At 70.7% G+C, this 56,364-nt stretch carries 55 protein-coding genes; 39 read left to right on the top strand and 16 right to left on the bottom strand.

Annotated features, from left to right (window positions below; genetic code table 11):
- The first annotated feature begins 73 nt into the window (after positions 1-73).
- Positions 74-850: an IclR family transcriptional regulator gene (locus E1295_RS11600; protein ID WP_166427186.1), complete on the top strand. Its 777-nt coding sequence runs from the start codon at positions 74-76 to the stop codon at positions 848-850.
- Between the two features lie 29 nt (positions 851-879).
- On the opposite strand, the gene E1295_RS11595 is transcribed toward E1295_RS11600, so the two are convergent.
- Positions 880-2,004 carry an epoxide hydrolase family protein gene (locus E1295_RS11595; RefSeq protein ID WP_132630254.1) on the bottom strand — a complete coding sequence of 375 codons (1,125 nt, stop codon included), beginning with the start codon at positions 2,002-2,004 and terminating at the stop codon, positions 880-882.
- A 112-nt stretch (positions 2,005-2,116) separates the two neighbouring features.
- On the opposite strand from E1295_RS11595, the gene E1295_RS11590 reads away from it, so the two are divergent.
- The 9 genes from E1295_RS11590 (at position 2,117) to E1295_RS11550 (ending at position 10,900) form a co-directional block, all read left to right on the top strand.
- A complete protein-coding gene (locus E1295_RS11590) occupies positions 2,117-2,590 on the top strand; it encodes a MarR family winged helix-turn-helix transcriptional regulator (RefSeq protein WP_132630253.1) in 474 nt (157 codons plus the stop codon).
- Between the two features lie 156 nt (positions 2,591-2,746).
- A complete protein-coding gene (locus E1295_RS11585) occupies positions 2,747-3,298 on the top strand; it encodes a methylenetetrahydrofolate reductase C-terminal domain-containing protein (RefSeq protein WP_246079981.1) in 552 nt (183 codons plus the stop codon).
- Positions 3,295-4,260, top strand: a complete 966-nt coding sequence (locus E1295_RS11580; RefSeq protein WP_132630251.1) for a methylenetetrahydrofolate reductase — start codon at positions 3,295-3,297, stop codon at positions 4,258-4,260. The genes E1295_RS11585 and E1295_RS11580 overlap by 4 nt, the downstream gene beginning before the upstream one ends.
- The gene (locus E1295_RS11575; RefSeq protein WP_132630250.1) at positions 4,250-5,740 is read left to right on the top strand and encodes an SAM-dependent methyltransferase; all 1,491 of its coding nucleotides are present in this window, start codon (positions 4,250-4,252) and stop codon (positions 5,738-5,740) included. Before E1295_RS11580 ends, E1295_RS11575 begins: the two co-directional genes overlap by 11 nt.
- Entirely contained in the window at positions 5,740-6,774 is a 1,035-nt protein-coding gene (locus E1295_RS11570; protein WP_132630249.1) for a uroporphyrinogen decarboxylase/cobalamine-independent methonine synthase family protein, read from the top strand. The genes E1295_RS11575 and E1295_RS11570 overlap by 1 nt, the downstream gene beginning before the upstream one ends.
- 34 nt (positions 6,775-6,808) lie before the next feature.
- A complete protein-coding gene (metK, locus tag E1295_RS11565; RefSeq protein ID WP_132630248.1) occupies positions 6,809-8,038 on the top strand; it encodes a methionine adenosyltransferase in 1,230 nt (409 codons plus the stop codon).
- Positions 8,035-8,901, top strand: coding sequence for a formyltetrahydrofolate deformylase (gene purU / locus E1295_RS11560; protein WP_132630247.1), 867 nt, complete (start codon positions 8,035-8,037; stop codon positions 8,899-8,901). The genes metK and purU overlap by 4 nt, the downstream gene beginning before the upstream one ends.
- Before the next feature lie 73 nt (positions 8,902-8,974).
- Entirely contained in the window at positions 8,975-9,916 is a 942-nt protein-coding gene (locus tag E1295_RS11555; RefSeq protein WP_132630279.1) for a PfkB family carbohydrate kinase, read from the top strand.
- An 81-nt stretch (positions 9,917-9,997) separates the two neighbouring features.
- Positions 9,998-10,900 carry a VOC family protein gene (locus tag E1295_RS11550; protein ID WP_132630246.1) on the top strand — a complete coding sequence of 301 codons (903 nt, stop codon included), beginning with the start codon at positions 9,998-10,000 and terminating at the stop codon, positions 10,898-10,900.
- Here E1295_RS11550 and E1295_RS11545 read toward each other — a convergent pair.
- Positions 10,890-12,224, bottom strand: a complete 1,335-nt coding sequence (locus E1295_RS11545; protein WP_132630245.1) for a PucR family transcriptional regulator — start codon at positions 12,222-12,224, stop codon at positions 10,890-10,892. The two genes, E1295_RS11550 and E1295_RS11545, sit on opposite strands and share 11 nt — an antisense overlap.
- 405 nt (positions 12,225-12,629) lie before the next feature.
- Here E1295_RS11545 and E1295_RS11540 point away from each other — a divergent pair, with 405 nt between their 5' ends.
- The 10 genes from E1295_RS11540 (at position 12,630) to E1295_RS11495 (ending at position 25,086) form a co-directional block, all read left to right on the top strand.
- A complete protein-coding gene (locus tag E1295_RS11540) occupies positions 12,630-13,565 on the top strand; it encodes an ABC transporter permease (protein WP_132630278.1) in 936 nt (311 codons plus the stop codon).
- Positions 13,562-14,446: an ABC transporter permease gene (locus tag E1295_RS11535; protein WP_132630244.1), complete on the top strand. Its 885-nt coding sequence runs from the start codon at positions 13,562-13,564 to the stop codon at positions 14,444-14,446. The genes E1295_RS11540 and E1295_RS11535 overlap by 4 nt, the downstream gene beginning before the upstream one ends.
- Positions 14,443-15,474 carry an ABC transporter ATP-binding protein gene (locus E1295_RS11530; protein WP_132630243.1) on the top strand — a complete coding sequence of 344 codons (1,032 nt, stop codon included), beginning with the start codon at positions 14,443-14,445 and terminating at the stop codon, positions 15,472-15,474. The genes E1295_RS11535 and E1295_RS11530 overlap by 4 nt, the downstream gene beginning before the upstream one ends.
- A complete protein-coding gene (locus E1295_RS11525) occupies positions 15,467-16,489 on the top strand; it encodes an ABC transporter ATP-binding protein (protein ID WP_220448661.1) in 1,023 nt (340 codons plus the stop codon). The genes E1295_RS11530 and E1295_RS11525 overlap by 8 nt, the downstream gene beginning before the upstream one ends.
- A complete protein-coding gene (locus E1295_RS11520) occupies positions 16,486-18,975 on the top strand; it encodes a CoA transferase (RefSeq protein ID WP_132630242.1) in 2,490 nt (829 codons plus the stop codon). Before E1295_RS11525 ends, E1295_RS11520 begins: the two co-directional genes overlap by 4 nt.
- Before the next feature lie 90 nt (positions 18,976-19,065).
- Entirely contained in the window at positions 19,066-20,316 is a 1,251-nt protein-coding gene (locus E1295_RS11515) for an amidohydrolase family protein (RefSeq protein WP_132630241.1), read from the top strand.
- Positions 20,274-21,365 carry a peptidyl-alpha-hydroxyglycine alpha-amidating lyase family protein gene (locus tag E1295_RS11510; RefSeq protein ID WP_132630240.1) on the top strand — a complete coding sequence of 364 codons (1,092 nt, stop codon included), beginning with the start codon at positions 20,274-20,276 and terminating at the stop codon, positions 21,363-21,365. The genes E1295_RS11515 and E1295_RS11510 overlap by 43 nt, the downstream gene beginning before the upstream one ends.
- Positions 21,362-22,558 (top strand): cobalamin-independent methionine synthase II family protein, encoded by a 1,197-nt coding sequence (locus E1295_RS11505; RefSeq protein ID WP_132630239.1) that lies wholly within the window; start codon positions 21,362-21,364, stop codon positions 22,556-22,558. Before E1295_RS11510 ends, E1295_RS11505 begins: the two co-directional genes overlap by 4 nt.
- Before the next feature lie 85 nt (positions 22,559-22,643).
- On the top strand, positions 22,644-24,182 hold the full coding sequence (locus E1295_RS11500; RefSeq protein ID WP_166427185.1) for an ABC transporter substrate-binding protein: 1,539 nt from the start codon (positions 22,644-22,646) through the stop codon (positions 24,180-24,182).
- 16 nt (positions 24,183-24,198) lie between these two features.
- Positions 24,199-25,086: an SDR family NAD(P)-dependent oxidoreductase gene (locus E1295_RS11495; RefSeq protein ID WP_132630237.1), complete on the top strand. Its 888-nt coding sequence runs from the start codon at positions 24,199-24,201 to the stop codon at positions 25,084-25,086.
- Between the two features lie 145 nt (positions 25,087-25,231).
- Here the strand turns inward: E1295_RS11495 and E1295_RS11485 are convergent, their stop codons facing one another.
- Genes E1295_RS11485 through E1295_RS11460 form a run of 6 tightly spaced genes read right to left on the bottom strand, consistent with a single transcriptional unit; the run spans position 25,232 to position 29,912 of the window.
- The gene (locus E1295_RS11485; protein WP_220448660.1) at positions 25,232-26,014 is read right to left on the bottom strand and encodes an amidohydrolase family protein; all 783 of its coding nucleotides are present in this window, start codon (positions 26,012-26,014) and stop codon (positions 25,232-25,234) included.
- 20 nt (positions 26,015-26,034) lie between these two features.
- Complete coding sequence (locus E1295_RS11480) at positions 26,035-26,901, bottom strand: amidohydrolase family protein (RefSeq protein WP_132630235.1); 867 nt, start codon at positions 26,899-26,901, stop codon at positions 26,035-26,037.
- Complete coding sequence (locus E1295_RS11475) at positions 26,898-27,308, bottom strand: lipocalin-like domain-containing protein (protein WP_132630234.1); 411 nt, start codon at positions 27,306-27,308, stop codon at positions 26,898-26,900. The genes E1295_RS11480 and E1295_RS11475 overlap by 4 nt, the downstream gene beginning before the upstream one ends.
- On the bottom strand, positions 27,305-28,072 hold the full coding sequence (locus E1295_RS11470; protein WP_132630233.1) for an HpcH/HpaI aldolase family protein: 768 nt from the start codon (positions 28,070-28,072) through the stop codon (positions 27,305-27,307). Before E1295_RS11470 ends, E1295_RS11475 begins: the two co-directional genes overlap by 4 nt.
- Positions 28,069-29,004: a cupin domain-containing protein gene (locus tag E1295_RS11465; protein WP_132630232.1), complete on the bottom strand. Its 936-nt coding sequence runs from the start codon at positions 29,002-29,004 to the stop codon at positions 28,069-28,071. Before E1295_RS11465 ends, E1295_RS11470 begins: the two co-directional genes overlap by 4 nt.
- A gap of 17 nt (positions 29,005-29,021) precedes the next feature.
- Positions 29,022-29,912, bottom strand: coding sequence for a DUF6282 family protein (locus E1295_RS11460; protein ID WP_132630231.1), 891 nt, complete (start codon positions 29,910-29,912; stop codon positions 29,022-29,024).
- A gap of 192 nt (positions 29,913-30,104) precedes the next feature.
- Between E1295_RS11460 and E1295_RS11455 the strand changes: the two genes are divergently transcribed.
- The 5 genes from E1295_RS11455 to E1295_RS11435 are packed head-to-tail and all read left to right on the top strand — an operon-like array spanning position 30,105 to position 35,012.
- On the top strand, positions 30,105-30,899 hold the full coding sequence (locus E1295_RS11455) for a CoA-transferase subunit beta (protein ID WP_132630230.1): 795 nt from the start codon (positions 30,105-30,107) through the stop codon (positions 30,897-30,899).
- Positions 30,900-30,905: 6 nt separating this feature from the next.
- Entirely contained in the window at positions 30,906-31,751 is an 846-nt protein-coding gene (locus tag E1295_RS11450; RefSeq protein ID WP_132630229.1) for an alpha/beta fold hydrolase, read from the top strand.
- Positions 31,751-32,533, top strand: coding sequence for an alpha/beta fold hydrolase (locus E1295_RS11445; RefSeq protein ID WP_132630228.1), 783 nt, complete (start codon positions 31,751-31,753; stop codon positions 32,531-32,533). The genes E1295_RS11450 and E1295_RS11445 overlap by 1 nt, the downstream gene beginning before the upstream one ends.
- Before the next feature lie 17 nt (positions 32,534-32,550).
- Complete coding sequence (locus tag E1295_RS11440) at positions 32,551-34,134, top strand: class I adenylate-forming enzyme family protein (RefSeq protein WP_132630227.1); 1,584 nt, start codon at positions 32,551-32,553, stop codon at positions 34,132-34,134.
- Positions 34,131-35,012: a CoA transferase subunit A gene (locus E1295_RS11435; protein WP_132630226.1), complete on the top strand. Its 882-nt coding sequence runs from the start codon at positions 34,131-34,133 to the stop codon at positions 35,010-35,012. Before E1295_RS11440 ends, E1295_RS11435 begins: the two co-directional genes overlap by 4 nt.
- Here the strand turns inward: E1295_RS11435 and E1295_RS11430 are convergent.
- On the bottom strand, positions 34,939-36,021 hold the full coding sequence (locus E1295_RS11430; RefSeq protein ID WP_246079980.1) for an aldo/keto reductase: 1,083 nt from the start codon (positions 36,019-36,021) through the stop codon (positions 34,939-34,941). The two genes, E1295_RS11435 and E1295_RS11430, sit on opposite strands and share 74 nt — an antisense overlap.
- A 146-nt stretch (positions 36,022-36,167) precedes the next feature.
- Between E1295_RS11430 and E1295_RS11425 the strand changes: the two genes are divergently transcribed.
- The 13 genes from E1295_RS11425 (at position 36,168) to E1295_RS11365 (ending at position 49,044) form a co-directional block, all read left to right on the top strand.
- The gene (locus tag E1295_RS11425; RefSeq protein WP_132630225.1) at positions 36,168-37,670 is read left to right on the top strand and encodes an aldehyde dehydrogenase family protein; all 1,503 of its coding nucleotides are present in this window, start codon (positions 36,168-36,170) and stop codon (positions 37,668-37,670) included.
- A 27-nt stretch (positions 37,671-37,697) separates the two neighbouring features.
- The gene (locus E1295_RS11420; protein WP_132630224.1) at positions 37,698-38,783 is read left to right on the top strand and encodes an alcohol dehydrogenase catalytic domain-containing protein; all 1,086 of its coding nucleotides are present in this window, start codon (positions 37,698-37,700) and stop codon (positions 38,781-38,783) included.
- A gap of 90 nt (positions 38,784-38,873) precedes the next feature.
- Positions 38,874-39,377, top strand: a complete 504-nt coding sequence (locus E1295_RS11415) for a VOC family protein (protein ID WP_132630223.1) — start codon at positions 38,874-38,876, stop codon at positions 39,375-39,377.
- Positions 39,378-39,461: 84 nt separating this feature from the next.
- On the top strand, positions 39,462-40,589 hold the full coding sequence (locus tag E1295_RS11410; RefSeq protein ID WP_166427183.1) for an alpha/beta hydrolase: 1,128 nt from the start codon (positions 39,462-39,464) through the stop codon (positions 40,587-40,589).
- Entirely contained in the window at positions 40,589-41,788 is a 1,200-nt protein-coding gene (locus E1295_RS11405) for an FAD-dependent oxidoreductase (protein ID WP_132630221.1), read from the top strand. Before E1295_RS11410 ends, E1295_RS11405 begins: the two co-directional genes overlap by 1 nt.
- A 22-nt stretch (positions 41,789-41,810) precedes the next feature.
- Positions 41,811-42,983 carry an acyl-CoA dehydrogenase family protein gene (locus E1295_RS11400; protein WP_132630220.1) on the top strand — a complete coding sequence of 391 codons (1,173 nt, stop codon included), beginning with the start codon at positions 41,811-41,813 and terminating at the stop codon, positions 42,981-42,983.
- Positions 42,984-42,999: 16 nt separating this feature from the next.
- Complete coding sequence (locus tag E1295_RS11395; RefSeq protein ID WP_166427182.1) at positions 43,000-44,634, top strand: AMP-binding protein; 1,635 nt, start codon at positions 43,000-43,002, stop codon at positions 44,632-44,634.
- The gene (locus E1295_RS11390; protein ID WP_132630218.1) at positions 44,631-45,068 is read left to right on the top strand and encodes an FAS1-like dehydratase domain-containing protein; all 438 of its coding nucleotides are present in this window, start codon (positions 44,631-44,633) and stop codon (positions 45,066-45,068) included. The genes E1295_RS11395 and E1295_RS11390 overlap by 4 nt, the downstream gene beginning before the upstream one ends.
- Entirely contained in the window at positions 45,065-45,487 is a 423-nt protein-coding gene (locus tag E1295_RS11385) for a MaoC/PaaZ C-terminal domain-containing protein (protein WP_132630217.1), read from the top strand. The genes E1295_RS11390 and E1295_RS11385 overlap by 4 nt, the downstream gene beginning before the upstream one ends.
- Positions 45,487-46,356, top strand: coding sequence for an amidohydrolase family protein (locus E1295_RS11380; RefSeq protein WP_132630275.1), 870 nt, complete (start codon positions 45,487-45,489; stop codon positions 46,354-46,356). Before E1295_RS11385 ends, E1295_RS11380 begins: the two co-directional genes overlap by 1 nt.
- Positions 46,357-46,366: 10 nt before the next feature.
- Positions 46,367-47,878 carry an FAD-dependent oxidoreductase gene (locus tag E1295_RS11375; protein WP_132630216.1) on the top strand — a complete coding sequence of 504 codons (1,512 nt, stop codon included), beginning with the start codon at positions 46,367-46,369 and terminating at the stop codon, positions 47,876-47,878.
- Positions 47,879-47,962: 84 nt separating this feature from the next.
- The gene (locus E1295_RS11370; RefSeq protein WP_132630215.1) at positions 47,963-48,667 is read left to right on the top strand and encodes an IclR family transcriptional regulator; all 705 of its coding nucleotides are present in this window, start codon (positions 47,963-47,965) and stop codon (positions 48,665-48,667) included.
- A 197-nt stretch (positions 48,668-48,864) separates the two neighbouring features.
- The gene (locus E1295_RS11365) at positions 48,865-49,044 is read left to right on the top strand and encodes a hypothetical protein (protein ID WP_132630214.1); all 180 of its coding nucleotides are present in this window, start codon (positions 48,865-48,867) and stop codon (positions 49,042-49,044) included.
- 311 nt (positions 49,045-49,355) lie between these two features.
- On the opposite strand, the gene E1295_RS11360 is transcribed toward E1295_RS11365, so the two are convergent.
- Together E1295_RS11360 and E1295_RS51800 are read right to left on the bottom strand one after the other, a co-directional pair.
- Complete coding sequence (locus E1295_RS11360; RefSeq protein ID WP_132630213.1) at positions 49,356-49,973, bottom strand: NAD(P)-dependent oxidoreductase; 618 nt, start codon at positions 49,971-49,973, stop codon at positions 49,356-49,358.
- On the bottom strand, positions 49,970-50,098 hold the full coding sequence (locus E1295_RS51800) for a hypothetical protein (protein WP_281284733.1): 129 nt from the start codon (positions 50,096-50,098) through the stop codon (positions 49,970-49,972). The genes E1295_RS11360 and E1295_RS51800 overlap by 4 nt, the downstream gene beginning before the upstream one ends.
- 61 nt (positions 50,099-50,159) lie before the next feature.
- Between E1295_RS51800 and E1295_RS11355 the strand changes: the two genes are divergently transcribed.
- Positions 50,160-50,621 carry a MarR family winged helix-turn-helix transcriptional regulator gene (locus E1295_RS11355; RefSeq protein ID WP_132630212.1) on the top strand — a complete coding sequence of 154 codons (462 nt, stop codon included), beginning with the start codon at positions 50,160-50,162 and terminating at the stop codon, positions 50,619-50,621.
- A gap of 52 nt (positions 50,622-50,673) precedes the next feature.
- On the opposite strand, the gene E1295_RS11350 is transcribed toward E1295_RS11355, so the two are convergent.
- From E1295_RS11350 to E1295_RS11330, 5 genes are all read right to left on the bottom strand, one after another.
- Positions 50,674-51,888, bottom strand: coding sequence for an FAD-dependent monooxygenase (locus E1295_RS11350; RefSeq protein ID WP_132630211.1), 1,215 nt, complete (start codon positions 51,886-51,888; stop codon positions 50,674-50,676).
- A complete protein-coding gene (locus E1295_RS11345) occupies positions 51,885-53,279 on the bottom strand; it encodes an MFS transporter (protein WP_132630210.1) in 1,395 nt (464 codons plus the stop codon). The genes E1295_RS11350 and E1295_RS11345 overlap by 4 nt, the downstream gene beginning before the upstream one ends.
- Positions 53,280-53,581: 302 nt before the next feature.
- A complete protein-coding gene (locus E1295_RS11340; RefSeq protein ID WP_166427181.1) occupies positions 53,582-53,749 on the bottom strand; it encodes a hypothetical protein in 168 nt (55 codons plus the stop codon).
- A 222-nt stretch (positions 53,750-53,971) separates the two neighbouring features.
- Positions 53,972-55,168: a DUF3500 domain-containing protein gene (locus E1295_RS11335; protein ID WP_220448659.1), complete on the bottom strand. Its 1,197-nt coding sequence runs from the start codon at positions 55,166-55,168 to the stop codon at positions 53,972-53,974.
- Between the two features lie 106 nt (positions 55,169-55,274).
- Positions 55,275-56,078: an alpha/beta fold hydrolase gene (locus E1295_RS11330; protein WP_220448658.1), complete on the bottom strand. Its 804-nt coding sequence runs from the start codon at positions 56,076-56,078 to the stop codon at positions 55,275-55,277.
- Positions 56,079-56,364: the final 286 nt, after the last annotated feature.

Genomic DNA, 56,364 nt, shown 5'->3' with positions numbered 1-56,364 from the left:
ACCGGTACGGCGCCGGTCGCCCCCCGCAAAGCCCAGGTGCCATAATCACAGCAGCCTGCTGCGAGGGAGCAACATGAACGAATCCGTCCGCAAAGCTGCGGATATCCTGTCCACCCTCGCCGATGTCGGCCGTGACGCCAGCGCCCGCGAAATCGGCGTTCTCCTCGACCTGCCGAAGAGCACCGTACAACGACTGCTGCAGGCGCTGGAGCAAAGCGGTCTCGTCCGCCAGGATGCCGCCTCTCGCAGATATGGCCTCGGCCCGAAGACCCTGACCCTGGGCATGTCGTACCTGGACCGCATCGACGTTCGCTCCCAGGCCCTGCCGCACATGATGCGACTGCGAGACGATCTTGACGAGACCATTGCGCTCGCGGTGCGCGTGGGACATTCCCGGGTCTACGTGGAGCAGGTCGAGTCGCGGTCCGGGCTCAAGGCGAAGGCGGAGGTCGGCCGACCGTACCCGTTGTGGGCCGGCGCGGCCGGGCGGGTCTTACTGGCGAGCCTGCCACGCGAAGAACTCATCCGCTTCACCCTCGACGTGGGAGACGCGGCATTCACCCACGTAACCCCGCCGACGTTGAACGGGCTTCTCGCTCAAATAGAGGAAACACGCCGACGCGGTTACGCCTGGGCGTTTGAAGAAGCCATGCGAGGCGTCCACACGGTCGCCGCACCCATCCCCATCTCCATGTCGGAGGTAGCGGCACTGAGCGTCTCCGGACCGTCGACCTGGTTCGACGAAAGCCGCATGAAGGACGCAACCGGCCCTCTGATGGACGCGGCCCGAGCAATTTCCTCGTCGATGGGATACACCAATCCCCTACCGAGTGCTGGCAAGAGGGAATAGCCATCGCGCGCGGCCATGATGCTCTCCCATCAGACAGAGGTGGCCACGCTTGAGCCGCCGGTGACCGGCGCGGCCCGCAGCGCGGTGAGAAAGAACGTCCGGACATCCTCGGCGAGCAGTTCCGGCACCTCCATCGCGGCGAAGTGGCCGCCGCGGTCGAACTCCGACCAGTGCCGGATGTCGTACAGGCGCTCGGCCAGGGCTCGTACCGACTGGGTGATGTCGTGCGGGAACACCGCCACGCCGACCGGTGCCGGGCACCGTTCGGTCCGGCGTGGAGCGTCATGGTGCAGCCGTGCCGAGGAAGCCGCGGTGGCGGTGAGCCAGTACAGCGAGATGTCGGTGAGCATGCGCTCGTCGCTGATCGGCGAGCGTGGATCGGTCCACTGGGCGAAGCGCTCGGCTATCCAGACCAGCTGGCCGACCGGCGAGTCGGTCAGCGCGTAGCCGATGGTCTGCGGGGTGAGGGCCTGCAGGGTCTGGTACGGGGGACGGTCGGCCATCAGCTGCCTGACCTTCTCCAGCCGGGCCTCGTCCGTTGCGGACAGTTCGATGTCGGCATCCGGGACCGGGCGGGTCGGAAGGTAGTTGACGTGCACCCCGACCACCTGCTCGGAGGCCACCGCGCCGAGCGCCAGGGAGATGCCCGCGCCGAAGTCGCCGCCCTGCGCGCCGTAGCGCTCGTACCCGAGCCGGCGCATCAGCTCGGCCCAGGCCCGCGCGACCCGGACGATGTCCCAGCCGCGCTCGTGGGTCGGGCCGGAGAAGCCGTAGCCGGGGATGGAGGGGATCACCAGGTGGAAGTCGTGTGACAGCGGCTCGATCACGTCGAGGAACTCCAGGAACGAACCGGGCCAGCCGTGGGTGAGGATCAGCGGGAGCGCGCCCGGCTTCGAGGATCTCACGTGCACGAAGTGGATGTTCTGGCCCTCGATCTCGGTGGTGAAGTGCGGGAGCTCGTTGAGCTGGGCCTCGTGCTCGCGCCAGTCGTAGCCGGTGCGCCAGTAGGCGGCCAGGTCCTTGAGCCGCGCCAGCGGGAAGCCGTAGTCCCACCCGGCCCCGGCGACCTCGTTGGGCCAGCGGGTGCGCGACAGCCGGTCGGTCAGGTCGTCGAGAGCGGCTTGGGGGATCTCGATGCGGAAGGGCTTGATCATGTTCCTCTGCTCCGGGGGTTCGTTCGCTGATTGAACGTTCGGACGACTAACGTTTGTCCGAGGAACGATAGCACAATCGTTAGTACTCCGAACGATTGGCTAGACTTGCCCCATGAGTACCGGGGAGACGGCCACCCCATGGGAAGGCTTGCCCAGCTGGCTGCTCGGCCAGGCAACCACCCATGCACAGCGGCTGGTCGGCGACGGATTCTCGTCCGTCGGCGCCCGCGGCTACCACTACCGCCTGCTGGCGACGCTGGAGGCGTACGGCCCCGCCAGCCAGGCCGCGCTGGGCCGTCGCAGCGGCATCCACCTCAGCGACATGGTCGCCGCGATCAACGAACTCGCCGAGGGCGGACTGGTCGAACGTACGCCCGACCCCTCCGACCGGCGACGCAACATCATCACCCTGACCTCGGCGGGCAGACGGCAGCTACGGCGGCTGGAGAAGCGGCTGGCCGAATGCCAGGACGAACTGCTGGCCCCACTGTCACCCGACGAGCGCCGGCAGCTGACCGACCTGCTGTCCAGGCTGCTGCATCACCACAACCGGCGAACCGGCCCGACCGAAGAACCCCGGCGCTGACCGGGAAGCCGCCCTGTGGGTCGTCACAAGGAACGGCCCCTCAGCGTTGGTGCGCGGGCCTAAGACACACGTTGAGCGCTCTGGCAGCCTCGATCTCAGCGGTTGAACGACATTCACCGGCGTCGACGGTGAGCCGTCAGCCAGAGGGAGTTGATCGTGGGCTTCGGCGAGCAGCGTGCGGGCGGTGGCGACTGGCCCCGCCCCGTGGTCCCCCGGATCGGGGCTCGGCTCAGTTACGGCCTGCACCGTGTCCTCGCCGCCAACCTCCTGTACCGGAGGCTCGCGGCCTGGCTCGAACGCGGGCGGCCGGCGTACCGGTGGTTCACCCGGGTGGAGCGGGTGGCGAAGGAGCAGCTGTACGGATGCCGCATGTGCGGCCAGTGCGCACTGCCCGACACCGGCTACACCTGCCCGATGACCTGCCCGAAGCAGCTGCGCAACGGTCCCTGCGGCGGCGTGGCGGCCGACGGCCGCTGTGAGGTGCATCCCGATCTGGTCTGCGTCTGGGTGACCGCGATCGAGCGGGCGCAGGGGGCGGGGCACGGCGCCGACCTCGATCTGCTGCAGCGCCCGGTCGATCACCGCGAATGGGGCCGTAGCTCGTGGGTGAACTACTGGCAGGGGCGTGACGACGGGCTGGGGGTGGCGTACGGCGAGGACGATCCGCGCCCGCTGCTGCGACGCGAGCTGGGGTTGAGTCCGCGATGAGCGGGCTGCGTGCCGCGTTCGAAGCCGGCAGGTTCGCCGTCACCGCCGAGATCGGCCCGCCCGGAGGAGCCGACGCGGAGGCGGTCACCCGTAAGGCGGAGCTGCTGCGGGGCTGGGTCGACGCCGCGAACGTCACCGACAACCAGGGGGCGAACGTCCGGATGTCGAGCCTGGCCGGCAGCCTGCTCGCCCAGCGCGCCGGCGTCGAGCCGGTGATGCAGCTGACCTGCCGCGACCGTAACCGCATCGCCCTGCAGTCGGACCTGCTCGCGGCGGGCGCCCTCAGCATCCCGAACGTGCTGCTGCTGACCGGCGACCACCCCCGGTTCGGTGACCACCCCGAGGCCAAGCCGGTCTTCGACCTCGACGGGGTGCAGCTCGTCTGGACCGCGCGCACCCTGCGGGACGACGGCGTGCTCCTCTCCGGCAAGGCCGTACCCGCCCGCCCGGCCTGGTTGATCGGCACGGTGGAGAACCCGTTCGCGCCGCCGCCGCGGTTCCGGGCCCGCCGGCTGGCCAAGAAGGTGAGCGCGGGCGCGGAGTTCGTCCAGACGCAGTACGTGTTCGACTTCGAGGTGTTCGAGCGCTGGATGGCGGACCTGCGGGATCTCGGCGTGACCGACCACTGCAAGGTCATCGCCGGCGTCGGCCCCATCCGCTCGCTGCGTGCCCTCGACTACATGCGCACCGCCGTGCCCGGCGTGCACGTTCCCGACGAGGTCGATCGGAGGTTGCGCGGGGTCCCCGCCGGCCGGGTCGCCGAGGAGGGAATCAGGATGTGCGCGGAGGCCGTGCAGCGGCTCGCCACGATCCCCGGCGTCGCGGGCGTGCACATCATGGCGCTCGGCTTCGAGCATGGCGTGCCCGACATCCTGCGGCGGGCCGGCATCCCCCGGCCGCCGGCCGCGCTTCCCGATCACCACCGCCACCACCCCATGGAGGGCATCGGACATGCTCGTTGACTTCCGGCCCCACGCCAAACTCAGCGGTACGAGTCCCCTGGACCTCATGACCTCGCTCGCGCCTGTCGTCGAGGCGTTGCGGGAGGTCGCCACGGACCTCGGCAAGGTCCGGCTCGTGTGCGACTGGGTCCAGTACAAGTCGAACTTCCGCGAGGTGGTCGACGTCAGGCCGATCCTGCTGCGCCCGCAGCTGAGCGCGGGACCCGGCCCCGCCATCGTGCCCCTGGGTGTCCGGGACGACGCCATCGAGGTCGCGGTCGACGTACGACGCAGTGCCGGCATGTCCCCTGAGGAGGTCACCGCAGCCCTGCGGCGGCAGAGGGGAAGCGTCCGGGTCCCGCTGGAGGACTGGGGGCCGGGCAGCGGCAGTTGTGTCTGGGAGTTCAACGCCCGCTACTGGAAGGATCTGGGCCTCTGGGAGGAGTCCACCGGCCGGGGATACGAGCAGGCGCTGCCGGGCGGGGAGAGCGACGCGCACAACCGGGACGCCGCGCGGGACGTGATCCGTGACCTCTTCGAGGTCTGGGACCAGCTGTCCGACGGCGACGCCCTGCCCGAGGAGCTCTACGTCGTCGAACTCGGGGTGGGCAACGGCAGTCAGGCGAAGGTCTTCCTGGACGAGTTTCGCGCCCTCGACGCCGAGCACGGGCGTGACTACTACCGGCGCCTGCACTACATGATGTGCGACTACTCCCAGCACGTGCTCGACCTGGCCCGCGAGGCGGTGGGCGAGCACCGGGCACGGATCAGCTCGTTCGTGCTGGACGCCACGGCGCCGTGCACCTCGCTCGGCTTCCTGAAGTACAAGGTCTTCCTCGTCTACGTCTCCAACGTCTATGACAACCTGCCGACCGACGAGGTCGTCCAGCTGGGCGGGCGGACCTACTGCGTGCAGGTCCGCGCCTACCTCGACGACGCCGGCGTGGCCGGGCTCGCCGAGTCGGCGGGGGTCACGGTGGACGAGCTGCCGGCCCTGGTGCACAAGCTGCTGCGGCTCGGGCCGGCGCTGCTGGCCGAGGCCGATCCGGCCCGGTTCGCCGACGCGGACGCCGCCGTCGCCTTCTGGCGGGCGGTGTGGGACCTGGTCAGGCTGGAGGAGAGGTACGTCCCGCTGGCCGGGCTCGACCTCTACGCCCTCACGCCGGAGTTGAGCGGGGAGGTGCTGCGGCCGCTGCTCGAATCCGGCGCCGACATCCGCATGCACGTCAACAACGGGGCGGTGGCGAGCTTCGCCGACAGCCTGAGACTGCTGCATCCGTTCGGCAGGCTCGTCTGCCATGACCTGTTCGTCACCGACGTGCAGGCGTACCGGACCAACTTCCGGGGCCCCGGCAAGTACGAGGGGTCGGTCGTCAACTGGGTGAACGGGCCGCTGCTGGCGCACGTGGGCCGGCGCAACGGCTTCGACGTGCACTACGCGCCCTTCGCGCACCGGGTGGGCGGCAACATCGTCACGATGACGGCGCAGGTGAGGGACTGATGTCCGACCTGATGAGCGGGCTGCCGCTGCTCCCCACCAGTGTCGTCGGCTCCTACCCCGTCCCTGAGTGGATGGAACGGTTGAAAACCGACTACTACCGGGGCCGGATGAGCTACGCGCAGCTCCAGGACCTGCACGACATGGCGATCAAGGCGGCGCTCCGGGACCAGGAGCTGGCCGGCATCGACATCGTGTCCGACGGCGAGCTGCGCCGCGACAACGACATCGACTACTTCCTCGCCAGGATGCCGGGCATCGACATCCCGCAGACGGCGAAGGACTTCTCCTTCGACTACTACGACGCCAGGGTCACCGAGCGGCTGCCGGTCACGGACACGGCGCCGCTGATGCTGGCCGACGACTTCTCCTTCACCGCCGGGCAGACCTCGGACCCGGTCAAGTTCTCCTTCACCGGGCCGTTCTCACTGTCGCGGCGGGTACGGAACGAGGCGTACGACGACCCAGGCGAGCTCGTGCCGGCGATCGCGCGCGTGCTCAACGCCGAGGCGCGCGCCCTGGCCGCGCGCGGTGCGCGGCTGCTGCAGATCGACGAACCCTTCCTGGCCGGCTACCCCGGCGAAGTGAAGACGGCGATCGAGGCCGTCAACATCGTCACCGAGGGCGTCGACGTCACCTGGGCGCTGCACGTCTGTTACGGCAACCGCTACGCGCGCCCCTCGTGGGAGGGGCACTACGACTTCCTGTTTCCCGCCGTGCTCGACGCCGAGGTGGACCAGCTCGTCCTGGAGTTCGCGCGCAAGGGCTACGCGGATCTGCCGGTGATCGACAAGTTCGGCTGGGACCGCACGATCGGGCTCGGCGTCATCGACGTCAAGTCCTCCGACGTGGAGACCCCGGAGGCGGTGGCGTCCAGGATCCACAGCGCGCTCGACCTCGTCCCGGCCGAACGGCTGGTCATCAACCCCGACTGCGGGCTGCGCAACATCTCCGCGCCTGTCGCCAGGGCCAAGCTCGCGGCCATGGTCGCGGGAGCCGCCGCCGTGCGGTCCGAGCTGACCGGCGCCCACCCCTGAGCCCGCTCAACCCATCGCACGAGGAGCCTGTGCCATGACCGACGACGACTACGTGTTCACCTCCGAGTCCGTGACCGAGGGCCATCCGGACAAGATCGCCGACGCGATCTCCGACGCCGTGCTGGACGCGGCCCTGACCCTCGATCCTCACTCCCGGGTCGCCTGCGAGACCCTGACCACCACCGGCATGGTCGTCCTGGCAGGGGAGATCACCACGCCGAAGCCGCTCGACTACACGCAGATCGTCCGGGACACCGTCAACAGGATCGGCTACGACGACGGCGCCTGCGGCTTCGACGGTCACTCGTGTGCCGTCCTCGTGGCGCTCGACAAGCAGTCACCCGACATCGCGCAGGGCGTCGACCTGGCGCACGAGCATCGCAGCGACCGCTCGGGCGACGAGTTCGACCGCGCCGGGGCCGGTGACCAGGGCATGATGTTCGGCTACGCCACCGACGAGACGCCCGAGCTCATGCCGATGCCGATCGCGCTGGCGCACCGCCTGTCCCGCAGGATGGCCGCCGTGCGTAAGGACGGGACGCTCGGCTACCTGCGCCCGGACGGCAAGACCCAGGTGTCGGTCCGCTACCGGGGTGACGTCCCGGTCGGCGTGGAGCAGGTGCTGATCTCGACCCAGCACGCCGAGGAGGCCACGCTGGAGCGGATCCGAGAGGACCTCTGGCGGCACGTCGTCGTCCCGGAGCTGCCGGCCGGCCTGTACGACGCCGACGCGCTCCACCGCGGCCTGCTGGTCAACCCCACCGGCAGGTTCGTGATCGGCGGCCCGGTGGGTGACGCCGGCCTCACCGGACGCAAGATCATCGTGGACACCTACGGGGGGTTCGCCCGGCACGGCGGCGGCGCCTTCTCCGGCAAGGACCCCTCCAAGGTCGACAGGTCCGCCGCCTACGCGGCGCGTCACGTCGCCAAGAACGTGGTCGCCGCCGGCCTCGCCCGCCGGGTGGAGGTGCAGGTCGCGTACGCCATCGGCGTGGCCAGGCCGGTCTCGGTGCTCGTCGAGACATTCGGCACCGAGCGGGTGAGCCGGTCGCTGATCAGGACCCTGGTGGCCGAGCACTTCGACCTGCGCCCCGCCGCGTTCCGCGAGTATCTCGGGCTGCACAGCCCCATCTACGGCCCGACCGCCGCCTACGGACACTTCGGGCGTACGGACCTCGACCTGCCGTGGGAGCGGACCGATCGGGTCGACGCGCTCCGCCGGGCGGCCGCGCTGTCCGCCGACGCCGTCCCCGCCACGCTGTGACCGGAACGGCCCCCGACGTCGGCCGGCTGGTCGTGTCCTGCACCGACCGGCCGGGCATCGTCGCCTGCGTCTCGTCGTTCCTGTACCGGCGTGGAGCCAACATCGTGCAGTCCGACCAGTACTCCACCGGGCCCGTGGGCGGCCGGTTCTTCCTGCGCGTCGTGTTCCGCCTGCCCGGACTGGACAAGGAGCTGCCCCGGCTGGAGCGCGAGTTCCGGGAGGAGGTCACGGTCCGGCTCGGCGCGGACTTCCGTTTCCGCGCCGCCTCCGCGCCGACCCGGGTGGCGCTCTTCGTGTCGCGGTACGACCACTGCCTGCTGGATCTGCTGTGGCGGGCCCGGCGGGGTGAGTTGCCCATCGAGGTGTGCCAGGTGGTCTCCAACCATCCGGACCTCGCCGGCGAGGTGGCCGCTTTCGGGGTGCCGTTCGAGCACGTCCCGGTGACCAGGGCGACCAAACCGGAGGCCGAGCGGCGCCAGCTCGACCTCCTGCGGGGCCGGGTCGATCTGCTCGTCCTGGCCCGCTACATGCAGGTCCTCTCGGGCGGCTTCCTGGACCGGATCGGCGTACCGGTGATCAACATCCACCATTCCTTCCTGCCCGCGTTCGCCGGCGCCGGGCCGTACGAGCGGGCGAAGGAGCGCGGCGTGAAGCTCATCGGGGCGAGCGCGCACTACGCCACCGAGGAGCTCGACGAGGGGCCCATCATCGAGCAGGACGTCGTCCGGGTGTCGCACCGCGCGAGCGTGCGCGAGCTGACGCGGCGCGGCGCGGACATCGAGCGGACCGTGCTGGCGCGGGCCGTGGCCTGGCACTGCGAGGACCGCGTCCTGGTGAACGGCCGCACCACGATCGTCTTCTGACCACATCCACAGAGGAGTAACCGTGCCCGCAGGGACGACCGCGGTGATCGGGTCGATCGCCACCGACCACCTGATGCACTTTCCCGGCCGCTTCGCGGACCATCTCGTGGCCGACCGGCTCAACCGGGTGTCACTGAGCTTCCTGGTGGACGATCTCGTCGTCCACCGGGGCGGGGTCGGCGCGAACATCGCCTTCGGCATGGGAGTCCTGGGACAACGCCCGGTGCTCGTGGGAGCCGTCGGCGCCGACTTCGCCGGCTATCGGGCGATCCTCGAACGGCACGGCGTCGACTGCGGCGGGGTCCTCACTGTGGAGTCGGCCCACACCCCGCGCTTCACGTGCACGACCGACGACGACCAGTGCCAGCTCGCGTCCTTCTACCCGGGGGCGATGACGGAGACCAAGAACATCGCGCTCGCCCCCATCGTGGAGCGGTACGGCACCGAGCTGGTCATGGTGTGCGCCAGCGATCCGGACGCGATGGTCGCGCAGACCGAGGAGGCCAGGTCGCTGGGCGTGCCGTTCGCCGCGGACCCGTCGCAGCAGCTGCCCCGCCTCGACGGCGACCAGTGCCGCGCTCTGGTCGACGGCGCCGCCTACCTGTTCACCAACGAGTACGAACTGGAACTGCTGATCCGCAAGACCGGCTGGGACTCCGACGAGATCACCGGCCGGGTCGGCCTGCGGGTGACCACCCTGTCCGACCGAGGCGTCGACATCGTCGGCCGCGACGGCACCGCGCTGCACGTCGGGGTGGTGCCGGCCCGGACGATCGCCGACCCGACCGGCGTCGGCGACGGGTTCCGGGCCGGATTCCTGGCCGGCGGGAACGGCGGGCTGGGGCTGGAGCGGGCCGCCCAGCTCGGGGCGCTCGTCGCCTCGCTGGTGCTGGAGACGAACGGTGCCCAGGAGTGGGTCATCGACGCCGACACCGACGTGGCCCGCCTGCGCGAGGCTTACGGGGAAAAGGCGGCGGCGGACATCGAGCCGGTGCTGCGCGCCGCCCTGACCTGAGCGGCGGTGCCGCGTTTCCCCGGCCGCGTATTCTTGTCGTGGCGCACCCTGGGTGCGCCACGACGTGCGAGGAGATGCGGCATGCGAAGCATCGGATACCTCGGCGTGCAGTCCGCGTCGGGAGAGGATTGGCTGGGCTTCGGCCCGCGCGTCTTCGGCTTCGAGACCTACCGGCTGCCGGACGGCACGGTCCGGGTGCGCTGGTGCGACCGGTCCCACCGCCTCGCGATCCACCCGGGAGACTCCGACCGGCTGCTCTACCTCGGCTGGGAGATCGGCGCCGAGGAGTCACTGGAGGGCGTCGGGGCTCACCTGAGCGCCGCCGGGTTCGAGGTGACGGAGGGTTCGGAGCGGCTGGCGGCCGAGCGCTCCGTCGAGCGGCTCATCTTCTTCGACGACCCCTTCGGCCTGCGGCACGAGTTCTTCGTCGGACAGGAGGAGAGGGCGGGCTCCTACCAGGGCCGGCGGCCGACGTCGCGGACGGTCACCGGCGCGCTCGGCCTGGGCTTCGTCGTGTTGCGGCTGCCTGACCTGCAGCAGGGGCTCGACTTCTACGCCGGGGTGATGGGCATGAAGGTGTCCGACGCGATCAACCTCGGCGCGCACCTCGGGGAGATGTGGTTCCTGCGGTGCAATCCCCGCCACCACAGCATCGCCCTGCTCGAAGGGGGCGACGACCTCCGGCTCGAACACCTGATGGTCGAGGTGACGACGCTGGAGGAGGTGGAGATCGCCTGGGACCTGGCCAGGAGAGAGATGGACGCCTTCGTCAGCCCCGGACGCCGGCTGTCGGACAACATGTTCCTGTTCCGGGTCAGCACCTCGACCGGCTTCCACGTCTGTTACGGGTGGGGTGCGACCCCGGTCGACGACGACGAGAGCTGGATCCCGCGTTACATCGACTCGTCGACCGGCGCCGGCATCGTCTATTCCGCCGCGGCCGTCGTGACGGCGGGCGATTCGTCCCCCGAGGTCAGGCACTGACGTCGAGGGCGTCGATGATCTCCAGCGCCACCTGCGCGGCGAGGCGGTCACGATAGCTGTTCAGGTCCAGTCCGGTGATCTCCTCGATCCGGTGGATCCGGTAGGTGACCGTGTTGGGATGCACGTGCAGCAGCTTCGACGCCCGTTGCGGGCTGTTGTTCTCCCGGAAATAGCACATCAGCGTGGCGATGAACTCCGAGTGGTGCTTCCTCTCGTGGCGCAGCACCTCGCCGAGGATGTCCGTGGCGAACTCGCGCAGCGTCTCGATGTCGGGCACCTGGAGCAGCAGGCGACCGATGCCCAGCTTGTCGAAGGCGACCACGGCGCCGCGCTGGCCGAGCCGCCGGATCACCTCGGTGGTCCTGCGCGCCTCTTCGTACGAGCGGGCGATGTGCGCCGGTTCGCGGAACGCGCCGCCGACGCCGATGGACACGCCGACGTCGGGGAACAGCGCCCCGAGGCGTTGCACGCACAGGGTGCCGAGCTGCTCGGCCCTGGTGGTCGAGCCCGGGGTGGTGCTCTCGGTCAGTACCACGACCACCTCGTCCGTGCGGACCGAGGCGATCGCGTCCGGGGACTGGGCGGTGAACAGGCGCGCGGTCGCGCCCGCGGCGCGTTCGGCGACCAGGGCGCTGCGCTCGGTGTCGCCCGCGGGCGGTTCGATGATGATCGACAGGACGCGGTGGTCGCGCTCGCTGTCGTAGCCGAGATGCTGCGCCCAGCGGACGACCTCGTCGTGGTCCCGGCCGGACCCGGACAGCAGCCCTTCGACGAGGTCGTCACGCACCTGGCTGGCCGCTGAGAAGATGACGCGCTCGCGGGCCAGGATCACCCCGCAGATCGTCGCGGCATGCTCGGCGATCATCAGGTCGATGTCCTCGCCCTGGTCCGGTGCCGCTCCGACGAGCGAGACGAGATAGGCGGGCACGGTGCCGCCGACCAGGATCGGGGCCACGATGCGGGCCCGGCCGCGCGCCGGGTCCGGCAGCCGCAGCGGGTGGCGGGACTTGCCGGCGTCGGCGAGCATATGCGCCAGCCGTGGATGGATCAGATGGTCGTGGACGTACTGGATGGCGCTTTCGTGGCTCTCGCCGGGGGAGGCCGCGGCGAGGATGCCCATCTTCTGGCTGATGACGGCCACCGTCACGTCGGTCCGGTGGGCGACGAGGTGGGCGACCGTGCCGATGTCGGCGTCCTGGAGAGCCAGGCCGGACAGGTGACGGTAGATCTCCACCAGGTCGCGGAGAGTCCGGTTCTCCTGGGTGATCACGGTGGAACCGCTGGTGACACTGGTCAGGCCGGTGAATGGTGACTCTGCGGCCATGAGCGAATCCTAAGGTCGAACGCCGGGGTTGCCATGTGTGTGACGACAAAGAGTACGTGCCCATGCTGTGGTGTGGCCCAGGGTGCTCCCTCGTCCTGTGGGCTATACGTGGAAACCGGCCTGCGCCCGCCGCCATCCGAGCGTGACGGCATTTCGGGTGGTCACCGCCTTCGACGGGTGCCCGGTAACGATCCCGAAACCGCCCATTTACGCAACGGCTCCCTCTTGACGCCCACGTAGCCGCAGGGCAGCATTGCGTTTACAACTATTGCACATTTTGTCCCATTATCGGACAACGGCGCGGTGAATGCATGTGACACGAACGGACCCTGCGAGTGTCTCGCCCGGCTCCAGCACAGTCTTCGTTCCGCGCGGTGCTGGACGGAGGTGGCGGTGAGCGCAGGCATGGTAATGCGCCGGCTCGGCGGCGGTCTGCTGGTCTTGTGGCTTGTTTCGATACTCACCTTCTTGCTGGTCCAGATGATCCCCGGCGACGTCGCCGAGGTGATCGCAGGTGAGAACGCCACGGTGGCCGAAGTAGCCAGGATCCGCACCGAGCTCGGACTGGACAAGCCCGTTCTGGAGCAGTACGTCAGCTGGTTCTCCGGCGTGCTGCAAGGAGACCTCGGCAACTCGCTGTTCAGCAACCGGCCGGTCGCCTCGACGATCCTCGAGGCGGCGCCGCCGACCGTGATCATCACCCTGATGGCGATGGGTGTCGCGGTCGTGATCGGCGTGACGGCCGGGATCATCGCGGGCCTGACCCAGGGCAGCTGGATCGACCGGGCCGTGTCGGCCCTGGCCACGCTGGGCATCGCGATGCCCAGCTTCTGGCTGGCGATGGTGCTCGTATCGCTGTTCGCCCTGGCCAACCCCTGGCTGCCGGCGACCGGATACGTCGACATCAGGGAGGGATTCGGGGTGTGGCTCTCCCACGTGATCCTCCCGGCCACGTCACTCGGCCTGGCCACCTCGGCCGAACTCGCCAGACACACCCGGGGCTGCGTCGCCGACGTGCTCACCCGCCCGTACGTACGCACGGCACGGGCCCGGGGCGCGTCGGGGCCCTGGCTGGTCCGCAGGCACATCCTGCGCAACGCGGCCATCCCGGTCGTGACCGTCCTCGGCCTGCAGACCGGACGACTGCTCGGGGGAGTCATCGTGGTGGAGGCCGTGTTCGGCATCTCCGGCCTCGGCTCCCTGGCCATCAACTCGGTGCTGCAACGGAACTACCCGATGATCCAGGGCTACGTCCTGTTCAGCGCCGTGGTCGTGGTGGCGATCAACCTCATCGTGGACCTGGCCTACGGCTGGATCAACCCGAAGGTGCGTACGGCATGACCACCACCACCACGACTCCCACGCCCGCCGCCGCCAAGAGCTCGCGCCCCGCGCGGCACGTCGTCCTGACGATTCTGCGCCGGCCGGCCGGCGCGGTCGCCGTCGCCTTCATCGCCCTCCTCGTCTTCCTGGCCATCGCCGGTCCACTCGTCTCCCCGCACGACCCGGAGGCGCAGAACCTCGGCAACAGGTTCGCCGAGCTCAGCTGGACGCATCCGCTCGGCACCGACGAGTTCGGGCGCGACGTCGCCAGCCGGATCATCCAGGCCTCGCGCATCGCCGTCGTCGCCCCGCTCATCTCGGTGGGCGTGGCGCTGCTCATCGGCCTGCCGCTCGGGCTGTGGGCCGGCCTGCGCCGCGGTGTCGTCGACGCCGTCGCGGGCCGGCTGGCCGACACGATCCTCAGCCTGCCGGCGCTGGTCGGGGCGCTGGCCATCGTCGCGGTGCTCGGCCCGGGGCTGGTCAACGCCATGCTGGCGGTCGGCATCATCTTCGCGCCCGGCCTGTTCAGAGTCGTACGCGGCGCGACCCTGGCCGTCGCGGAGGAGACCTTCGTCGACTCGGCGGTGGCCATCGGCTCGTCCACCCGGCGCACCCTGTGGGTGCACATCCTGCCCAACATCGCCGCTCCGCTGCTGGTTCAGGTCACGATCCTGATGGGCGTCGCGCTCCTGGCCGAGGCCAGCCTGAGCTTCATCGGCCTGGGCGTCCAGCCACCCGACGCCAGCTGGGGCTCGATGCTCAAATCCGCGTACACCAACCAGTTCCACTCGCCCTTCTCGGTGGTGCCGTCCGGAATCGCGATGGTGCTGACCGTGCTCGCGTTCAACACGATCGGTGACTCGATCCGCGACGCCGTCGGAGTCAGGAGGCGGACATGACAGCAGGACCGGGACAGCGAAGCGACGCCGCCGAGCCGTTGCTGTCCGTCGAGGGCCTCACCATCGATCTGCCCGGCGGTGCCGGGCAGCCGGGGCTGGTCGAGGACGTCACCTTCGAGGTACGCAGGGGGCAGGCGGTCGCCCTGATCGGCGAGTCCGGCTGCGGCAAGTCGCTGACCTCCATGGCGATCCTGGGCCTGCTGCCCGCGGCCGTCCGGGTCGCGGCGGGCTCGATCCGCTTCGATGGGGTGGACCTGCTCACCTGCAGCCGGCGGGAGCTCCGCCGGATCCGGGGCGGGCCGGTCGGCATGGTGTTCCAGGAGCCGATGAGCAGCCTCAACCCGACGATGACCGTCGGCGACCAGATCGCCGAGGCGCGCCGGCTGCACCTGGGTGAGCGTCGGTCGGTGGCGCTCGAGCAGGCAGGACAACTGCTGAGCCGCGTGGGCATCCCGAACGCCGAACGCAGGCTCGGGTCCTACCCGCACGAGATGAGCGGCGGCATGCAGCAACGGGTCATGATCGCGGCCGCCATCGCCTGCGAACCGAAGCTGCTGATCGCCGACGAGCCGACCACCGCCCTGGACGTCACGATCCAGGCCGAGATCCTGGAGCTGCTGCGCGATCTGCGGCGCGACCTCGATCTGGCCGTCCTGCTGGTCACCCACGATCTCGGCGTGGTCGCGGACTTCTGCGACGACGTGGTCGTCATGTACGCCGGTCACATGGCCGAGCGGACCCCCGTCGACCGGCTCTTCCACGAGCCGCGGCACCCGTACTCCAGCGCGCTGCTCGCCGCCGTGCCGCAGGCGGGCCGGGCCAGGACCAGCCTGACGGTCATCCCGGGCAGGGTTCCGTCCGCGGGGCAGTTCCCCGGCGGCTGCCGGTTCGAGCCCCGCTGCGTGCACAGCGTCGACGACGTCTGCCGGCGACCACAGGCCGACACCACCATCGGCGACGATCGCCGCACCCGGTGCGGGCGCGTCGCCTCCGGTGACCTGATTCTGAAGGGGACCGTCCGTGGCTGAGGATCATGTGGTCTTGCGCGTGCGCGGCCTGGCCAAGTCGTTCCCGCTGCGCCGCAGCATGCTGGGCCGGACGCTGGAGAGCGTCCGCGCCGTCGACGGAGTCGACCTGGAGGTACGGGCCGGCACCACGGTCGGCATCGTGGGCGAGTCCGGATCGGGCAAGACGACGGTGGGCCGGCTGATGGCCCGGCTGCTCAAGCCCGACCAGGGCACGGTCGAGGTGGAGGGCAAGGACGTCAGCAAAGCGCGCGGCAGCGAGCTCAAGGAGATGCGCGGCCGGCTCCAGGTCATCTTCCAGGATCCGTACGGCGCCCTCGACCCGACCAAGACGATCGGCCACGCCGTCGCCGAGCCGCTCCTGGTCCACGGCAGGATCGGCCGGGGCGAGATGCGCGAGCGCGCCGCCCAGCTGCTCGGCCGGGCCACCCTCGATCCGGCGTTCGTCGACAGGTATCCGGACGAGTTGTCCGGCGGGCAGCGGCAGCGGGTCTGCATCGCCCGCGCGCTGGCGCTCTCGCCGAGCGTCCTCGTCGCCGACGAACCGACCTCCGCGCTGGACCTGTCCACCCGCTCGGAGATCCTCAACCTGCTGCTGTCGATCCAGCAGGACACCGGGCAGGCGATGGTCCTCGTGTCCCACGACTTCGCCACGGTCAGGCACCTGTCGCACCGGATCGCGGTGATGTACCTGGGCCGGATCGTCGAGGAAGGCACCGCGGAGCAGGTCGCGACCGACCCGCGGCACCCGTACACCAAGGCGCTGCTGTCGGCGGTGCCCGTTCCCGACCCGGACGTGCAGCGGTCCCGGCGCCGCACCGTGCTGCGCGGCGAGCTGCCCGATCCGGCGAACCCCCCGACGGGCTGCCGCTTCCGCACCCGCTGCCCGGTCGCCCAGGACGAGTGCGCGCACCAGGACCCGCCGCTGCTGCGGATCGGCGCCCAGCACAGCGTGGCCTGTGTCCTGCACCAGCCGGCCGTCGCGCCGGTCACCGAGTCCCAGGAGACATCGCGATGAGCACCTCTGAGCAACGGCCGGGAGCTCTCCAAGGGATCCGAGTCGTCGACTTCGGTCACCACGTTGCCGGGCCGCTGGCCGCGGTCATGCTCGCCGACCAGGGAGCCGACGTCGTGCACGTCGACCGTCCTGGCGTCACACCCCCGGCCGATGACGCGTTCTTCAATCGGGGCAAGCGGCGCATCAGCCTTGACCTGAAGGACGCGGCGGACCTCGGCGTCGCCCGCGACCTCGTCCGGCGGGCCGACGTCCTCATCGAGAACTTCCGGCCGGGGGTGATGGACCGGCTCGGGCTCGGCTGGGAGGAGCTGCGCGCCGCCAACCCCCGGCTCGTCTACTGCTCACTGCCGGGCTTCGCGGCCGACGATCCGCGCGCCGGGGTCCCCGGCTGGGAGGGCGTCATCGCGGCCGCCACCGGCAACTGCCGGATCCGGGCCGGTCACGCGCCGGACGGCTGGGACGACACCCGGCCGACCTACACCGCGATTCCCGTGGCGTCCAACTTCGCGGCCTTCTGCGGCGCCTTCGCGATCGTGGCGAGCCTGACCGCCCGGCAGCGCACCGGGCGTGGCGACCGGGTCGAGGTCCCGCTGTTCGACGCGATGTTCGAGGCCATCGGGGGGAGCGGCGCCTACCCGGTCGCGCGGGGACTGCCGCCGGAGCGGGCGATCAGCTCCAACGGCAGCGGCACGTACCGCTGCTCGGACGGCAGGTACGTGCAGTTCAACCCGATCGGTGCGACGCCCCGATTCCTCGTCTGGTTCCTCGACGCGGCGGGGGTGACGGCCTGGGTGGGCGAGGGCCTGGCCGACCGCGCCCGGCTGGATCGCGACCCGGAGCTGCGCCGGCTGCTGCACGACCGGCTCACCGCGCTGTTCCTGACCCGTCCGGCGGGCGAGTGGGAGGAGCTGGCCGGTGTGGCGGGCGTCCCGCTCGCCGCCGTCCGGACGCTCGCCGAATGGCTGGACAACGACCACGCGCGCGCCTCCGGACAGGTCGTCGTGGTCGACGATCCTGAGCTGGGCGCGACGGCGATGCCCGGCTCGGCGGTGTGGCTGTCGGCCACCCCCGCGCTGCCCGGCAGGCCCCGGCACCTGCCCGACGCGGACCGTGCCGAGATCCTCGCCGAGCTCGCGTCGCCCGCCGGCCCGCCGAGTGCCGAAGTCGCGTCGCCCGCCGGCCCGCCGAGTGCCGAGCTCGCATCGCCCGCCGGCGCGTCCCCCGCTCGCCCGCCGCGCGTCGAGGCTGGTCCGGTCGCCGATCCGGTTGCTGGTCCGGCCGCCGGTCCGGTCGCGCTGCCCTACGCGGGGCGGCGGGTCGTCGACCTCACCCAGATCCTGGCCGGGCCGAGCGCGGGACGGATCCTGGTCGAGTTCGGGGCCGACGTCGTGAAGATCAACTCGCCGCAGCGGCGCGTCGGCGCGCACGGGTTCGTCAACCGCGGCAAGCGGACGATCCTCGTGGACGTGAAGTCGAGCCAGGGCCAGCAGATCCTCTGGCGGCTCATCGACGAAGCGGACGTCCTGACCCACAACTTCCCCGAGCGGACCGCCGAACGCTACGGCCTGGGCTACGAGCACGTCCGGGCCCGCCGCCCGGACATCGTCTATGTCTCCGTCAGCTGTTACGGCTACGGCGGGCCATGGGCGGGCCGCCGGGGGTACGAGACCCAGGGCCAGGCGGCGACCGGAATCATGACCCGGACGGGCGGTGACGGCCGGCCGGCCGTGCTGGGCCCTTACAACGTCCTCGACTACGGCACCGGCGCCATGGCCGCCTTCGCCGCGGCAGTGGGCATCTATCATCGCGAACTGACCGGCGCCGGCCAGCAGGTGCGCACCTCACTCACCCGGACGGGCGGCTACCAGCAGGCGAGCTTCGCGGTGCGCCCCGCACACGAGCTCCCGGCCGTCACGCCAGGTGGGAACGTTCCTGGAGGTGCGCGCGCGGCCGAGCCGAGCGGGCCGGAGGCTCTCGGGCTCAGTGCGTGGCACCGGTTCTACCAGGCGGCCGATCGATGGTTCTTCCTCGGGGCCACCCGGCGGTCCCTGCCGGTGCTCCGCGAGGTTCCCGGCCTGGAGCAGGCGCTGTCCGGCCTCGACGGGTCCGACGACGACGCGGTGGCAGCGGCCCTGCAGACCGCCTTCCGTACCGCCACCGCAAGCGAGTGGACCGGCCGCCTCACCGAGGCAGGGCTGGGCGCGCACCCGGTCACGACGCTCGCGGAGTTGATGGCCGACCCGTGGGCCCGCTCCCAAGGGCTCACCGTCACCCAGATCTCCGAGGAGGCCGGCGAGGTGGTGATGCCGGGCATCGCCATCCGGGTGCACGGCAACCCGCCACGCCTGGGCCATCCGGTACGCCGGCCCGGCGCCGACGCCCACGAGGTGCTGGACCGGATCGGGCTCGCCGGCTCGGCCGAGACGCTGGAACAGGCCTGGGCCGTGCAGATGTCCGCGTTGCCCTCGGGCTGGGACCACTTCTGACCCGGCACACCCCTGACGAGCAAGCCAACAGCACATCACCGGCCCGCTGAGCGGGACACGCCGCGATCCGCGGCACTGACAGGAGGACTGATGAGCGACGACCAGGCCACCCGGTGCGACCTGCTGATCAAGGGCGGCCGGGTCCTGGACCCCGGGCAGGGGCTTGACGGCGTCATGGACATCGCCGTGACCGGCGACCGGGTCACGGCGGTGCGGGAGGACATCCCGGCGGACTCGGCGCGCCGGGTGATCGACGCGAGCGGCTCCGGGCGCTACGTCGTCCCCGGCCTGATCGACATCCACACGCACGTCGCGCGCGGGGCGATCACCCCCGGCGTGGGCATGGAAGGCTGCGACCCGGACGACATCGGCGTGCGGTCGGGAGTCACCACGCTGGTCGACGCCGGATCCGTCGGTGTCGCCAACATCGGCGTCTTCTCCGCCTACATCCAGCCGAACGCCAGGACGCGGGTCATCCCGTACCTGAACATCGGCAGCTACGCGCACACCATGCCCACCATGGTCGACGTCAACGATCTGGCCGAGATCGACCCGGTCGCGATCGCCAGGTGCGTCGCCGCCAACCCGGGGCTGGTCCAGGGGATCAAGCTGCGGCTGGTCGGACCGCTGGTCGCCACGCACGGCAAGGACATCGTCTCCGCGACCAAGGCGGTGGCCAGGGAGCACGGGGTCCCGCTGATGGTGCACATCGGCGACCTGTCCGCGCGGCGGCGGCCCGATCCACACCTGCTCGAACCGGCCACCCGTTTCGCCGTCGAACAGCTCGACGCGGGCGACATCCTCACCCATCTGTGCACGCCGAACCACGGTGGCGTGATGGACGCGGCGGACCGGATGATGCCCGCCCTGCTCGCCGCCCGGGAGCGCGGCATCACCCTGGACTCGGCGCTGGGCAGGGGGAACTTCGGCTACCGGGTCGCGAGCGAGCAACGCGCGCTCGGTCTCCTCCCCGACACCATCAGCAGTGACCTGACGGCGGCGGGCGAGACCTTCCACTCCCTGCTGGAATGCATGGCGAAGTTCATGGCCGTGGGCTACACCCTGTCCGAGGTGGTCCGGATGACCACGGCGAACGCGGCGCGGGCGATCGGCGCCGAGCATGATCTCGGCGCGATCGCGGTCGGCAGGGAAGCCGACCTGACGGTGCTCGACCTGGTCGAGGGCGACTTCGAGTTCGTCGACACCAAGCAGGAGGTCTTCCACGGCGGCTTCGGCCTGCGGCCGGTGCAGACCGTACGGGCCGGCGCACTGGTGGCGCCCGGCTGGGGGACGCACCCGTGGGGCTGGCTGCCGGCGCCGCGTTCCGGGGCGGCGTCATGACGGCGGTGACGCGCGGGCACGGGCGCCGGTTCGAGGTCGACGGTGACTGGGAGCGGCTGCCGGACGGCCTCCAGCACGCGGACGTGGCCGCGGTGGACGTCGACGCCGCCGACCGCGTCTACCTGTTCACCCGCTTCGACGGCCAGGTCATCGTGTACGAGCGCGACGGCACCTTCGTACGCAGCTGGGGAAAGGGCCTGTTCACCACGCCGCACGGGCTGACCGTCGGGCCGGACGGCGGCGTCTACTGCGTCGACGCGGGCGATCACACGGTCCGCAAGTTCACCCCCGAGGGCGACCTGCTCATGACGCTGGGCACGGCCGGCGTGGCGTCGGACACCGGGTTCGCATCCGGCCGTCCGGTGCGCGTGCACAGCGTCGAGGGCGTCCGGTACGCGGGCGGGCCGTTCAACCGCCCCACCAACCTGGCCGTCGCCCCGGACGGCGACCTCTACGTGAGCGACGGGTACGGCAACAGCCGGGTGCACAGGTTCACCGCGTCCGGTGACCTGATCGGCTCATGGGGCGAGCCCGGCACCGGCCCCGGGCAGTTCCATCTGCCGCACTGCCTGGACATCGCGCCGGACGGGCGGGTGTTCGTCGGCGACCGGGAGAACGACCGGATCCAGATCTTCACCTCCGAGGGCCGCTTCATCGAGGAGTGGACGGACCTCCGGCGCCCGTGCGACCTCACCATCGCCCCGGACGGCTCGGTGTACGTCGTCGAACTGTGGCGGCCGGAGGGCAAGCGCTCCTTCGTGCACGGAGAGGCGGAGCAGGACCAGCCCGCCCGGCTGACCGTGCTGGACCCGTACGGGCGCGTGTCCGAGCGGTGGGGGGACTCCACGACGGATCGCACGGCGACCGGCAATTTCATCGCACCGCACGGGATCGCCCTGGACTCCCACGGTGACCTGTACGTCGCGGAGGTGACGTACAGCTTCGCCATCAGACCCGGCTGGGTCGCGCAGTCGAGCGCCCGGCACCAACTGCAGAAGTTCCTGCGCGTCGGCGCGGGAGAAGACATCGTGGCTAGGAGACTCGCATGAGGCGCGAAAACCGGATCCTCACCTCGCACGGCGGCAATCTGCCGCGTCCCGGGGACCTGGACGAGCTGATCGCCCAGGGCGACCGGGAGGCCATCGACGCGCGCCTGCCGGGCGCGGTGGCCGAGGTCGTCGCCCGTCAGATCGAGTGCGGCATCGACACCGTCAACGACGGCGAGTACGTCAAGGCCGCGAACATGGCCGGCTACAGCGGCTACATCCACGCCCGGGTGACCGGCTGGGAGGTGCTGCCCATCGACCCGAGCGTCCCGCCGAAGCGCGAGTACGTCGCCGCGCGCGACAAGGCGGACTTCCCGGGCACCTACGCCTCCGGCCTGTGGTTGTCGGGTTCCGGCGGGCCGGTCAGGCCCGGCTTCGCGACCCCCGGAGCCGTACCGAAGATGCCGACGTCGGGCCGGGTGTGCACCTCGCCGATCACGTACATCGGCCAGGACGCCATCGCCGCGGACATCGCGGCGATGAAGACGGCCGTCGAGGGCAAGGAGGTGGACGGCTTCATCGCCGCGCTGGGGCCGCTCAGCCTGGGCGCGGGCGCCCGGAACGAGCACTACGCGAGCGAGGAAGAGTACATGTTCGCCGTCGCCGAGGCGCTCCGCGAGGAGTACCGGGCGGTCACCGACGCCGGGCTGGTGCTGCAGATCGACGAGCCCGAGTTCGCGACCACCTGGCAGTTCCACCCTGCGTGGACGGTCGAGGAGCTGCGCCGCTACCTCGAGTTCGCGGTCGAGGTGATCAACCACAGCATCGACGGGCTGCCCGCCGAGCAGATCCGGATGCACACCTGCTGGGGCAGCGGTCACCGGCCGCACACGCACGACATCGGCCTCGAACACATCGCGGATCTGCTGATCAAGGTCAACACACAGGCTTACGCCATCGAGTCAGGAAATGTCCGGCACGCACATGAGTGGCGGGTGTGGGAGGACGTCAAACTGCCCGAGGGCAAGATCCTCGTGCCCGGCGTGGTCAGCCACGCCACCGACCTGGTCGAGCATCCGGAACTGATCGCCGAGCGGCTGACGAACTTCGCCGGCGTGGTGGGCAAGGAGAACCTGCAGGCGGGGACCGACTGCGGAATCGGATCGCGCGTGGGCCACGAGGAGATCGTGTGGGCGAAGCTCGCCGCGCTGTCCGAAGGCGCCGCGATCGCCAGCAGGCGCTTGTGGGCCGCCTAGCCCGCGGCTCAAACGGAGGACCTGGTGGGGGCGGGTCGCCAGTCAAACCAGCCAAGCTCGCTTCTGAAATATGGAGGCAAAAGCCGTGAAACGAGCAGCAGTCAAATCGGCCGGCGTGGTCCTCGCCACCGGTCTCGCCCTCTCCGGCTGTGGCGCCGGGACGACCGACCAGCCGTCGTCGAACGCAGCCGGCGCTCCCGACGGTGCGGCCGTCCTGCGCTGGGCCGTGCCGGGCAACCCCACCTCCTTCGACCCCCGCAAGGCCGCCCCGCTGGACCCGGTGTTCCTCGACGTGGTCTACGAATCCCTGATCGGCCGGAGCATGGCCGGTGAGATCGAGCCGGGTCTGGCGACGGAGTGGACGTTCTCGGACGACAACAAGGTGATCACGCTCAAGCTGCGCGAGGGGGTGAAGTTCCACAACGGTGAGGACTTCAACGCCGAGGCCGCCAAGGCGTCGCTGGAGGCGTTCAAGAAGAGCGGCAACCTCGCGTCGGCGCTGTCGGTCCTCGACAAGGTCGAGGCGGTCAGCCCGACCGAGCTGAAACTGACGTTCTCCGAGCCTGCCGGTTACATGATCAGCGTGCTCGCCGGTGAGGCCGGCATCGTGGTCGCGCCCGGTGCGCTCGACGATCCGAGTCTCCCGTCCAAGCCGGTCGGCACCGGAGCCTTCGAGCTCACCTCGCTGGAGGAGGGAAAGGTCTCCTTCAAGAAGTTCGAGGACTACTGGAACGCCGCCGAGACGACCATCGGCGGCGTGGAGATGACCGCCTACTCCGATGAGACGACCCGGCTGCGTGCGGTGAAGTCGGGGCAGGCCGACGGCACCTCGATCAAGCCGGACCAGATCGAGGAGTCCGAGGCGGCGGGCATGACGGTGATCAAGGCCCCCAACACCACCTTCAACGGGATCCTGCTGAACACCAAGCAGCCGGAGCTCAAGAACCCGAAGGTCAGGCAGGCGCTGCTGTACGCCATCGATCGTGAGTCGCTCAACAAGAACCTGTTCGAGAACACCTGCGTCGGCGTGGTGCAGCCGTTCCAGGAGGGCTTCTGGGCGAACGTGCCCGAGCTGAACGACGTGTCCTCCTATTACGACCCGGAGAAGTCCAAGCAGCTCCTGGCCGAGGCAGGCTTCCCGGACGGCATGGAGCTGACGCTGGAGGTCGGCCCCAACACGTCGTACCAGGTGCTGGCCCAGGCGCTGCAGGCACAGCTGAAGGAAGTGGGCATCAAGGCCACGATCAAGGTGCTGGAGTTCCAGCAGATGATCAGCGTCCGCCGGACCGGCAAGTTCACCGCCACAGTGGCGCTGGTGCAGGCCGGGCGGCCCGACCCGACCCAGTTCGTCCAGGACTTCTACATGAAGGGCGGCGCGTACAACCCGGGCGGCTTCTCTCTTGACGGGGTCGGCGAGCTGCTGGCGAAGGCGCGGGCCAGCGAGGACGTCGAGGAACGCAAGGCGCCGATGCAGGAGATCATCAAGAAGGTCGTGGCGGCCGGGCCGCCGGTGATTCCGGTGTGCGGCGTGACCTACGTGGCGGCCTACCGCAAGGGAGTGACCGGTCTCGACGCGCCGGTGATCGGTGACTATGACTTCGCCTCCGTGAAGATCAGCAAATAACGCAGAAAGGAAGCCCATGCGGCTCAAGGACAAGGTGGCCATCGTCACCGGATCAGGGCGTGGCCTCGGCCGTGCGTACGCCGAGGCGCTGGGCGCGGCCGGTGCCGCCGTGGTGGTCAACGACATCGACGCCGACGTCGCCAAGGAGACCGTCGAGGCGATCACCGCAGCCGGAGGCCGTGCCGTCGCCGAGGTGTGCGCGGTCGGCCCCACGGAGTCGGCCGACGCGCTGGTGCGGCGGGCGGTCTCCGAGTTCGGCCGCCTGGACGTGATGTGCACGAACGCCGGCGCGCTGCGTGACCGGACCCTGGCCAAGGTCACGGACGAGGAGTTCGACCTCGTGGTGGACAGCCACGTACGCGGCACCTTCACCTGCGGCCGCGCCGCGGTGCGCCAGTTCCGGGAACAGGGCGGCGGTGGCCGGCTGATCCTGGTCGGCTCGCCGGCCGGTCAGTACGGCAGCTTCGGGCAGACGGCGTACGCCGCGTCCAAGGCGGCCATCATCAGCATGGTGCGGGTGTGGTCGATCGAGACGGCGAAGCTGGGCGTGACCGTGAACGCGATCGTGCCCACCGCGCTGACCAGGATGGCCGCGACCATCCCGGCGCTGACCGAGGTCGTCGCCTCGGTCGAGGCCGGCGGGCCGGTCCCGGCCGACCTGCGCCGGCGCGGCATCGGCAAGGTCGAGGACGTGGCGCCGCTCGTCGTCTACCTGGCCTCCGACGAGTCGGCCGGCGTCACCGGGCAGTACATCGGGTTCGGAGGCGACCGGTTCGCGATCTGGGCGCATCCCAAGGAGGCGTTCGTCACGCACCGCGACGGTGGGTGGAGCGCCGAACAACTCGCCGCCGACTTCGCCGGGTTCTCGGAGCATCTGCAGAGCCACACCCCGCCCCCGAAGTGACCGGCGAGAGCCGCCCCGGCCGGTGCTGGGGTGGCTCGGCCCGGTCGGCCCGGTCGGCCCGGTCGGCCCGGTCGGCCCGGTCGGCCCGGTCGGCCCGGTCGGCGCGGACGCCGTACGCGCTCAGCCGAAGTAGGCCGTACGCGCCTCAGCCGAAGTAGAACGCGTGCGCGGCCAGCGAGATCCGGCGGCGCTGTCCGGCGTCGGGCACGAGGTGGGCGAAGGAGTTCACGGCGTCGCGGTAGGTGACCTGGCGGCGGGCGCCGACGAACGGGGCGTCGCTGCCCCAGAAGACGTGCTCCGGCCCGGCGGCCTCGATCAGGGTCGCCGCGTGGCCGGCCAGGGTGTCAGGGCCGACGCCGAAGCGGTAGCCCGCGGACAGCTTCACCCACACCCTGCCGGTGCCGAGGGCCCGCAGCAGTGCCGCGCCGCCGGGTCCGGCGTAGCCGGATTCCCGGTCAGGATCGCCGAAGTGGTCGACGACGACCTTCACCCCGGAGGCGGTCAGCCGGTCGAGCACCGGCGGCAACCGCTCGCCCTCGATGTTCACTTCGACGTGCCAGTCGAGGTCCGCGACCCGGAACAGCAGCCGCCGGTACGCCGGGTCGGTGAGGTCCGGCAGGTCCGCGAGCCGCCGCCACTGGAACCGGACGCCCACCACGCCGTCCGCCTTCATCCGTTCCAGGACGTACCGATCGGTGGCGGGGTCGACGATGACGGTCCCACGCAGCCGCCCGTGCGCGCGCACCGCGTCGATCGTGTAGTCGTTCAGGTCCCCGAGCAGGCTCATCGCGGAGACCACGCCGTAGCCGACGCCGTGCTCGTCCATCATCGACAGGAACGTCTCCGCCGTCAGCTCGCCCTCGGGCCGGGTCCACGCCCGCGCCGCGAGAGGCAGCGCGCGGGTGAACAGGTGGACATGAGTGTCCACGAGAGGCACGCGGTCGCCCGTCATGGTGTTCCGACGCGGTAGAGCGAGGCCGACGTGCCGCCGAGGACCAGGGCGGCGTCCCGGCCGGACAGGCCGGAGACCGACTCGCGGGCGATCCGCACCATGTCCGCGTACGCGCCGGGGGTCTGGGTGACGTCCGACCCCCACAGCACCCGCTCGGCGCCGAACCGGGAGACCAGCCACTCGACCACGACCGACGGCTTGATCCCCGCCGCGATGTTCCTCGCGAGGTTGAGCGTCGTCACCTTGACGAGGACCTGCGGCAGGTCGGCCAGCGCGAGCAGCCCGTCGGCCCCCGGGTAGGGGGCGGCGCGGTCCGTCTCGACGCTCCCGATGTGATCGACGACGACCGGCGTGCCGGGGAACTCGCGGGTCACCGAGGCGAGCGCCCGCAGGCTCTCGTCGCGGTTCCAGCGGTAGATGTGCAGGCACATCGACAGCCCGAGCTCGCTCGCCTGCCGCCACACCCGGCGGGCCTCCGCGCCGGCGAACCACCCGGTGCCGGGCGTGCCGCCGTGCTGGTTGCCGCCCGGCGAGGTGAGGCGGACGGCCACGGCACCGCGCTTCGCCCAGTGGCGCACCCGCTCCGCCGAGTCCGGCGCCTGCGCGTCGAGCACGCACATGGCGGCGAGCCGGTCAGGGTATCGAGTCGCCGAGTCCACCACGTAGCTGTTGTCGTAGCCGTACACGTGCGCGCGCTGGACGGCGATCGCGCCCGACAACCCGTGCTCCCGCAGCGCGGTGAGCAGCCGCTCCGCGGTCATCGGGTCGTTCCGTACGGCTTCGGCGACCGTGCCGCCGGGCGGGTCGAACGGGTAGGCCGGGTCGTCGGTCACCAGGTGCGCGTGGCCGTCGATCAGGGTCATCGGATGCGCTCCCAGGTGAGGATGGGGGTGGGCGGCCGGCCGGGGGTTCGCTCGGCGCGCAGGATCAGCCGGTCCCCGTCCACGACGGCGAGCCGGACCAGCTCGGCGCCGATCCAGTTGGGGTAGATGGCGGCCTCCACCTGGTGGACGACGCGGTCGCCGGCCCATTCGTAGCGCCCGGCGTACGCGCCGAAGGTCCGTACGGCGGCGAGCTTCTCCGCGTCGGTGGCCCAGCGCCAGTTGGCCGACGCCAGCGGCGGACGGTCGCCGGCCATGTACTGCACCGCCATGTGGCCGTCGGGCCCGTAGATGAGCAGGCCGAGGGGCTTGTCCCCGAGGGGGCGCGCGCCGTCGTCGGGCTCGCCCTCCATCACGTAGTCGACCAGCCGCCAGCTACCGACGATCATGAATCGCCGCCGATCTGCTCACGGAACGCCCGCGCCATCGAATGGGCCGTGCGGGCGAGCATGGTGGCGTCGTTGCCCATGATGAGGAACTGGTGGCCGAGCGCCGCGCTCCTGACGGCCGAGGGCGCGTCCACGCAGGCCGCGCCGCAGGGCTTGCCCGCAGCCGCGGCGGCGGCCCGCGCCCGGTCGAGCGACTCCTTGACCACGGGATCGTTCACGCGGAGCCCGAGGGAGACGGACAGGTCGCCGGCGCCCAGGAACACCGCGTCGATCCCCGGCACCGCGAGGATGCCGGCGGCGGCGTCTATGGCGTCCGGGCTCTCCAACTGAGGGATGCAGACGACGTCCTCGTTGCCGACCCGGAGGTACTCGTCCCGGGGCGTCAGCCCCCATCGGCCCGCGCGGCTGGTTCCGCCCGCGCCCCGCCGGCCGAGGGGCGGGAAGCGGGTGGCCGCGACCACCCGTTCGGCGTCGGCCACCGAGTCGACGTGGGGGACCAGGATGCCCCGCGCGCCGGCGTCGAGGACCCGCTGGATGGTCGAGCCCTGGTGATCGGGCACGCGGACCAGGGGGTCGACGCCGTAGGCCGTGGCGAGGTTGATCATCCGGGCCGCGAGGGTGAGATCGAGCGGGGAGTGTTCGAGATCGATGACCACGAAGTCGAATCCGGCGCCGGCCATGATGTCGACGCTCTCGGTGGTCGCCAGCTTGATCCAGGTGCCCAGCCGTGGCGCCTGCGCGGAGGCGTTCGCGAAGAAGGTCATGCCGGCGTGATGTGCTCGGGGGCGGGGTACTCGTCGGCGTTGAGCACCCATCCGGCCTTGGCGGAGAAGTCCGCGCGCGGTGGGCTGAAGATGTCGATGAGCAGGTGGGCGCCCTCGCCGACCGCCTGACTGGTGTGCTCGGTGGGCGGCGGGATGATCGCGACCGAGGGGCTGCCGACGGCCGCGTGCTCGTCGGCGCGCCACTGTGAGCGCTTCGACGTCCAGGGCGTCCGTACGTGATGGATGTAGTCGCCGGCGACGGTCAGCGAGCACTGCTCGAAGTCGTCGTGGTGATGGGGGGAGAGCCGGTCGGGATTGCGCGGGCCGTACCTGGGGTCGCCGAAGTTGACCATGAACGCGCTGGACCGGAAGATGCGGCCGAACCGGCCGGGCTCCAGCGGATGGTCGGCGTTCCGGTAGACGCGCAGGCGGTGTCCGGCGGGCGGGTCGGGCCACGGCTGCAGCAGGGCGACGCGCGGATGGTCCTCGGCGTACGCCGCGGCGTTGCCGCAGCGCGCGAGGAGGTCGGTGGTCCGGACGTCGAACAGGCGGACCAGGTCGGCGTCGCCGTGGGAGCTGAGGTGGCTGTCGCCGGGCGGCACGATGACCACGCCGCGCCCGGTCACCTCCTGGCTCTCGGCCCCGGCCGTCACGTCGATCGTGATGTCGTCGTGGGGCAGGACGATGACGTACTCCTCCCGCTGCGCGGTCGCGTCGCGGCGCAGCGTGTCACCGGCGACCAGGCGGGTGAAGGCGAGCACGAAGTTCTGGGCGCGCACGTACCAGGTCCTGCTGCCGAGCTCCGTGACCTCGTCCGGCGGCAGCGTCAGGAACTCGTAGGTGGCGAGCGCGGCGATGGGGGCGTGCGGATCCGTCGTGCTCGTGGTCGCGTTCGTGTTGAGGGCCGCACGCGGATCGTTGGGGCTGTACATGTGATTCGTCCTTACGGTCAGTCGTCCAGGCCGAGCAGGTACGACGGGTTGACGCGGACCATCTGCCGCAGGTCCTTCTCGGGCAGCCCGAGATCCAGCAGGGCGGACCCGACCCGGATGAAGGAGTCGACGGGCATCGGGCGGCCGACCTGGCCCAGGTCGGAGGCGAGCACGGTGTGCTCGGGCCCGATCCGTTCGATCCAGTCCATCAGCACGTCCGGGCCGCCGCGCGCCTGGGCGACCTCGGAGTCGTACATGCTGGTCTCGTGCTCGATGTAGGCGCCGAGTTCGATGAAGTCCTTGCACTGCGCGGGGTCGGAGCCGATCACGAAGTTCGGATGGCTGACCACCAGCCGCCGGACTCCCGCGTCGCGCGCGGCGGTGAAGACCTCCCTGATGTCGTCGGGGGCCATGTGCCCGGCTGAGAGCAGCGCCCCGGTCTCGGCGACGACCTTGATGACCTGGCCGACCTCGGGGATCAGCTCGCCGTCGGGGCCGCGGACGTCGACCTGGGTCGTGGTCAGCGGGATCGTCGGCTTGGGGAAGCCACCGCCGGCCTTGTGGTGTGCGACGTGCGCGCGGGAGGAGATGGTGGGGAACCAGACGCATCGTCCGCCCATTCGCAGGCACATCTCCACGGCGTGCGGGTTGATGCCGCCGACCTGGTTGTTCAGCGCGATGCCGCCGTAGACGGCGGTGCTCACGCCGGCCAGGCGGTCACCCATTGCGAGGAGGTCCATCACCGTGTTGTGGTGATGGGACTTCGCCAGGAAGGCGCGCATGCCCAGCCGCTCGCCGTCCTTGGCGGCCTGGACGTGGTCGAACGCGCGTGGCAGCGGGTTGGGCCCGGAGTGGCAGTGCAGGTCGACAAGGCCGTGCAGGATTCGCTCGATAGCGGGTCGGGTCATCGTTCTTCCTCCTGCGCGGTGGCCACCGGCCAGGCGCGATGACCCTTGACAGGACCACCGCCACGAGAGCATTGTTACAAATTACGGACTTACTGTACGATAAATGCGACTCGCCGCTCTGACAAGTACTTGTCGCGGCGAGATGTCCAGCGCGATGCGCTGCGCTGTCGCTTGAACCCGATTGGGGGCCACGTGCCGGAGGCGACCTACACCTGGGCGGAGATGATGGCGATCTCCATCTCGCACGAGATGGCCGACGGTGCCTTCGGCTCCGTGGGCGCCGCATCGCACATTCCCGCCGCCGGGCTGCGCCTGGCGCAGCTCACGCACGCGCCCAACCTGTCCTTCTTCTGCGGGGGCAGCGGCGCGATGAACCCGAAGATCCAGCGGTTGACCGAGTCCTCGGCCGACTACCGCAACCTCGTGACCAGCGAATATCACTTCAGCCTCGACGACGTCGTGGACTTCGAGACCGCGATGCGCTTCGACTTCGCGTTCCTCGGCGGCATGCAGATCGACAAGCACGGCAACCTGAACATGGCCATGATCGGCGACTGGCACAGACCGAAGGTGCGCGGTCCCGGCACCATCGGCCTGATCTTCCTCGGCGGTTTCAAGACCAGCTACATCTACACCCAGCACCACAACCCGAAGATCTTCGTCGACAAGGTCGACTTCGTCAGCGGCGCCGGCTGGCTCGACGGCGGCGACGCCCGCTCCAAGGTCTTCCGCCCGGAGTCCGACGGTCCCCGGCGGGTATTCACCCCCTTGGGCGTGTTCGACTTCGAGCCGGAGAGCAAGCGGATGCGCCTGATGAAGGTCCACCCGTGGAGCAGCATCGAGAAGATCCAGGCGGCGACCGGATTCGAGCTGCTGGTCGCCGACGACGTACAGACCGTCGGCGCCCCCAGCGACGAGGAGCTCACCCTGCTCCGGACCCAGGTCGATCGCGATGGTGTGCTGCGCCGCTACCCAGCCGTGGTCTGAGCGCTCATGAGCTTCAACGATCGGTACGTCGTCGCCGACGGCTGCACGACCCACTATCTGGAAGCCGGGGACGGTCCTCCGCTGATCCTCCTGCACGGCGGCGAGTACGGCGCCTCCGCACGGCTCACCTGGGAGAACTGCGTCCCGGCGCTGGCCGAGCACCATCGCGTGCTGGCGCTCGACTTCGTCGGCTTCGGGCACAGCGACAAGCTGCGCGACTTCGGCGGCCAGCGCCGGCTCATGCTGCGGCAGGTCGCCGGCGTGCTGCGCACCCTGCGCATCGACTCGGCCGACTTCATCGGCACCTCACTCAGCGGGCGGATGCTGCTCGACGTCGCCAACCGGCCGTCGCCCCAGTGGCCGATCCGCTCGATGGTCGTGGTGGGCACCGGACTGGCCGCCCCGGTGGCGCAGGCCCGCGCCGTACTGGAGGACTTCGACGGCACACTCGACGGCCTGCGCCCGTCGATGGACGTCCTCTTCCACGACCCGCGCTGGAAGCACAGCGAGGACTACCTGCGCCGCCGCCATGAGTACTGCATGGTCCCGGGCGCGTGGGAGACCGCCGCGGCGGGCAGCCTGCGCGCGCCGGGACGTGACAGCGGCGAACGACGGCCGCACGTGCGCCCGCCCGCTCGCGACTACGGGCGCGTCGCCGTGCCCACCCTCCTCGTCCGGGGGCAGCACGACCGGCTGGTGCCGCCGCTGACCTGGCAGGAACTGGCGGCGCAGATCCCTGACGTGCGGACCGAGACGATCGGCGGCAGCGGTCACTACCCGCAGATCGAGCGCTCGGCCAAGTTCGTCGAGGTGGCGCTCGGGTTTCTCGCGCGAACGAAGGCGGAGGCGTGATGGCTGACGTATATCTGGAGTCCGGCGGCGAGGACGGCCCCGCGGTGCTCTTCCTGCACGGCTCCGGCGCGTCCGGAGCCGTGTGGAGACCGGTGCTGGAGCGGCTCGGCGAGCGCGGCACCCGATGCCGGTGGCTGGTCGCCGACCTGCCGGGGCACGGCCGCTCCGGCCATCGTCAGGACTATTCGCCGGAGAGTTACGCCGACGCCGTGGCCGGCGCGGTGGCCGGCGCGCTCACCGGAGTCCAGGGCCCGGTGACCGTCGTGGGCCACTCGCTCGGCGGGATGGTCGGGATGACCCTCGCGGACCGGACCCGCGGCATCACGGTCGGCTCCCTCGCGGTGGTCGCGATGAAGGTCGCCTGGACCGAGGAGGAGCTGACCCGGCGGGCCGCGACGGCCGAGCGGCCGGTCCGGGTCTTCCCCGGCGAGGAGCAGGCGCGCGAGCTGTTCGGGCGGGTGTCCGGGATGACCGGGCCCCCGTTCACCGACGAGGATCGCGCCACCGGGGTCACGGCCCGCGACGGCGGCTACGGGCTCTCCGGCGATCCGGGCATCGCCAAGGCCGGCCCGGCCACCGGTCCTGAGCTGGCCGCCCGCATGTGCCGGGTGACCTGCCCGGTCGAGCTGGCCTGCGGTGACCGCGATCCCGGCATCGACCCGGCGGACATGGCCGAGGTGCTCGGGCACTCGGTCACCGTACTGCCCGGCGTGGGGCACAACGTCCACATCGAGCGCCCCGACCTCATCGCCGACCTGGTCGAGCGGGCACTCGGCCGCTGACCGACGAACGGACACGCATGCGAATCGAGAACCTGCTGCGGCAGAACGCGGTACGACGAGGCCCGCTGCCCGCAGTCATCTGCGACCAGGCCCAGCTGTCCTGGGCCGAGCTGGACATCGAGACCAACCGGCTGGCCAACGCGCTGATCGGGCTCGGATACCGCGCGCAGGAGAGGATCGCGCTGGTGATGTCCAACTGCCATCACATCGTGACCGCCTTCCACGGCGCGTGGAAGGCCAACCTGGTCACCGTGGGGATCAACACCCGGCTGACCGCACCCGAGATCGCCCGCATCCTCACCCACTCGGGCGCGTCCGCCATCATCTGTGACACCCCCGCCGCGGTCGAGGCGGCCACGCAGGTGCCGGGCATCCGCGGCATCTACACCATCGGCCTGGGCGACGACGAGCAGGGATCGTTCGCGCACCTGGTCGCCTCCGGCGACCCGGGCGAGGTGCCCGAGATGGGCACGGGCGACGAACTGCGCTCGCTGCGCTACACCAGCGGCACCACCGGCGCGTCCAAGGGCTGCATGGCCACGCACGACCAGCAGCTCGCCAGCACCGCCAACTACCTGTGCGAGGTCAACGTGCCGCGCGGCGGCCCCACCTGGATCTCGGTGCCGCTGACGCTGGGGGTCGGCGCGTCCTTCGTGACGACCACCGCCTACCTCGGCGTCCCGCTGCTGCTGCGCAGGCGCTTCGACCCGGCCGCGTTCGTCGACGACATCGACAGGTTCGGGGTCGAGCACGCCTTCCTGGTGCCGACCATGCTGGTCGACCTGGTGCGGGCGCTGCCCGAGCTCGACCTCGCGCGCGCGAGCGCGCTCGAACTGGTCGGGTACGGCGGCGCGTCGGTGTCGTGGAGCCTGATCCGGTCCCTGGCGGAGGCGTTGGACCTGGAGTTCTACCACGCGTTCGGGGCGACGGAGGCGGGGGGTTTCGTGGCGCTGCTCACCCCGGACGACCACCGTAATTTCCTGCGCACCGAGGCCACCTCGATCGTCCCGGTGGGCCGGCCTGCCGCGTTCGCCGAGGTCAGGATCTTCGACGCCGAGGACCGCGAGGTGGCCGTACGGGAGACCGGCGAGATGCGGATCCGGGCGGCCAGCGTGTTCTCCGGCTACTGGAGTCAGCCGGAGGTGACCCGCGCGGTGCTCAAGGACGGCTGGCTCCGGCTCGGCGACATGGCCTGGCGGGACGAGCGCGGCTACATCTACCTCGCCGACCGGGCGCAGGGCGTCATCCGGTCGGGGGCGCAGAACGTGTACGCCGGTGAGGTCGAGGCGGTGCTGCAGGCCTGCCCCGGCGTGGCCCGCGCCGCGGTGATCGGCGTGCCGCACGAGCGGTTCGGCGAGTCGGTCAAGGCGCTGGTGCAGCGGGCGCCGGACGCGGCGCTGACGGAGCAGCAGGTCCTCGACTACTGCGCCGAACGGCTGGCCGGCTACAAGCGGCCACGCGAGGTCGAGTTCGTGAGCGACCTGCCGGTCGACGAGGGCGGCAAGATCAGGAGGGCCGAGCTGAAGCGCGTCACCGGGACGCGGCTGCTCGGCGAGGCGACCACCGGCGGCGACGCCGCGGTTAAGGAGTTCAGGCGATGAGCGCGAACAAGGTGACGACCCCCGAGGAAGCGGTCGCCGGCATCCCCGACGGAGCCACGATCGCGCTGGGCGGCGTGCACTCCCACAACGGCCCGATGGCACTGGTGAACGCGCTGATCCGGCGCGGGGCCAGGGACCTGGAGCTGATCCCGACGCCGAGCGCGGGTCCGCCCGTGGACATGCTCATCGCCGCCGGCTGTGTCAAACGGCTGCACGTGTCCTATGTCGGGCTGGAGTTCCTCGGCATGGCGCCGAACTACCGCCGGGCCGCGGAGAGCCAGTCGATCGAGATCGTCGAGGGTGACGAGGCGTACATCGTCTACGGCTTCCGCGCCGGCGCGAGCATGCTGCCGTTCCTGCCGCTTCCCCCGCTGTACGAGGGCACCGACCTGCCCAAGGTCAACAAGGACGTCCGGACGACGACCGATCCGTACACCGGGCGTACCGTGACCACGATTCCCGCGCTGCGGGCGGACTACGGACTGTTCCACGCGCAGGTCACCGACCGGAAGGGCAACGCGCAGATCTTCGGCCAGCGGCGGTTCGAGGACGTGATGGCGAAGGCGAGCGACCACGTCATCATCAGCTCGGACGAGATCCTGGACGAGTACGCTCCGGCCCCTGACCCGCGCCTGGTGTCCATCCCCGGCGCGATCGTGGACCACGTCGCCCACGCGCCCTACGGCTCATATCCGCTGTCCTCCCCGGGGCACTACGCCTACGACCGGGAGCGGCTGGTGGAGTACCGGGATCTCGCCGCCCAGGACCGCACCAAGGAGTACCTGGACGAGTACGTGTTCGGGGTCAAGGACCACCAGGAATATCTGGACAAGGTGGGCGCCCGGCGGCTGCTGGGTCTCCAGCAGACGTTCCGCTGAGCGGGGCCGGCGCGGGTCCCGGGCCGGGGAAGATGGCGTCGAGGCGGTCGAGCGTCCTGTCGTCCAGGTTCACCTCGAAGGCGCGGGTGGAGGCGTCGAGCTGGGCCAGGGTGCGCGGCCCGATGATCGGCGCGGTCACGCCGGGGCGGCCCAGCAGCCAGGCCATCGCGACGTCGGCGGGGCTCTCGCCGAGCTCGTCGCACAGGTCCTCGAAGGCCTGGACGGCGGCGCGGTGCCGGTCCAGCTTGATCAGTCGCCTGCCTCGGTGGGTGGCCACCTTGGCGCCGGGCAGCGGGGCGCCCATCCGGTTCTCCCGCTCCTTGCGCAGGATCCCGCCGAGCAGGCCGGCGTCGAGCGGCGACCACGGCATCATGCCGACGCCGTAGTGCGCGCAGGCGGGCAGGACCTCCAGTTCGGCGGTGCGTTCGAGCAGGTTGTAGATGGTCTGCTCGCTGACCAGGCCCAGGTGACCGCGCCGGGCGGCGGCCTCCTGCCCGGCGGCGATGTGCCAGCCGGGGTGGTTCGAGGAGCCGACGTAGACGATCTTGCCCTGGGTCCTGAGGACGTCCATCGCCTCCCAGATCTCCTCCCACGGGGTCGATCGGTCGATGTGGTGCATCTGGTAGATGTCGATGTGGTCCGTGTTCAGCCGCCGTAGCGACGCCTCGCAGGCCCGCCTGATGTGCAGCGCGGACAGGCCGGCGTCGTTCGGCCAGGCGGACATGCGGCCGTACAGCTTGGTGCTGAGCACCGTGCGTTCGCGGCGGCCCCCGCCGGTGGACAGCCACCGGCCGATGATCTGCTCGGTCAGCCCTTCACCGAACTGCCAGCCGTACACGTCCGAGGTGTCGATCAGGTTGATCCCCAGCTCGTGGGCGCGATCCATGATCTGGAACGCGTCCTCCTCGGTGGTCTGGGTGCCGAAGTTGTCCGTGCCGAGCACCAGACGGCTGACGGTCAGACCGCTGCGACCGAGTTGGGTGAACTCCACGAGATCTCCAGATTCCATTTATCGGACGATGAGTCCTATATTTGAATTTCGATGGTAGCGTTCCGGTGCAGACGAGGTAAAGAGCGCTGGTCCGGCAGGCAGTCACGGTTCTGGCCGCATCTGGACCTGGGCCATGGCACAGATCTGCCCAAGGAGACTCCTCGATGAGCACCAACCTGTCCGAGCACATCGCCGTCGCGGAGTTGCCGGCGGCGCACAGCTTCGCCGGAGGGGAGCTGCGCGGTGGCGGCGGAGAGGTCTTCCCGACCTGTCATCCGGGTGACGGCTCGCTGATCGCACAGGTCGAGGCGGCCACGGCCGGGTTCGTCGAGGAAGCCGTCGCGGGCGCGGTCGCGGCTCAGCCCGCCTGGGCGCGCACCTCCCCGCACGAACGCGCGCGGATCCTGCGCACGGCCGCCGACCTGATCGAGGCGCAGGCCGTACGACTCGTCCACCTGATCGCGCTGGACAACGGCAAGACGACGGCGGAGGCGCGCGGCGACGTCTTCGTGGCGGCGGCCCACCTGCGTGCCGCGGCGGGGTGGGCGCCCACCCTCGAAGGCGGCACCCTGCCCGCGGACGGCTCCACGCTGCGGATGACCTTCAGGGAGCCGGTGGGGGTGGTGGCGGCGGTCATCCCGTTCAACACCACCTTCATGTTCGCGGCGCAGAAGGCCGGCCCGGCGCTGGCGGCGGGCAACGCGATCGTGATCAAGGCCCCCGAGCTCAGCCCGCTGGCGGCGCCCGTGTTCGCCGAGATCCTCACGGCCGCCGGACTCCCCGGCGGCCTCGTCCAGGTGCTCCAGGGCGCGGGAGAGGTCGGCCGCCGCCTGGTCGAGCACCCCGGGGTGAACATGGTGTCGTTCACCGGCAGCACCGCGGTCGGCCGGCAGGTGATGGGCTCGGCGGCGGACGGGATGAAACGCGTCCTGCTGGAACTCGGCGGCAAGTCAGCGAACATCGTCTACGCCGACGCGAACCTGGACGCCGCCCTGCACGCCACGGTCGGCGGCATCTTCCGCAACGCCGGGCAACGATGTTTCTCCGGCTCCCGGCTCCTGGTCGAGGAGCCGATCGCGGACGCGTTCGTCGAACAGGTCGCCGACGTGGCGCGCTCGATCAGGGTCGGCGACCCGTTCGCGCCGGACACCCAGCTGGGCGCGCTGATCTCGGCCGGCGAGGCCGCCAGGGTCCGCGCGATGATCGACACGGCGGTGGAGCAGGGGGCGCGCGTCCTGGCGGGCGGTGATCGGCCGCCCGGCGTCCATCCCGCCGGCGCGTTCGTCGCGCCGACCGTGCTGGAGATCCCCTCCGGGCTGCCGCGCGTGCCCGCCATCGTGTACGACGAGGTCTTCGGACCGGTGCTCACGGTCCAGCGGTTCAGCGGCACGGAGCAGGCCGTCGCGCTCGCCAACGACTCGCCCTTCGGCCTGGTCGGCGGCTGCTGGACCCGTGACCTGGACCGGGCGCTGACGACCGCCAGGGCGGTGCGATCCGGCTATTTCTGGATCAATTCGTATGGGGCGCTCGCGCTGGACGCCCCCATCGGCGGCGTCGGCCTGTCAGGGCTCGGCCGGGAGCTCGGCCGGGTGGGGCACGAGGCGTACACGGAGCTCAAGACGGTGATCGTGGACACCGCCGCGGCCGACGCGCCCCGCTGGTACTGACCTTCAGCCCGACCCCAGGAGTGATCCATGTCCGAGCACTACCAAGGCGCCGTCGTCCGGGAGGCGCACGGGCCACTGAGCTTCGAGGACATCCCGCTGCGGGACCTGACCGGCGACGAGGTGCTGATCAGGGTGACCGCCTGCGGGCTGTGCCACAGCGACGTGCACTTCATGCACGGCACGTCCGGAACGGACTTCCCCTACCTGGTCGGCCATGAGGTGGCCGGCGTCGTCGAGGCCCTGGGACCGGACGCGACGGGCGTCGCGCCGGGTGAGAGCGTCGTCGTCGCGCCGATGGTGGCCTGCGGAGACTGCAGGCACTGCCGTTCGGGACGGCCGGAGGCGTGCGCGTCGAAGCTGCCGCGCCGGCCGAAGGTCACCCTCGGCGACGGCGCCGACGCGACCCCGGTGCTCGGCGTCGGCGGCCTGGCCGAACGGGTCATCGTCCCCGCCCGGCAGGCGGTCGCGATCGACCCGAGGGTGCCGCCGCGCGTCGCCGCGCTGCTCGGCTGCGGCGTGCCCAGCGGCTTCGGCGCGGCCGTCAACACCGCGGAGACCGGGCCGGCCGACGACGTGGTGGTCATCGGCTGCGGTGGCGTGGGGATCGCGGCCATCGCCGGGGCCGCGTACGCGCGGGCGCGGCGGATCATCGCGATCGACACCAATCCCGGCAAACTCGCCGTCGCCGAACGGTTCGGTGCCACCCACCTCATCGACGCGTCCCAGGAGGGCCCCGGCGAACGCGTCCGCGAGTTGACCGACGGCCTGGGCGCGGACGTCGTCCTGGACGCGGTAGGCGGGCCCGCCACCTTCGCGACGGCCGACGGCCTGCGGGCCCCCGGCTCGCGACTGGTGATCGTCGGCGCCCCCAAGCAGGGAGACGTGGCCGAGGTGCCGCTGCGCCGGCTGTTCCTGACCGGAGGGTCGATCAGGGTCTCCATCTGGGGAGACTGCGTCGCGGCACGGGACCTGCCGCTGCTCGCGAACCTCTATCTGGAGGGCCGCCTGCCGCTGGACGAGTACGTCTCGGGGACGTTCGAGCTCGCCGACGCGCAGAAGGGTTACGACCGGCTGCTGGCAGGAGAGGCGCTGCGCAGCGTGGTCGTTCCCTGAGGCCGTGGTTGACAAGTTGACATCCACGGCCGGACAATCGATTCAAATTCCGGACGAGTTGTCCGATAATTGACACACACTGAGGATCAGATGATGGCGACAGCCGATCTCCGCGCACCGCGCTCGCTCAACCACATCGCCTATCCGACGTGGGACTCCCAAGCCACGCACGACTTCTACACCGAGGTCCTCAAGTGCGAGCTGCTCACCGCGATCCAGCTGGACGAGGTGCCTTCCAACGGAGCCCGCACGCCCTACCTGCACACCTTCTTCGGGCTCGGCGACGGCAGCGCCATCGCCTTCTTCGAGGTCGAGGACATGCCCGACCCCGGACCCGACTCGGTGCCCTCCTGGGTGCGGCACATCGCACTCAACGTCGACTCCATGGAGGAGCTCAACGAGTGGAAGGCGCACTTCGCGGCCAAGGGCGTGGAGACGGTGGGCATCGTCGACCATGACGGGGTCTGGGAGTCGCTGTACCTCTTCGACCCGAACGGGATCCGGGTCGAGCTGACGTTCCAGACCCGCCCTCTCGACGACGCCGACGCGCGCGCGGGCGTCGAGACGCTGCGGAAGTGGACCGCGCGCGGGTAGCGCTCAGCCCGCCGATCCCACCCTGCCACATCCGCGCTGATCAGGAGCCGCCCCGTGCTGTCCCGCGAACTACTCCCCATACCGATGACGCCTGGTGGACGCCTGGACATCAACTCCGGCGTCGCCCGGATGAGCGGGAAGATCTGGGCCACCCTCTGGAAGAACGATCTGCGGCCGCCGTCGACCGCCGTGCTGATCGTGCACCCGGCGTCCAACTTCATCGGCCACTACGCCCTGGAAGACCTCGCCGCCCGCGGGGTGGCCGCGGTCGGGCTCGCCACACGTTACGTCGGCAACGACTCCGCGCTCATCATGGAGAACTGCCTCCTGGACATCGGCGCGGCGATCCGCCACCTTCGCGAGCTGGGCTACCAGCGGGTCGTCCTGGTCGGGAACTCCGGCGGCGGTGGGCTCGCCGCGCTCTACCAGGCGCAGGCGGAGAACCCCACCATCACCCACACCCCGGCCGGCGACCCTGTCGACGTGGCCGGGGCCGGGCTCATCCCGGCCGACAAGATCGTCATGGCCATGGCGCACCCCGGCCGTGCGGTCGTCTACACCGAGGGGCTCGACCCGGCCATCACCGACGAGCAGCGGCCCTTCGACCGGGACGCCTCACTCGACATGTTCGATCCCGCCAACGGCCCGGCTTACGGCGAGGAATTCGTCGAGCGTTACCGCCTCGCCCAGATCGACCGCAACCGCCGGATCACCGCCTGGGCGCGCGAGCAGATAGAAGCGCTTCGCGGGTACGTCCGAGAGTCGGCGGCGGGGGAGGCGAGGGAGAAGGTGGCCCCCGACGACCTCCCCTTCGTCGTGCACGGCACGGCAGCCGACCCGCGCTTCCTGGACCTGACCCTCGACCCGTCCGACCGGCGGCCCGGCACCCTGTGGGGCAGCCCATGGGCGGCCAACTTCCAGCCGGCGTCGCTGGGCCACCTCACCAGCCTGCGGTCCTGGCTGAGCCAGTGGAGCTACGACGACAGCCGGGCCAACGCCTACGTCGCCCTCCCAGAGGTGCAGGCGCCGGTCATGGTCGTCTACGGCTCAGCCGACTGCGCGGCCTTCCCCAGCCACGCCCGCACCATGTACGAGGCCGTCGCGCACGACAGGCGTGAGCTGGTCGAGATCAAGGGCGCGGACCACTACTTCCAGGGCCGCCCCGATCTGGCCGAGATCATGTGCGACCACATCGCCGAGTGGAGCAAGTGATGGGCATCCTCGACGTGGCCGTGGTCGGCGCAGGCCCGGTCGGGCTGACCGCGGCCCTCGCCCTGGCCAGGCGCGGCGCGTCCGTCACCGTCTTCGAGCAGGCCGACCGGCTCAGCACCGAGTGGCGGGCCTCGACCTTCCACCCGCCGACGATCGAGATCGCCCGCGACCTCGGCGTCGTCTCCACGATGCTGGAGGCCGGCATCGTCGCACGGAAGTACCAGGTGCACGATCGCCGCGACGGGCTGATCGCGGAGTTCGACTTCGGCATGCTCGCCGACGAGACCGCCTATCCCTTCAGACTGCAGCTCGAACAGTACAAGTACACACAGATCATCAAGGACGCGCTCAACGAATGCGCCACCCCGGTCGACGTACGGCTGGCCACGGGCGTGACGGACGTGAGCCAGGACGAGGACGAGGCGGTGCTCAGCACCGCCTCGGGAGAGCGGGTCGCGGCCCGCTGGGTGCTCGCCGCCGACGGTGCGCGGAGCACCATCCGCAAGGCGCTCGGGAGCACGTTCGAGGGGCTCACCTACGAGCACCGCTACCTGGTGCTGAGCATCGACTATCCGGTGGAGACGCTGCTGCCGGGCATCTGTGACGTCAACTACATCGCCGACCCGGTGGAACACCTGCTGATCCTCCGGGTGCCGGACGTCTGGCGGATCGTCGTCTCGGTGCCGCCGCACGTCACCACCGATGAGGCCCTCTCCGACCGGTACGTCGCGGACCGGCTGCGGGGCGTCTTCGGCGACCATCCCGAGTTGCCGCTGCGCGAACGGAAGATCTACTCCGTGCACCAGCGGGTGGCCGACACCTTCCGCAAGGACCGGGTGCTGCTGCTCGGCGACGCGGCGCACGTCAACAGCCCGATGGGCGGCATGGGCCTCAACGGCGGCATTCACGACGCCTTCGACCTGTCCATCCAGCTCAGCGCGGTGCTCCGCGGCGAGGCAGGCACCGACGTGCTGGACGCCTGGGCGCACCGCAGGCGCAAGGCCGCCGTCGAGGCGGTGCAGGAGCTCACGCACCGCACGACCACCGCCATGGCGGAGCAGGACGAGTCCGAGCGGCGCAAGTTCCAGCGGCAGATGTCGGAGATCGTGGCCGATCCGCTGCGCGCGCACGACTGGATGATGGACGCCGCGATGATCTCCAACGTACGCGCCCACGACCTGCCGCCGCGGGCCGGATGACCGGCGTACCGAAGGAGGGCCGATGGACTTCGAGCTGAGTGACGAGCAGCGCGACATCCGCGACACCGTGCGCGCCTTCGTCACCAAGGAGCTCCTCCCGCTGGAGGAGGACTTCCTCCGGCTGGTGCGCGACGGCGGCGCGCGGTTGCCCCGGGAAGAGGAGCGCCGGCTGCGCGCCAAGGCACGCCGGTTCGGCTTCTGGGGGCTCAGCACGCCCGAGGAGTACGGCGGGATGGCGCTTCCCGCGGTCACCCAATCGCTGATCCACGCCGAGCTGGCCAAGACCTGCGTCCCCTTCCGCTTCGGCGGGGAGGCCGACAACATCCTGTACGGCGCCGACGCGGCCCAGCAGGAGGAGTACCTGAAGCCGACGATCGAGGGCGAGCGCCTCGGCTGTTTCGCGCTGACCGAGCCGGGCGCGGGGTCCGACGCCGGGGCGATCAGCGCCTATGCGCGGCGGGACGGCGACGACTGGCTGATCAACGGCGAGAAGACCTTCATCAGCAACGGCCACGAGGCCGACTACGCGATCGTCATCGCGCTCACCGACCGGGACAAGGGCGCCCGGCACGGCGCGACCGCGTTCCTCGTGGACCGTGAGGCCGGCTGGACCTCCTCGCCGATCAGCACGATGGGCAGCTGGCACCAGCCCGCGTCGCTCACCTTCGACGACGTACGAGTGCCGGCCGGCAAGGTCCTGGGCGAGGTCGGCGGCGGGTTCCAGCTGGCCATGCGGTGGGTCGGCAAGGGCCGCTACGTGATCTCCGCGCAGTGTGTCGGCATCGCCGAGCGCTGCCTGCGGATGGCGGTGGACTACGCCGGCCTGCGCGAGACCTTCGGCCGCAAGATAGGCCAGAACCAGGCGATCCAATGGATGATCGCCGACTCCGAGACCGAACTCGAAGCGGCCCGCTGGCTGGCCCTCCGCGCCGCCTGGGACGTCGACCGGGGGGCCGACGCCAGACACGCGTCGGCCATGGCGAAGCTCTTCTGCACCGCGATGGTCGGCCGGGTCGTGGATCGGGCACTCCAGATCCACGGCGGGATGGGCTATACCAAGGAGCTTCCCCTCGAAGGCTGGTATCGCGCCGTCCGGGCGATGCGCATCTTCGAAGGCACCGATGAGGTGCAGCGGCTCATCCTTTCGCGCGACCTGTTGCGCGGCCATACCCGAATCGGAGGCCACCTTGCCTGACTCCACCGACCGCACGATGAGCGTTGCCACGGCCCTGCGCGCCGCGGCCGAAGTGGTGGGCGACCGGCCCGCGGTGATCCAGGGCGATCGATCCGTCGGCTACGCCGAACTGGACGCCCGCTCCTCGCGGCTCGCCGGGGTGCTGGCGGAGCGCGGGGTCGGCCCCGGCTCGACCGTCGCGATCTCCCTGTACAACTCGTTCGCGTACCTGGAGATCATGTACGCCGTCTTCAAGCTGGGCGCGCAGCCGGTCAACATCAACTACCGCTATCTCGCCCCAGAGCTGCACTACGTGCTCGACTACACCGACGCGGCCGCGTTCGTCTATGACAGCAGCCTGGCCGCCCAGGTCCAGCAGATCGACGGCGACCTCCCCAAGCTGGGCCTGTTCCTGGAAGCCGGATCGGCCACCGAGCCGCCCGCACCGGCGGTGTCCTTCGCGTGGGCGGCCGAGCACGGCCCGGTCCACGAGGCGGTCGACACCGGCTCGCCGCACGGCATCATCCTGCTCACCGGCGGCACGACCGGCCGGCCGAAGGGCGTCGTCTGGGACCGTGACGGGCTGCTGGGCATCATCGCCTCGGTCTTCCGCCAGCACGGACTCCCGGCGCCGGAGACGCCGGACGACGTGCGGGCGCGGGTCCGCGAGCTGCACGAGAGGGGCCTCGCCCCCACCGTGCTGCCGATGTCGCCGCTCATCCACGGCACCGGCCTGCTGCAGACGCTGCGCAGCCTGTACGGCGGCGGCACGATCTGCTTCTGCACCTCCAAGTCACTCAACGCGGACGAGGTGTGGCGGACCGTCCAGCAGCACGCGGTCACCGACATGGTCATCGTCGGTGACGCGTTCGGCCGCCCCCTGGTGGACTCCCTGGCCGCCGCCGAGAGCTCCGGAAAGCCGTACGACATCAGCAGCCTGCGTACCATGACCAGCTCCGGCGTCATCTGGAGCGCCGACGTCAAGCGCCGGCTGCTGCGGCACGGCAACGACCTGACCCTGATCGACAACATCTCCGCCTCCGAAGGCGGCCCGTTCGGGATGGCCGTGGCACGCTCGGAGGCCGACCTGGCGGACGGGCGGTTCACACTCGCCCCCGTGGCCAGGGTCCTGGACGAGAACGACCAGGACATCAAGCCGGGCACCGGTCAGATCGGCATCCTGGCCAGCGCCGGACCGCAGCCGGTCGGATACCTCAAGGACCCGGAGCGGACGGCCAGGGTCTGGCGGGTCGTCGACGGCGTCCGCTACTCGGTGCCGGGAGACCTCGCCTCGCTGGACGCGGACGGGAAGCTGATCCTGCTGGGCCGGGGCGACGGCGTGATCAACACCGGGGGCGAGAAGGTCTTCCCCGAGGAGGTCGAAGAGGCGCTGCTGACCCACCCGAAGGTCACCGACGCGGTCGTCGTCGGCGTCCCGGACCCGCGCTGGGGCCAGATCGTGGTGGCCGTCGTCGCCCCGGCGAGCGCGCTCGCCGACATCGAGGACGAGACGCTGAGCCGCCTCGTGGCCGAGCGGCTCGCCGGATACAAGCGCCCGCGCCGGGTCGTCCGGGTCGACTCGCTCCACCGGAGCCCGGCCGGCAAGATCAACCGCGCGTCGGCCCGTGAAGTGGCCACCCGCCACCTGCAAGCAGAGGAGACAGCGTCGTGACCGGCATACCGTTCCCGATCGAGCAGGGCCACGTGCGGGCCTTCGCCCGCGCCCTGGGCGAGGACACCGACGCGGTCCCGCCCACCTTCCCGATCGCCTTCGCCCAGTTCGATCCGGACTGGGGGCTGCGGATGCGCCCCGGCGCGCCCTGGAACGGCTCCGGCAGCGGGCCCGGCGTGTCATCGGGCGGAGCCGGCGGCCTGCACGCCGAGCAGGAATTCGAATACTTCCGCCCGATCCGGGTCGGAGAGACGCTGACGGCCCGCAAGCGCGAGGGCCGGACGTGGAGCAAGACCGGCGGGCGCGGCGTACTCAACTTCGCCGAGCGGCACGTTGACTTCTACGACGCCGACGAAGAACTGGTCGCCCGCTCGACCACGGTCTCGGTTACGGTCACCCCCAAGACCGACGACACCCCGGAGGCAGGCCGATGACCGCGACAACCGACCAGGAAGTACGTCAGGTCGTCGTGACGGACCTCAAACGCACGCAGATCGTGATGTACGCCGGCGCCGGCGGAGACTTCAACCCGCTGCACACCGACGAGCCGTTCGCCACCCGGATCGCCGGCCACCCGACCGTCATGGCCCACGGGATGCTCACCATGGGTCTGGCCGGCCGCGTGCTGACCGACTGGTTCGGGCACGAGAACATCCGGCGTTACCGGGCCCGGTTCAAGGCGCCCGTCTGGCCCGGCGACACCATCACCGCGACGGCGACCGTCACCTCGGTGGACACGGTCGACGGGCAGCGGCGCGCCGAGCTCACCCTCTCGGCGGTGAACGCGGCGGGCGTGGAAGTGCTGTCCGGCAGCGCCACCGCGATCGTCGCCGACCAGGAGGAGAAGGCGTGATGGACATCACCGCGCTCGACGCGATCGACGTGCACACCCACGTGCAGATCTCCGTGCACGACACTCCGGGGTCCGGTGACGACAGGTTCTCGGCGATGGCCGACTACTTCAAGGCCGGCGCGGTCCAGAGGTTCACCGTGCCCATGATCGCCGAGTACTACCGCGAGCGGAACATGGCGGCGATCGTCTTCGGCGTCGACTCCATGCACGTCAGCGGCAAGGAGCAGTCTCCCGGCAACGAGGAGATCGCCGAGCAGGCGGCCCTGCACAGCGACGTGCTCATCCCGTTCGCGAGCATCGATCCGCATCGCGGCGCGGCGGGGGTGCGGGCGGCGCGGCGGCTGATCGAGGAGCACGGCGTCCGCGGCTTCAAGTTCCATCCCACCTCGCAGGGCTTCTTCCCGAACGACCGGATGGCCTATCCGCTCTACGAGGTCATCGCCGGGCACGGGCTGACCGCGCTCTTCCACACCGGCCAGACCGGCGCGGGCGCGGGCACCCCGGGCGGCGGCGGGCTGCGGTTGAAGTACTCCAACCCGATGCACATCGACGACGTGGCCGTCGACTTCCCCGATCTGCAGATCATTCTCGCGCACCCGTCGTTCCCCTGGCAGGACGAGGCGCTGTCGGTCGCCATGCACAAGCCGAAGGTGTACATCGACCTGTCCGGGTGGTCGCCGAAGTACTTCCCGCCACAGCTGGTCCAGTACGCGAACACGCTGCTCAAGGAGAAGGTGCTCTTCGGCTCCGACTTCCCGATGATCACTCCGGAGCGCTGGCTGGCCGACTTCGCCAAGATCGCCATCCGGGACGAGGTCCGCCCGAAGATCCTCAAGGAGAACGCGGCCAGACTGTTCGGGCTCGGTTAGGGAGGTCGCGATGCACTGCACAGGTCCCTTCGACAGGACCGTCGACGTGGCCGTACTCGGTCTGGGCGACGCGGGCGCGGTCGCCGCGGTGACCGCGCACGACGAGGGCGCCGAGGTGCTCGTCATCGAGAAGCAGCGGGCCGACGACCACCGGCCCAACAGCCGCTACGCCGCCGGCTACTTCCTCGTGCCGCAGGACGTGGACGGCGCGGTGGAATACCTGTCCGCGATGTACGCGGTCAACGGTGAGCTGCCCCTGATCGATCCCGCCCTCATCCGCACCTGGGCGGAGGAGACGGCGGCCAACCCGGCCTGGCTCGACGCGCACGGCGGCACGTACCAGAAGACGAACATCCATGGCGAGCACCCCTCCCTGCCCGGTCACCAGTCGATCACGGTCTACAAGGCGCAGCCCACGACCGCCCCCGACGGCTACACCGGCTGCCCGATGCACGGCTTCCTCCGGGACCTGGTGGCCGAGCGCGGGATCGAGGTCCGGTACGCCACGGCGGCCAGGAGGCTGCTCACCGACGACCACGGCGCGGTCGTCGGGGTGGAGACCGAAGGCGCGGACGGAACGCAGCGGATCGGCGTGCGTCGCGGCGTCGTACTGGCGGTCGGCGGTTACGAGGCCAGCGAACGGCTCAAAAAGCACTACCTGCCCGTCACCCCGGTGCATTTCTACGGCACCGAGCACAACACCGGTGACGGCATCACCATGGCGGCCGATATCGGCGCGGAGCTGTGGCACATGAATGTCTGGCCAGGTCATTTCGTGGCGAGATTCCCCGGCGCCGGATACACCGGGGGAACGGCCGTCGACCTGTGGGGATCGGGCCGCTTCGGACCGGCCGAGGGCGTGACGCCCCCCGGCTCGATCTTCGTCGACGGGTCGGGCCGGCGATTCATCCGCGAGCCGGGCAAGCAGCACACCGCCCATCTGGCGCTTTTGGCGATGGACGCCGATCAGCTCACTTACCCCCGGATTCCGACGTGGTGGATATTCGATCAGGCCCGTTTCGAGCGGGCGGCGCTGGTCCCCACCTACTCGGGCCCCGCCGGACCGGTCCAGGACTACACCTGGAGCGCGGACAACGTGGCCGAACTGCGGCGCGGCTGGATCCAGTCGGCCGAGTCGATCCCCGAACTGGCCCGCGCCTGCGGGCTCGACCCGGAGGTGCTGGAGCTGACGGTCTCCCGCTACAACGAGCACTGCGCGGCGGGCGTCGACGCCGACTTCGGCCGCGACCCCGGCACCCTCACGCCGATCAGCGGTGATCGCTATTTCGCGGTCCCGCTGTGGCCGGGCGGCTCGCATACGGCCGGCGGGCCGCGCCGTGACGCGAAAGCCCGGGTGGCCTCGATTCACGGAGGTTGGATAGACAATCTGTACTCCGCCGGTGAGCTAGGATCAATGCACGGCCTGCTTTATCCGACGGGTGGCGGCAGTATCGCCGAATGTCTCGCGTTCGGCCGGATCGCTGGGCGTAATGCCGCAGCAAACCGGACCGTCGGAAGTTGACTCTCATGCGACGAGTGATATCAGGCCTGATCGATATCAGCATAATGCGCGTTGTAAAACTGACAGCGGTAGGGATGGCTTGACGTGAGCACTGGTGATCGCGCCGGCGACAGCGGGAGTCAGGGCAGCGGGTCCCAGACCTTGGATCGGGGTCTGAAACTGTTGGAGCTGCTCGCCGTGGAAGACCGTGACATGACCGTCGCGGAGCTGGCCACGTCGTTGGGCATGCACCGCCAGGCGGTCTATCGGCTGCTCACCACGCTGCGCAACCACCGCCTCGCCGCCGAGGGCAGCTCGGGCCGCTACCGGCTCGGGCTGGGCGTGATCCAGCTGGCCAGGCAGGCCAACCCGCAGTTGCGGCGCGCGGTCGTCCCCTACCTGCGGACGCTGGCCGAGGAGCTCGGCGTCACCACGCAGTGCGTCGTGTCGGAGGGCGCCGACGCCGTGGTGCTGGCGGTGGTCGAGCCGTCCGACGCGGTCTTCCACCTGTCCCAGCGCAGCGGCGCCCGCCATCCGCTCGACCAGGGGGCCAGCGGTCTGGCCATCATGCTGGCCAGACCGCCCGAGACCGACGACCCGGCCGGGGTGGTCGAGGCGCGGGAGCGCGGATATGCGGTGTCACGCGGAAACCTGACACCGGGCGCGGTCGGCATAGCGGTGCCCCTCTACGACCGTGACGGGCATTCGCTGGAGGCGAGTCTCGGCATAGTGTCGATGGTCGACCTGGACGTCGAGCGCACCGCCAAACGCCTGCTCGCCACCGCGGAGCAGATCACCGCCCGCGTGTAGCGGTCCGAGCCGAACCCGCGGGGCGGCCCGCGGACGAGTCCGAAGACGCTGAAGAACGGCGACTTAATTGGCGCAATGGCGATTCTGAACGACCGCACTCTCTCCATTGAAAGACCGAGATTGACATACCGAAATCCGCTGTGTCGTTCGCTACTCCGCGCTGATCGACTCCGGCGCAGCATCGGTGCGCTTGCGCGATGGCCGACCGCGACGGGTTCGGAGAGCAGGCGGATGCCCGCCCGCCGCTCCACCTGTCCGGCCTGGGTGTGCGGCGTGGCGGCGCGGTGGAAGGGTCGCTGAGGCGGTCAGGGGCCGCCGCCGCAACCACCGCCGCACCCTCCGCCGTGGCCGCCACCACCGCCACCACCGCCGCCTGAGGCGCGTGTGTTCCGGAACGAGAAGTACTCAGACCGCGGCGGCCTGCTGAGAGCGGTTTTCAGTTCCTCGCGGCGCGAACCGTACAGGGCGATCGCGACGGGGCCTTCGGCGGTGTTACGGGGATTGTCCCGCTCGGCCGCTTCAAGAATGTCACGCACAGGGTGGGCACCAACAGCGGTGTCACGCCCGCGCGATCCTTCAGACAGGCCAGTTCGTAGGAGACGAGTTCGCGTGGGCGGAACGCGGGCACGGCCGCCTCGCAGGCGGCGATCCGGCGCGCAAGCGGCCATCTCCCACAAGGAGCGCTTCCTCAGGCCGGACCGACGCCCAGGGCCCGGCGGATGGTGGCGGGGTCGTCCAGGGTGTCGAGCATGGCGCGGGCGAGGTCGCCCCGGGTCAGGCTCCAGCCGGAGAGGTTGGCCTCCATCGCCGTACGGTAGCGGCCCGAGGGCGGGTCGTCGGTGAGGTAGGGCGGCCGCAGCACCGTCCAGTCGGTGTCGCTTGCCGCGAGGACGTGCTCCATGCGCTCCAGATCGCGGTAGACGTGACGATAGATCATCCGCACCAGAGGCAGGATCGTGAGGCGATGCCACCACGGCTCTCCCGCCCCGCCGCGCAGCACCGGCTGCGCGCTGATGGCGACGATCCTCCGCACTCCTGCCTCGGTCATGGCCTGCGAGATCGCCGCGACCGCGGTCGAGCAGACCGAGGTCGTGGTACGCCCGCGTGGCCCCAGCGCGGACAGAACGGCGTCGTGTCCGGCCAGGAGCGGGACCAGCGATGGGAAGTCGAAGATGTCGGCCACGACGGTGTCCGCGAGATCTCCCGGCGTGCGCACCACCGCCGTCACCTGATGGCCGGCCGCCCGTGCCTGGCCGACCAGTTCGCGTCCCGTGCCGCCGCTGGCCCCGAAGACGACGAGCTTCATCGGGCACCCTCCGCCCGGCGCAGCAGGGTGGCGACGGCGTTGACCGCGACCGCCAGACGGGGCAGGACGGGATGGCCGCCGCCGTCGGCGCGCAGGCTGACCCGGAGCGCATGCTGATGTGACACGCCACCTCCATAGTTCAAATAGCTGAACTGTTTGATTTTTTGAACTGTATACTCCCTCCTCATGTCCAGCAACTCCGAGGCCGCCCGGCGCGAGATCCTCGAACTGATCCCGCAGGTGGCCGTCTATTTCCGCCGGCACCCCGCGCCGGGCATGCCCGACGACCTGCGCACCGTCTTCGAGAGCCACTCCCTCACCCGGCGCCACGGCGCGGTTGTCACGCAGCTCGGTATCGAGTCCCCCCTGACCGTCTCCGAACTGGCCGCCCGGCTGGGCGTCTCCCTGCCCAACGCCAGCGACCTGGTGAGCGACCTGTGCCGGGCCGGCTTGGCCGACCGCGCGCCCGACCCGGCCAACCGGCGGCGCACCCTCGTCCACCTCAGCTCCGAGCATCGCGCTGCCGTGGAGGAGTTCCTTCACATGCGGGCAGCCCCGCTGCTGCGCGCGATGGACACGCTCACGCCGCGGCAGCGGGAGGGTTTCCTGGCCGGGCTACGCGCGTGGGCGGCCGAAGTCGCCGATTGAGGATGAGCCGTTCGGCGTCTGAGAACGCCACCGCCGCCGGTGACGCCCGCCATCAGCGCGGGTGCCCGGGCATCACGGGCGGTTCGGGCAAGGTGAGGGCCGAATGGGCCGGTCGCCCCGCTGAGGAGGGGATGGCGGTGAGCTTGCGCAGCCTGTCGTTGCGCTGCTCCAGGGCCTCGGCGGTGGTGGGGAAGAGCGTTGCGCCGCCCTCGCCGACCAGCCCTTGGTTCAGGGTCACGAACGCGCGGGTTCCTTGTTCGTAGGCGGCGAAGCCCGCGGTGTGGTCCCGGCCGGCCAGGGAGTGGGCGAGCATGTACGCGCCGACGAGCGCGAGGCTGGTGCCCTGTCCGGTGAGGAAGGAGGGTGCGTGCGCGGCGTCGCCCACCAGTGCGACCCTGCCGCTGGACCAGCGGGGCATGCGGATCTGGGCGACGGCGTCGAAGAACACGTCGTCCGCGTCGCGCATGGCGGCCAGCATGCCCGGGACCTCCCATCCCGCGTCGGCGAAGACCTCGGCGAGCAGCTTGTGCTGGGCCTCCGGGTTCGGGAAGGCGTCGAACGGCGGTTCCGGACGGGCGAAGTTCAGGAAGGCGTGCACTCTGCCGTCGTCCCTCGTGGCGTACAGAGCCGCGGCCCGGCCCGGGGTGTTCCACATCACGGTCTCGTGGGAGAGCCCGAAGGTGTTGCGCATCGTGAACACGGCGAAGCAGTAGCCGAGGTACCGGTGGAACTGCTCCTCGCGGCCGAACAGCCTCTCCCGCGTACGGGAGTGCATGCCCTCCGCGCTGAGCACCATGTCGAACCTGCGGCCGCCGCCCCCGTGGAAGGTGACGTCGACCCCGTCGCCGGACTGGCCGAGGGTCTCGATGGAGTCGTTGAACAGGAACTCCACGTCGTCACGGACCGCGGCGTAGAGCGCCTCGGTCAGGTCGCCGCGCCACACCTCCAGGTCCCGCCCCGCGACGCCGCCGGTGACGTTGTGCGGGTGGACGGAGGCCACCTCGCCGCCGTCCTCGTTCAGGAAGGTGAGCCGCCGCAGGTCGATGTGCGCGTCCTGCAGCCGCGGCAGGATGCCCATCCTCCGGATGACCTCCAGCGCGGTGCCGCGCACGTCGATGGGGTAGCCGCCGGCACGAACCGTGCCCGCTCTCTCCACCACCGTGACGTCGTATCCATAGCGGTTCAGCCAGAACGCGAGCGTGGGGCCGGCGATGCTGGCGCCCGACACCAGGACCGTGCGCCTCGGCGCAGTACGGTTATACGTCATTCTTTGACTCCTTTGTCCAGCTTTCGGACGGTCAACAGGGACAGCACCGCGATGGCGCCGCCGATGACGAAGCCGGTGATGAAGGCCGATTCGGTGGGGATGTCCGATCCGGCGGGGATCCCGGCGGTCAGGAAGGCGCCGCCGACCTGCGCGCCCGCGGCGAAGGCGACCACGCGAATCACCAGAAGCAGGCTGGTCGCGGTGCCGGTGTCGCCGTGGCTGACCGCGGTGGCGGTCTTGACGACCACCGCCGTGACGCAGACGCCGCTGGCCAGGGCGACCAGCACCTTGCCGACGACGAGGTGCCAGACCTCCCCGTGGAGGAACACCAGGGCGAGCAGCGCCGTGATCATGCAGATGACTCCGACGGTGACCGCGGGACGCGAGCCGAAACGCCGCACCGCGACCCCGGCGACCGGCCCGGCGACCGCCGCCGCCACGGCCCCGGGCAACAGGTAGAAGCCGATGTCGGTGGCGCTGGCGCCGAAGCCGTACCCGTCGCCGGTCACCGCGAGCAGCTGCGGAACGAGATACATCGACAGCGAGGTGCCCAGGCAGACGGCGAAGGTGATCGCGTAGGAGCTCCAGACCGCCGGCTGCGCGAGCAGGCGCAGATCGACCATCGGCGCCCGGGACCGGCGTTCGACGGCGACCCATCCGGCCACGAGGACGCCCAGCAACACGACGAGGGCGCCGAGCGCGATCGGCTGGCTGCCGGCCTCGGGCACGATCGCGAGCACCAGCATGAGTGTCAGCAGGATGCCGCTCATGAGAAGCAGGCCCGGCCAGTCGATCCTGGAGTCCGGCCGGCCCGGCGGGTCGTCCGGCACCAGCCTGTGGAGGAGCAGGGTCGCCACGGCGGTCCCGATCGTCGGAATCGCGAACATCCAGTGCCGGGACAGCCCCTCCGCGATCGGCCCGGCGATCAGCGTGCCCAGCATGCCGCCGGCCAGGAACGACCCGCTGACCACCCCGATGGCCACCGAGGACTCTCCCTCGGAGAGGTACTTGCGCACCAGGATGAACGAGAGCGGCATCGCGCCCAGCATCGCGCCCTGCAGCACCTGACCGAGCAGCAGCACCGGCAGGCTCGGCGCGAGCGAGGACACCAGGCCACCGGCCACCACCACCCCCATCAGCCGGATCATGACCCGTTTCCCGCCGAAACGGTCACCGAGGTTGCCCGTGATGGGCAATAGGAGGGCACCGGTGATGAGCATCGCGATGCTCAGCAGCGCTCCTTCGGCAGGTGTCAGCGACAGCTCCCGCTGCAACAGCGGCAGCGTCGGCGACACCGCCGACTCCAGGGCGCCGGTGGAGATGGCCAGCAAGCCGAGAGCCGCGACGGCGGCCTTCCCGATGCGGACCGGGGAAACCTCAGTGGTGCTCATGAACGTCCTCTCCTCGTGGCCGGGCGAGTAGGTCGTCGGCGTACGCGATGGGCGGGGGCCGGTCGTCGATCGTGGCGGTTCGTGGAGGGCTTCATCACAGGGCTCCGTCGGCGATCGCCGCGAACGCGGTCAGGGTGGTGGTGCCGGCCGTGAAGCAGTCGTCGCCGGCGGGCGCGTCGTCACGCCGCAGCCGGGTGGTGGGGGCGGTGCCGTGGCCGACGCCTACGAACAGCCCGCCAGGAAGGGGATCGGTTCGGTCGTGGCCGCCGGCACGTCGCGTACGGACGCGCGGCCGTGACCGGTCACGGCCACGCGTCCGTACGCGACGCGTGGCCGGTCACGACCGGCACGACGACCGCTGCCACCAGCACGGCGAGACCTGGGTGCACCTGGCACAGCGCGCCCGCGGCTGCTCCGACGGTGATGAGAGCGACGGAGGCGATCCGACGCCGCCCAGCAGACCCGTACACCGGCGGCTCCAGCCTGGGGCGGCAGCGCGCAGCACCCGGCAGCCCGTCACGAAGGTGAGGGCGAGCATCGGACCGAGCGGGGTCACATGCCGTCGCACAGCGGGTCGTTCAGCCGAGTGCCGGAGCGGCCACCGGAGGAGCGCTGCGGCCTGGGGCACGTCGTGTGGAGAGGCTCGTCGGTCGGTGGCGGCTGTCGACCGGCCATGTCGTTCACATCCCGTTCTATGGCACGTGGTGGGTGGCGTGGTGAGCGGCGAGGACGTCGCCGCCGAAGTCGGTCTCCGGGTCCCGCCATACGGCATGGGCGTGGTCGGCGCCGCGGTGGACGTTGGTCCACTCGACGAGCAGCCGTGGTCCCTGCAGGCGGTAGTAGTGCGGCTCGCCCGCCGTGGTGGAGCCGGCCCAGGCGAGGTGCACGGCGTCGAGCGCCGCCGGGTCGTCGTAGCGGGGGAGCGGGGACACCCCGTCCGGGACCCGGCCGAGGTAGGTGCCGAGCAGGGCGCGCAGCAGTTCCCGCTGTGCGGTGTCGAGCTCCGCGCCCGGCACGCCCTTGGGCGTCGGAGTGAGGGCCAGCGCCTGCCGGTCCGCACCGTACAGGCCGGTGGCCGGCTGATCGGCACGGTCCGGGGTGTGCCGGCTGCGGCGCCAGAGTTCACGGCGGGTCAGTACGCGATCGTCGATCCGGGCGCTGTTGCCCGCCACGACGTCGTCCGGGGGGCGCGCCAGCAGCACCGCGCGGGCGGCGAGCTCGGGGTGCAAGGAGCGGACCAGTTCGCGGGCGAGGTCCTCTGCCGCCCCCAGCGGGCGCAGCGTCGCCCCGCCCAGCAGCGGCGACGCGGCAGGGTCGGCGCCCAGGAAGCACGGCGTGGTGGCGGCGACGCGCCCGTCCACCACGAGGTGGTTGAGCGAGACATGGTGGCCGCCGAACCGCCATCCCCACGGCCGCGGCCCGCCGGGCTCGCCGAAGATGCGCAGGTAGTACATGCCGGGGTCGCGGGTACGTTCCCGCCCCCAGTTCACCGAGAAGCCCTCGACGCGGTCGAGCACGTTCTCCAGGCCGAGCACGGTGGCGACGGTGGTGTACCCGGCCTCGGACAGTCCGCTCGCGACCAGCCGCATCACCAGCCGGTGCTGGGCGGGGCGCTGCTGGTGGAAGGTGAGGCCGCCGTGGTCGGTGGGCGTGTAGAACCAGCGGGTGCGTTCGTCCTCGGCGCCGGCGCCCGGTGGCGGCGCGACCGCCATCCTGCGCTGGTCGGCGTCGAGGCTGTCCAGCCAGGCCAGGGCCGCTTCGGCCATCCGGTTCGCGACCTCGCGGCCGGGGTCGGTCATCGCTGTCGCCCGGCGGACCGCGTACGGCTCGAACACCGCCACGGACACGAGGGCGAAGAGCGAACCGGCCGGCGTGACGTGGCCGTACACCCTCGCCGCGCGTCATGTGCCGACCGGAGCGGGGCGGCCGGGAGGCCGCGACCCGCCCGGCGAGACTCGCGCAGCGTCTGCCGGCGGCGGGCGTGCGTCGCGTCGCTCACCTTGCCGCCACTCCGAGGAACTCGCCGATGTAACCGGCGATCGGTTTCGCGAACTCCATCGCGATCGCGTGGCGCCCATTCTCGATCGAACGCAGCCGGGCGTTCGGCATCCGCTCCTGCATCAGGAGGGCGGCGGAGTAGGGCGCCAGCAGGTCCTCCGTGCCGTGCACGATCAGCGTGGGTGCGGTGATCTCCCCCAGGCGGTCGCGGACCTCGTGCGGCCGGGCGGCGTCGTGGCGGCGGTCGGCCTTGTCGGGGTCACGGTAGGTGAGCGTCTGGGCGGCCCGATTGTGGAGCTCGGCCTGGCCTTCGGGCGTGACGAAGAAGTCCTTGACCGCCTTCTGCCGGTCGTCGTGGGACAAGTCGAACAGTTCCCCGACGTTCTGCGGGCACAGCGCGAAGCTCGGCGTGGTGGCGATCAGGACGAGGGAGGCGACCCGCTCGGGGTGCCGGAGCGCGGTGTGCTGTACGACCGCGCCGCCGAAGGAGGTGCCGAGCAGATGCGCACGCTGGAGCCCGAGCGCATCCAGCAAGGCGGCGAGGTCATCGGCGAGGTCGCCCATCGTGTACGGGACCGGCGGGTTCACCGTGATCCCCGAGTCGCGTTGATCGTAGGAGATCGCACGTATGCCCGGGTCGAGGTGCGAGCGGAGCGTGGCGTACTGCGTACGGTCGCTCTCGCCGCCATGGACGAGCACGAGCGGCACGCCACTGCCGCCATCGTCGATGAGTCCGACTTCGAGATCGCCGGCCCGAATGGTCGTGGCCGGCTCGGCCGGCTCGTCCGCTACCTGATGCATGGCCATTGCTGGCCCCCTTTGTCGAAGCCTAGATGGACATCCCTCTGAATTGAGAGAACTGTATCAGTTCGGTCCTTGCTTAGGGAGACCCGCATCACACACGATCCGATGTCGAGCCAGGCGTTTACGACGCACTCCTGCCCGGAACGGTACATCCTTGCTGTTCATCGCCGTTATGGTGCGAACTGCCTCGGCGCGGTACAACCTGACGTGCGGACGCCGTGGCGGAACCTTACGCGCGCCCGCCTCCGGCCCGGCGTCAGGAGGTGATCAGCCCGCCCGCGCC

Origin of the sequence: Nonomuraea mesophila, assembly GCF_004352805.1 — a bacterium.
GTDB lineage: Bacteria > Actinomycetota > Actinomycetes > Streptosporangiales > Streptosporangiaceae > Nonomuraea > Nonomuraea longispora.
Note: the sequence above shows the minus strand (reverse complement) of the source record. Positions and strands in the feature narration are given on the sequence as shown.

Excerpts from the sequence above, each read along its gene's own strand:
- E1295_RS11600 (WP_166427186.1), top strand. The coding sequence starts at position 74 with ATGAACGAATCCGTCCGCAAAGCTGCGGATATCCTGTCCACCCTCGCC.
- E1295_RS11595 (WP_132630254.1), bottom strand. The coding sequence starts at position 2,004 with ATGATCAAGCCCTTCCGCATCGAGATCCCCCAAGCCGCTCTCGACGAC.
- E1295_RS11590 (WP_132630253.1), top strand. The coding sequence starts at position 2,117 with ATGAGTACCGGGGAGACGGCCACCCCATGGGAAGGCTTGCCCAGCTGG.
- E1295_RS11580 (WP_132630251.1), top strand. The coding sequence starts at position 3,295 with ATGAGCGGGCTGCGTGCCGCGTTCGAAGCCGGCAGGTTCGCCGTCACC.
- E1295_RS11575 (WP_132630250.1), top strand. The coding sequence starts at position 4,250 with ATGCTCGTTGACTTCCGGCCCCACGCCAAACTCAGCGGTACGAGTCCC.
- E1295_RS11570 (WP_132630249.1), top strand. The coding sequence starts at position 5,740 with ATGTCCGACCTGATGAGCGGGCTGCCGCTGCTCCCCACCAGTGTCGTC.
- metK (WP_132630248.1), top strand. The coding sequence starts at position 6,809 with ATGACCGACGACGACTACGTGTTCACCTCCGAGTCCGTGACCGAGGGC.
- E1295_RS11555 (WP_132630279.1), top strand. The coding sequence starts at position 8,975 with ATGCACTTTCCCGGCCGCTTCGCGGACCATCTCGTGGCCGACCGGCTC.
- E1295_RS11550 (WP_132630246.1), top strand. The coding sequence starts at position 9,998 with ATGCGAAGCATCGGATACCTCGGCGTGCAGTCCGCGTCGGGAGAGGAT.
- E1295_RS11545 (WP_132630245.1), bottom strand. The coding sequence starts at position 12,224 with ATGGCCGCAGAGTCACCATTCACCGGCCTGACCAGTGTCACCAGCGGT.
- E1295_RS11540 (WP_132630278.1), top strand. The coding sequence starts at position 12,630 with ATGGTAATGCGCCGGCTCGGCGGCGGTCTGCTGGTCTTGTGGCTTGTT.
- E1295_RS11535 (WP_132630244.1), top strand. The coding sequence starts at position 13,562 with ATGACCACCACCACCACGACTCCCACGCCCGCCGCCGCCAAGAGCTCG.
- E1295_RS11530 (WP_132630243.1), top strand. The coding sequence starts at position 14,443 with ATGACAGCAGGACCGGGACAGCGAAGCGACGCCGCCGAGCCGTTGCTG.
- E1295_RS11520 (WP_132630242.1), top strand. The coding sequence starts at position 16,486 with ATGAGCACCTCTGAGCAACGGCCGGGAGCTCTCCAAGGGATCCGAGTC.
- E1295_RS11515 (WP_132630241.1), top strand. The coding sequence starts at position 19,066 with ATGAGCGACGACCAGGCCACCCGGTGCGACCTGCTGATCAAGGGCGGC.
- E1295_RS11505 (WP_132630239.1), top strand. The coding sequence starts at position 21,362 with ATGAGGCGCGAAAACCGGATCCTCACCTCGCACGGCGGCAATCTGCCG.
- E1295_RS11495 (WP_132630237.1), top strand. The coding sequence starts at position 24,199 with ATGCGGCTCAAGGACAAGGTGGCCATCGTCACCGGATCAGGGCGTGGC.
- E1295_RS11480 (WP_132630235.1), bottom strand. The coding sequence starts at position 26,901 with ATGACCCTGATCGACGGCCACGCGCACCTGGTGACCGACGACCCGGCC.
- E1295_RS11475 (WP_132630234.1), bottom strand. The coding sequence starts at position 27,308 with ATGATCGTCGGTAGCTGGCGGCTGGTCGACTACGTGATGGAGGGCGAG.
- E1295_RS11470 (WP_132630233.1), bottom strand. The coding sequence starts at position 28,072 with ATGACCTTCTTCGCGAACGCCTCCGCGCAGGCGCCACGGCTGGGCACC.
- E1295_RS11465 (WP_132630232.1), bottom strand. The coding sequence starts at position 29,004 with ATGTACAGCCCCAACGATCCGCGTGCGGCCCTCAACACGAACGCGACC.
- E1295_RS11460 (WP_132630231.1), bottom strand. The coding sequence starts at position 29,912 with ATGACCCGACCCGCTATCGAGCGAATCCTGCACGGCCTTGTCGACCTG.
- E1295_RS11450 (WP_132630229.1), top strand. The coding sequence starts at position 30,906 with ATGAGCTTCAACGATCGGTACGTCGTCGCCGACGGCTGCACGACCCAC.
- E1295_RS11445 (WP_132630228.1), top strand. The coding sequence starts at position 31,751 with ATGGCTGACGTATATCTGGAGTCCGGCGGCGAGGACGGCCCCGCGGTG.
- E1295_RS11440 (WP_132630227.1), top strand. The coding sequence starts at position 32,551 with ATGCGAATCGAGAACCTGCTGCGGCAGAACGCGGTACGACGAGGCCCG.
- E1295_RS11435 (WP_132630226.1), top strand. The coding sequence starts at position 34,131 with ATGAGCGCGAACAAGGTGACGACCCCCGAGGAAGCGGTCGCCGGCATC.
- E1295_RS11430 (WP_246079980.1), bottom strand. The coding sequence starts at position 36,021 with ATGGAATCTGGAGATCTCGTGGAGTTCACCCAACTCGGTCGCAGCGGT.
- E1295_RS11425 (WP_132630225.1), top strand. The coding sequence starts at position 36,168 with ATGAGCACCAACCTGTCCGAGCACATCGCCGTCGCGGAGTTGCCGGCG.
- E1295_RS11420 (WP_132630224.1), top strand. The coding sequence starts at position 37,698 with ATGTCCGAGCACTACCAAGGCGCCGTCGTCCGGGAGGCGCACGGGCCA.
- E1295_RS11415 (WP_132630223.1), top strand. The coding sequence starts at position 38,874 with ATGATGGCGACAGCCGATCTCCGCGCACCGCGCTCGCTCAACCACATC.
- E1295_RS11410 (WP_166427183.1), top strand. The coding sequence starts at position 39,462 with ATGACGCCTGGTGGACGCCTGGACATCAACTCCGGCGTCGCCCGGATG.
- E1295_RS11405 (WP_132630221.1), top strand. The coding sequence starts at position 40,589 with ATGGGCATCCTCGACGTGGCCGTGGTCGGCGCAGGCCCGGTCGGGCTG.
- E1295_RS11400 (WP_132630220.1), top strand. The coding sequence starts at position 41,811 with ATGGACTTCGAGCTGAGTGACGAGCAGCGCGACATCCGCGACACCGTG.
- E1295_RS11395 (WP_166427182.1), top strand. The coding sequence starts at position 43,000 with ATGAGCGTTGCCACGGCCCTGCGCGCCGCGGCCGAAGTGGTGGGCGAC.
- E1295_RS11385 (WP_132630217.1), top strand. The coding sequence starts at position 45,065 with ATGACCGCGACAACCGACCAGGAAGTACGTCAGGTCGTCGTGACGGAC.
- E1295_RS11380 (WP_132630275.1), top strand. The coding sequence starts at position 45,487 with ATGGACATCACCGCGCTCGACGCGATCGACGTGCACACCCACGTGCAG.
- E1295_RS11375 (WP_132630216.1), top strand. The coding sequence starts at position 46,367 with ATGCACTGCACAGGTCCCTTCGACAGGACCGTCGACGTGGCCGTACTC.
- E1295_RS11365 (WP_132630214.1), top strand. The coding sequence starts at position 48,865 with ATGGCCGACCGCGACGGGTTCGGAGAGCAGGCGGATGCCCGCCCGCCG.
- E1295_RS11360 (WP_132630213.1), bottom strand. The coding sequence starts at position 49,973 with ATGAAGCTCGTCGTCTTCGGGGCCAGCGGCGGCACGGGACGCGAACTG.
- E1295_RS11355 (WP_132630212.1), top strand. The coding sequence starts at position 50,160 with ATGTCCAGCAACTCCGAGGCCGCCCGGCGCGAGATCCTCGAACTGATC.
- E1295_RS11350 (WP_132630211.1), bottom strand. The coding sequence starts at position 51,888 with ATGACGTATAACCGTACTGCGCCGAGGCGCACGGTCCTGGTGTCGGGC.
- E1295_RS11345 (WP_132630210.1), bottom strand. The coding sequence starts at position 53,279 with ATGAGCACCACTGAGGTTTCCCCGGTCCGCATCGGGAAGGCCGCCGTC.
- E1295_RS11330 (WP_220448658.1), bottom strand. The coding sequence starts at position 56,078 with ATGCATCAGGTAGCGGACGAGCCGGCCGAGCCGGCCACGACCATTCGG.